Annotated in this window: 59 protein-coding genes and 1 pseudogene (2 of these 60 only partly in view); 37 read left to right on the top strand and 23 right to left on the bottom strand. The window is 60.4% G+C overall.

Annotated elements, in window-relative coordinates:
• Both ACKPCU_RS15645 and ACKPCU_RS15640 read right to left on the bottom strand, forming a co-directional pair.
• Positions 1 to 216: the 5' portion of a sigma-54-dependent transcriptional regulator gene (locus ACKPCU_RS15645; protein ID WP_321348130.1), read on the bottom strand. It extends 1,158 nt beyond the left edge of the window; 216 of the gene's 1,374 nt are visible here — the first part of the coding sequence; it begins with the start codon at positions 214 to 216; its stop codon lies off the left edge, out of view.
• Positions 213 to 1,715 carry a sensor histidine kinase gene (locus tag ACKPCU_RS15640; RefSeq protein WP_321348128.1) on the bottom strand — a complete coding sequence of 501 codons (1,503 nt, stop codon included), beginning with the start codon at positions 1,713 to 1,715 and terminating at the stop codon, positions 213 to 215. The genes ACKPCU_RS15645 and ACKPCU_RS15640 overlap by 4 nt, the downstream gene beginning before the upstream one ends.
• A gap of 166 nt (positions 1,716 to 1,881) precedes the next feature.
• Here ACKPCU_RS15640 and ACKPCU_RS15635 point away from each other — a divergent pair, with 166 nt between their 5' ends.
• A complete protein-coding gene (locus ACKPCU_RS15635) occupies positions 1,882 to 2,271 on the top strand; it encodes a DUF4168 domain-containing protein (RefSeq protein ID WP_321348126.1) in 390 nt (129 codons plus the stop codon).
• A 75-nt stretch (positions 2,272 to 2,346) separates the two neighbouring features.
• On the opposite strand, the gene ACKPCU_RS15630 is transcribed toward ACKPCU_RS15635, so the two are convergent.
• A complete protein-coding gene (locus ACKPCU_RS15630; RefSeq protein WP_321348124.1) occupies positions 2,347 to 3,243 on the bottom strand; it encodes a LysR substrate-binding domain-containing protein in 897 nt (298 codons plus the stop codon).
• A 122-nt stretch (positions 3,244 to 3,365) separates the two neighbouring features.
• On the opposite strand from ACKPCU_RS15630, the gene ACKPCU_RS15625 reads away from it, so the two are divergent.
• The 7 genes from ACKPCU_RS15625 (at position 3,366) to ACKPCU_RS15595 (ending at position 9,588) form a co-directional block, all read left to right on the top strand.
• A complete protein-coding gene (locus ACKPCU_RS15625) occupies positions 3,366 to 4,478 on the top strand; it encodes an S-(hydroxymethyl)glutathione dehydrogenase/class III alcohol dehydrogenase (RefSeq protein WP_321348122.1) in 1,113 nt (370 codons plus the stop codon).
• Between the two features lie 285 nt (positions 4,479 to 4,763).
• Positions 4,764 to 5,612 carry an S-formylglutathione hydrolase gene (fghA, locus tag ACKPCU_RS15620; RefSeq protein ID WP_321348120.1) on the top strand — a complete coding sequence of 283 codons (849 nt, stop codon included), beginning with the start codon at positions 4,764 to 4,766 and terminating at the stop codon, positions 5,610 to 5,612.
• A gap of 81 nt (positions 5,613 to 5,693) precedes the next feature.
• Positions 5,694 to 6,170 carry a 2-C-methyl-D-erythritol 2,4-cyclodiphosphate synthase gene (gene ispF, locus ACKPCU_RS15615; protein WP_321348118.1) on the top strand — a complete coding sequence of 159 codons (477 nt, stop codon included), beginning with the start codon at positions 5,694 to 5,696 and terminating at the stop codon, positions 6,168 to 6,170.
• Entirely contained in the window at positions 6,163 to 7,218 is a 1,056-nt protein-coding gene (gene truD / locus ACKPCU_RS15610) for a tRNA pseudouridine(13) synthase TruD (protein WP_321348116.1), read from the top strand. Before ispF ends, truD begins: the two co-directional genes overlap by 8 nt.
• Entirely contained in the window at positions 7,218 to 7,967 is a 750-nt protein-coding gene (gene surE / locus ACKPCU_RS15605; protein WP_104737895.1) for a 5'/3'-nucleotidase SurE, read from the top strand. Before truD ends, surE begins: the two co-directional genes overlap by 1 nt.
• A gap of 2 nt (positions 7,968 to 7,969) precedes the next feature.
• The gene (locus tag ACKPCU_RS15600; RefSeq protein ID WP_321348113.1) at positions 7,970 to 8,641 is read left to right on the top strand and encodes a protein-L-isoaspartate(D-aspartate) O-methyltransferase; all 672 of its coding nucleotides are present in this window, start codon (positions 7,970 to 7,972) and stop codon (positions 8,639 to 8,641) included.
• Positions 8,642 to 8,664: 23 nt separating this feature from the next.
• Positions 8,665 to 9,588 (top strand): polyprenyl-phosphate transporter, encoded by a 924-nt coding sequence (locus ACKPCU_RS15595; protein ID WP_321348111.1) that lies wholly within the window; start codon positions 8,665 to 8,667, stop codon positions 9,586 to 9,588.
• Between the two features lie 333 nt (positions 9,589 to 9,921).
• On the opposite strand, the gene ACKPCU_RS15590 is transcribed toward ACKPCU_RS15595, so the two are convergent.
• Complete coding sequence (locus tag ACKPCU_RS15590; protein ID WP_407651868.1) at positions 9,922 to 10,083, bottom strand: hypothetical protein; 162 nt, start codon at positions 10,081 to 10,083, stop codon at positions 9,922 to 9,924.
• Positions 10,084 to 10,261: 178 nt separating this feature from the next.
• Between ACKPCU_RS15590 and ACKPCU_RS15585 the strand changes: the two genes are divergently transcribed.
• From ACKPCU_RS15585 to ACKPCU_RS15570, 4 genes are all read left to right on the top strand, one after another.
• Positions 10,262 to 10,528, top strand: a complete 267-nt coding sequence (locus tag ACKPCU_RS15585) for a peptidoglycan DD-metalloendopeptidase family protein (protein WP_407651862.1) — start codon at positions 10,262 to 10,264, stop codon at positions 10,526 to 10,528.
• A 242-nt stretch (positions 10,529 to 10,770) separates the two neighbouring features.
• Complete coding sequence (rpoS, locus tag ACKPCU_RS15580; RefSeq protein ID WP_407651861.1) at positions 10,771 to 11,700, top strand: RNA polymerase sigma factor RpoS; 930 nt, start codon at positions 10,771 to 10,773, stop codon at positions 11,698 to 11,700.
• Between the two features lie 192 nt (positions 11,701 to 11,892).
• The gene (locus ACKPCU_RS15575; RefSeq protein WP_104737890.1) at positions 11,893 to 12,465 is read left to right on the top strand and encodes a LemA family protein; all 573 of its coding nucleotides are present in this window, start codon (positions 11,893 to 11,895) and stop codon (positions 12,463 to 12,465) included.
• Positions 12,462 to 13,379, top strand: a complete 918-nt coding sequence (locus tag ACKPCU_RS15570) for a GIDE domain-containing protein (protein WP_321348105.1) — start codon at positions 12,462 to 12,464, stop codon at positions 13,377 to 13,379. The genes ACKPCU_RS15575 and ACKPCU_RS15570 overlap by 4 nt, the downstream gene beginning before the upstream one ends.
• 3 nt (positions 13,380 to 13,382) lie before the next feature.
• Here ACKPCU_RS15570 and ACKPCU_RS15565 read toward each other — a convergent pair whose 3' ends face one another.
• The 3 genes from ACKPCU_RS15565 to ACKPCU_RS15555 all read right to left on the bottom strand — a co-directional run bounded on the left by ACKPCU_RS15565 (position 13,383) and on the right by ACKPCU_RS15555 (position 17,085).
• Positions 13,383 to 15,449 carry a putative bifunctional diguanylate cyclase/phosphodiesterase gene (locus tag ACKPCU_RS15565; protein WP_321348103.1) on the bottom strand — a complete coding sequence of 689 codons (2,067 nt, stop codon included), beginning with the start codon at positions 15,447 to 15,449 and terminating at the stop codon, positions 13,383 to 13,385.
• 219 nt (positions 15,450 to 15,668) lie between these two features.
• The gene (gene sodB / locus ACKPCU_RS15560; protein WP_104737887.1) at positions 15,669 to 16,250 is read right to left on the bottom strand and encodes a superoxide dismutase [Fe]; all 582 of its coding nucleotides are present in this window, start codon (positions 16,248 to 16,250) and stop codon (positions 15,669 to 15,671) included.
• A gap of 214 nt (positions 16,251 to 16,464) precedes the next feature.
• Positions 16,465 to 17,085 carry a LysE/ArgO family amino acid transporter gene (locus ACKPCU_RS15555; protein ID WP_188656489.1) on the bottom strand — a complete coding sequence of 207 codons (621 nt, stop codon included), beginning with the start codon at positions 17,083 to 17,085 and terminating at the stop codon, positions 16,465 to 16,467.
• A gap of 101 nt (positions 17,086 to 17,186) precedes the next feature.
• Between ACKPCU_RS15555 and ACKPCU_RS15550 the strand changes: the two genes are divergently transcribed.
• The gene (locus ACKPCU_RS15550; RefSeq protein WP_104737996.1) at positions 17,187 to 18,086 is read left to right on the top strand and encodes a LysR family transcriptional regulator ArgP; all 900 of its coding nucleotides are present in this window, start codon (positions 17,187 to 17,189) and stop codon (positions 18,084 to 18,086) included.
• Positions 18,087 to 18,091: 5 nt separating this feature from the next.
• Here the strand turns inward: ACKPCU_RS15550 and ACKPCU_RS15545 are convergent, their stop codons facing one another.
• Together ACKPCU_RS15545 and ACKPCU_RS15540 are read right to left on the bottom strand one after the other, a co-directional pair.
• Positions 18,092 to 19,144 carry a saccharopine dehydrogenase family protein gene (locus tag ACKPCU_RS15545; protein ID WP_321348100.1) on the bottom strand — a complete coding sequence of 351 codons (1,053 nt, stop codon included), beginning with the start codon at positions 19,142 to 19,144 and terminating at the stop codon, positions 18,092 to 18,094.
• Positions 19,145 to 19,226: 82 nt separating this feature from the next.
• Positions 19,227 to 19,586, bottom strand: coding sequence for a hypothetical protein (locus tag ACKPCU_RS15540; protein ID WP_104737885.1), 360 nt, complete (start codon positions 19,584 to 19,586; stop codon positions 19,227 to 19,229).
• Positions 19,587 to 19,808: 222 nt separating this feature from the next.
• On the opposite strand from ACKPCU_RS15540, the gene ACKPCU_RS15535 reads away from it, so the two are divergent.
• Together ACKPCU_RS15535 and ACKPCU_RS15530 are read left to right on the top strand one after the other, a co-directional pair.
• Complete coding sequence (locus ACKPCU_RS15535; protein WP_321348097.1) at positions 19,809 to 20,699, top strand: coiled-coil domain-containing protein; 891 nt, start codon at positions 19,809 to 19,811, stop codon at positions 20,697 to 20,699.
• Positions 20,699 to 21,334 (top strand): acyl carrier protein phosphodiesterase, encoded by a 636-nt coding sequence (locus tag ACKPCU_RS15530; protein WP_321348096.1) that lies wholly within the window; start codon positions 20,699 to 20,701, stop codon positions 21,332 to 21,334. The genes ACKPCU_RS15535 and ACKPCU_RS15530 overlap by 1 nt, the downstream gene beginning before the upstream one ends.
• Here the strand turns inward: ACKPCU_RS15530 and ACKPCU_RS15525 are convergent.
• Positions 21,268 to 22,074, bottom strand: a complete 807-nt coding sequence (locus ACKPCU_RS15525) for a lysophospholipid acyltransferase family protein (RefSeq protein ID WP_321348093.1) — start codon at positions 22,072 to 22,074, stop codon at positions 21,268 to 21,270. The genes ACKPCU_RS15530 and ACKPCU_RS15525 overlap by 67 nt on opposite strands.
• 2 nt (positions 22,075 to 22,076) lie before the next feature.
• Positions 22,077 to 22,829, bottom strand: a complete 753-nt coding sequence (locus tag ACKPCU_RS15520; protein ID WP_104737881.1) for a GNAT family N-acetyltransferase — start codon at positions 22,827 to 22,829, stop codon at positions 22,077 to 22,079.
• A 187-nt stretch (positions 22,830 to 23,016) separates the two neighbouring features.
• Here ACKPCU_RS15520 and ACKPCU_RS15515 point away from each other — a divergent pair, with 187 nt between their 5' ends.
• A complete protein-coding gene (locus ACKPCU_RS15515) occupies positions 23,017 to 23,802 on the top strand; it encodes an oxygen-binding di-iron domain-containing protein (protein ID WP_104737880.1) in 786 nt (261 codons plus the stop codon).
• A 13-nt stretch (positions 23,803 to 23,815) separates the two neighbouring features.
• Positions 23,816 to 24,976 carry a phospholipase D-like domain-containing protein gene (locus tag ACKPCU_RS15510; protein WP_321348090.1) on the top strand — a complete coding sequence of 387 codons (1,161 nt, stop codon included), beginning with the start codon at positions 23,816 to 23,818 and terminating at the stop codon, positions 24,974 to 24,976.
• Positions 24,977 to 25,023: 47 nt separating this feature from the next.
• On the opposite strand, the gene ACKPCU_RS15505 is transcribed toward ACKPCU_RS15510, so the two are convergent.
• The 3 genes from ACKPCU_RS15505 to ACKPCU_RS15495 form a co-directional block, all read right to left on the bottom strand.
• On the bottom strand, positions 25,024 to 25,788 hold the full coding sequence (locus tag ACKPCU_RS15505) for an enoyl-CoA hydratase (RefSeq protein ID WP_104737878.1): 765 nt from the start codon (positions 25,786 to 25,788) through the stop codon (positions 25,024 to 25,026).
• Positions 25,789 to 25,911: 123 nt separating this feature from the next.
• A complete protein-coding gene (locus ACKPCU_RS15500) occupies positions 25,912 to 26,847 on the bottom strand; it encodes a 2Fe-2S iron-sulfur cluster-binding protein (protein ID WP_321348088.1) in 936 nt (311 codons plus the stop codon).
• Positions 26,840 to 27,958: a GGDEF domain-containing protein gene (locus tag ACKPCU_RS15495; RefSeq protein ID WP_321351847.1), complete on the bottom strand. Its 1,119-nt coding sequence runs from the start codon at positions 27,956 to 27,958 to the stop codon at positions 26,840 to 26,842. Before ACKPCU_RS15495 ends, ACKPCU_RS15500 begins: the two co-directional genes overlap by 8 nt.
• Positions 27,959 to 28,280: 322 nt before the next feature.
• On the opposite strand from ACKPCU_RS15495, the gene ACKPCU_RS15490 reads away from it, so the two are divergent.
• Positions 28,281 to 29,804 (top strand): fumarate hydratase, encoded by a 1,524-nt coding sequence (locus ACKPCU_RS15490; protein ID WP_104737875.1) that lies wholly within the window; start codon positions 28,281 to 28,283, stop codon positions 29,802 to 29,804.
• Positions 29,805 to 29,847: 43 nt separating this feature from the next.
• Here ACKPCU_RS15490 and ACKPCU_RS15485 read toward each other — a convergent pair whose 3' ends face one another.
• Complete coding sequence (locus ACKPCU_RS15485; RefSeq protein ID WP_321348085.1) at positions 29,848 to 30,438, bottom strand: HvfX family Cu-binding RiPP maturation protein; 591 nt, start codon at positions 30,436 to 30,438, stop codon at positions 29,848 to 29,850.
• Between the two features lie 71 nt (positions 30,439 to 30,509).
• Positions 30,510 to 31,961: a pyruvate kinase gene (gene pyk, locus ACKPCU_RS15480; protein WP_321348084.1), complete on the bottom strand. Its 1,452-nt coding sequence runs from the start codon at positions 31,959 to 31,961 to the stop codon at positions 30,510 to 30,512.
• Positions 31,962 to 32,061: 100 nt separating this feature from the next.
• Between pyk and edd the strand changes: the two genes are divergently transcribed.
• From edd to ACKPCU_RS15465, 3 genes are read left to right on the top strand one after another with little or no spacing between them, the layout of a single operon-like run.
• On the top strand, positions 32,062 to 33,876 hold the full coding sequence (edd, locus tag ACKPCU_RS15475) for a phosphogluconate dehydratase (RefSeq protein ID WP_321348082.1): 1,815 nt from the start codon (positions 32,062 to 32,064) through the stop codon (positions 33,874 to 33,876).
• Entirely contained in the window at positions 33,876 to 34,613 is a 738-nt protein-coding gene (pgl, locus tag ACKPCU_RS15470) for a 6-phosphogluconolactonase (protein WP_321348080.1), read from the top strand. The genes edd and pgl overlap by 1 nt, the downstream gene beginning before the upstream one ends.
• The gene (locus ACKPCU_RS15465) at positions 34,597 to 35,247 is read left to right on the top strand and encodes a bifunctional 4-hydroxy-2-oxoglutarate aldolase/2-dehydro-3-deoxy-phosphogluconate aldolase (RefSeq protein ID WP_321348077.1); all 651 of its coding nucleotides are present in this window, start codon (positions 34,597 to 34,599) and stop codon (positions 35,245 to 35,247) included. The genes pgl and ACKPCU_RS15465 overlap by 17 nt, the downstream gene beginning before the upstream one ends.
• Positions 35,248 to 35,266: 19 nt before the next feature.
• Here the strand turns inward: ACKPCU_RS15465 and ACKPCU_RS15460 are convergent, their stop codons facing one another.
• Positions 35,267 to 36,199, bottom strand: a complete 933-nt coding sequence (locus tag ACKPCU_RS15460; RefSeq protein WP_104737869.1) for a universal stress protein — start codon at positions 36,197 to 36,199, stop codon at positions 35,267 to 35,269.
• A gap of 144 nt (positions 36,200 to 36,343) precedes the next feature.
• Between ACKPCU_RS15460 and ACKPCU_RS15455 the strand changes: the two genes are divergently transcribed.
• From ACKPCU_RS15455 to sbcB, 4 genes are all read left to right on the top strand, one after another.
• The gene (locus tag ACKPCU_RS15455; protein ID WP_104737868.1) at positions 36,344 to 36,715 is read left to right on the top strand and encodes a tetratricopeptide repeat protein; all 372 of its coding nucleotides are present in this window, start codon (positions 36,344 to 36,346) and stop codon (positions 36,713 to 36,715) included.
• Between the two features lie 78 nt (positions 36,716 to 36,793).
• Entirely contained in the window at positions 36,794 to 37,222 is a 429-nt protein-coding gene (locus ACKPCU_RS15450; RefSeq protein ID WP_321348075.1) for a DUF4124 domain-containing protein, read from the top strand.
• A 1-nt stretch (position 37,223) separates the two neighbouring features.
• Positions 37,224 to 37,619 carry a PilZ domain-containing protein gene (locus ACKPCU_RS15445; RefSeq protein WP_170063024.1) on the top strand — a complete coding sequence of 132 codons (396 nt, stop codon included), beginning with the start codon at positions 37,224 to 37,226 and terminating at the stop codon, positions 37,617 to 37,619.
• Positions 37,620 to 37,666: 47 nt separating this feature from the next.
• Complete coding sequence (gene sbcB / locus ACKPCU_RS15440; protein WP_321348071.1) at positions 37,667 to 39,103, top strand: exodeoxyribonuclease I; 1,437 nt, start codon at positions 37,667 to 37,669, stop codon at positions 39,101 to 39,103.
• 55 nt (positions 39,104 to 39,158) lie between these two features.
• On the opposite strand, the gene mvaT is transcribed toward sbcB, so the two are convergent.
• A complete protein-coding gene (gene mvaT, locus ACKPCU_RS15435; protein ID WP_104737864.1) occupies positions 39,159 to 39,533 on the bottom strand; it encodes a histone-like nucleoid-structuring protein MvaT in 375 nt (124 codons plus the stop codon).
• 338 nt (positions 39,534 to 39,871) lie between these two features.
• Between mvaT and purU the strand changes: the two genes are divergently transcribed.
• The 4 genes from purU (at position 39,872) to ACKPCU_RS15415 (ending at position 42,725) form a co-directional block, all read left to right on the top strand.
• The gene (gene purU, locus ACKPCU_RS15430) at positions 39,872 to 40,723 is read left to right on the top strand and encodes a formyltetrahydrofolate deformylase (RefSeq protein WP_104737863.1); all 852 of its coding nucleotides are present in this window, start codon (positions 39,872 to 39,874) and stop codon (positions 40,721 to 40,723) included.
• A 33-nt stretch (positions 40,724 to 40,756) separates the two neighbouring features.
• Complete coding sequence (locus tag ACKPCU_RS15425; RefSeq protein ID WP_321348064.1) at positions 40,757 to 41,170, top strand: CBS domain-containing protein; 414 nt, start codon at positions 40,757 to 40,759, stop codon at positions 41,168 to 41,170.
• A complete protein-coding gene (locus ACKPCU_RS15420) occupies positions 41,167 to 41,328 on the top strand; it encodes a hypothetical protein (RefSeq protein WP_188656483.1) in 162 nt (53 codons plus the stop codon). The genes ACKPCU_RS15425 and ACKPCU_RS15420 overlap by 4 nt, the downstream gene beginning before the upstream one ends.
• Before the next feature lie 149 nt (positions 41,329 to 41,477).
• Entirely contained in the window at positions 41,478 to 42,725 is a 1,248-nt protein-coding gene (locus tag ACKPCU_RS15415; RefSeq protein ID WP_321348061.1) for an HD-GYP domain-containing protein, read from the top strand.
• A gap of 59 nt (positions 42,726 to 42,784) precedes the next feature.
• On the opposite strand, the gene ahpF is transcribed toward ACKPCU_RS15415, so the two are convergent.
• On the bottom strand, positions 42,785 to 44,368 hold the full coding sequence (gene ahpF / locus ACKPCU_RS15410) for an alkyl hydroperoxide reductase subunit F (RefSeq protein ID WP_321348059.1): 1,584 nt from the start codon (positions 44,366 to 44,368) through the stop codon (positions 42,785 to 42,787).
• Between the two features lie 102 nt (positions 44,369 to 44,470).
• On the bottom strand, positions 44,471 to 45,034 hold the full coding sequence (gene ahpC / locus ACKPCU_RS15405; RefSeq protein WP_104737859.1) for an alkyl hydroperoxide reductase subunit C: 564 nt from the start codon (positions 45,032 to 45,034) through the stop codon (positions 44,471 to 44,473).
• Between the two features lie 272 nt (positions 45,035 to 45,306).
• Here ahpC and moaC point away from each other — a divergent pair, with 272 nt between their 5' ends.
• The 8 genes and pseudogenes from moaC to ACKPCU_RS15365 form a co-directional block, all read left to right on the top strand.
• Positions 45,307 to 45,786 (top strand): cyclic pyranopterin monophosphate synthase MoaC, encoded by a 480-nt coding sequence (moaC, locus tag ACKPCU_RS15400; RefSeq protein ID WP_104737858.1) that lies wholly within the window; start codon positions 45,307 to 45,309, stop codon positions 45,784 to 45,786.
• Positions 45,783 to 46,031, top strand: a complete 249-nt coding sequence (locus ACKPCU_RS15395; RefSeq protein WP_321348055.1) for a MoaD/ThiS family protein — start codon at positions 45,783 to 45,785, stop codon at positions 46,029 to 46,031. Before moaC ends, ACKPCU_RS15395 begins: the two co-directional genes overlap by 4 nt.
• A gap of 1 nt (position 46,032) precedes the next feature.
• A complete protein-coding gene (gene moaE, locus ACKPCU_RS15390) occupies positions 46,033 to 46,488 on the top strand; it encodes a molybdopterin synthase catalytic subunit MoaE (RefSeq protein WP_321351846.1) in 456 nt (151 codons plus the stop codon).
• A 12-nt stretch (positions 46,489 to 46,500) separates the two neighbouring features.
• The gene (gene moaA / locus ACKPCU_RS15385) at positions 46,501 to 47,496 is read left to right on the top strand and encodes a GTP 3',8-cyclase MoaA (protein ID WP_321348053.1); all 996 of its coding nucleotides are present in this window, start codon (positions 46,501 to 46,503) and stop codon (positions 47,494 to 47,496) included.
• A gap of 94 nt (positions 47,497 to 47,590) precedes the next feature.
• Positions 47,591 to 48,973 (top strand): oxygen-independent coproporphyrinogen III oxidase, encoded by a 1,383-nt coding sequence (gene hemN / locus ACKPCU_RS15380; protein ID WP_104737855.1) that lies wholly within the window; start codon positions 47,591 to 47,593, stop codon positions 48,971 to 48,973.
• A gap of 66 nt (positions 48,974 to 49,039) precedes the next feature.
• Positions 49,040 to 50,218, top strand: a complete 1,179-nt coding sequence (locus tag ACKPCU_RS15375) for a hypothetical protein (RefSeq protein ID WP_321348050.1) — start codon at positions 49,040 to 49,042, stop codon at positions 50,216 to 50,218.
• Positions 50,219 to 50,346: 128 nt separating this feature from the next.
• On the top strand, positions 50,347 to 50,613 hold the full coding sequence (locus ACKPCU_RS15370; RefSeq protein WP_321348048.1) for a hypothetical protein: 267 nt from the start codon (positions 50,347 to 50,349) through the stop codon (positions 50,611 to 50,613).
• A pseudogene (locus tag ACKPCU_RS15365) lies at positions 50,597 to 50,815 on the top strand (chemotaxis protein); the annotation flags it as partial. The gene ACKPCU_RS15370 and the pseudogene ACKPCU_RS15365, both read left to right, overlap by 17 nt.
• A 7-nt stretch (positions 50,816 to 50,822) precedes the next feature.
• Here ACKPCU_RS15365 and ACKPCU_RS15360 read toward each other — a convergent pair.
• The 3 genes in view from ACKPCU_RS15360 to ACKPCU_RS15350 are tightly spaced (each overlapping or abutting the next) and all read right to left on the bottom strand, a layout consistent with a single transcriptional unit that may run on beyond the window.
• Positions 50,823 to 51,290, bottom strand: a complete 468-nt coding sequence (locus ACKPCU_RS15360; RefSeq protein ID WP_321348047.1) for a (2Fe-2S)-binding protein — start codon at positions 51,288 to 51,290, stop codon at positions 50,823 to 50,825.
• The gene (locus ACKPCU_RS15355) at positions 51,287 to 53,542 is read right to left on the bottom strand and encodes a xanthine dehydrogenase family protein molybdopterin-binding subunit (RefSeq protein ID WP_321348044.1); all 2,256 of its coding nucleotides are present in this window, start codon (positions 53,540 to 53,542) and stop codon (positions 51,287 to 51,289) included. The genes ACKPCU_RS15360 and ACKPCU_RS15355 overlap by 4 nt, the downstream gene beginning before the upstream one ends.
• Positions 53,539 to 53,962 carry the 3' portion of an FAD binding domain-containing protein gene (locus tag ACKPCU_RS15350; RefSeq protein ID WP_321348042.1) on the bottom strand. It continues 401 nt past the right edge of the window, so only the last 424 of its 825 coding nucleotides appear in the window; the start codon falls outside the window, past its right edge; the stop codon is at positions 53,539 to 53,541. The genes ACKPCU_RS15355 and ACKPCU_RS15350 overlap by 4 nt, the downstream gene beginning before the upstream one ends.

The raw sequence follows: 53,962 nt of genomic DNA, 5'->3' as shown, positions 1-53,962 counted from the left end.
GCGTTGGGCGACTGGGAGCAGGCTGAGGCCATCGGCACCTGGCAGACGCAGATCGCTGATCAGCAGGTCGACGTCACCCTGTTGAAGCAGAGCGTGGGCGGCTTCGGCGCTGGGGCATGGGGTGACGCGGTAGCCTTCGGCCTCCAGCTCCTCCTGCAGTAGTTCACGTAGCCCTGGGTCGTCCTCGACCAGCAGCAGGTGTTCGGTGTGACTCATGCGGTGCTCTCTCTATTGGTCGGCAGCAGCAGGGTGGCTCGGCAGCCGCCAAGGTCGCTGCTGCCCAGTTGCAGCTCGCCGTCGTGCTCTTCGGCGATGGTATCGACGATTGCCAGCCCGAGTCCGGTGCCCTCGCCAGGCGGCTTGGTCGTGAAGAACGGTTCCAGCAGTTGCGTATGCGTCGCCTCGGGCAGGCCTGGGCCGTCGTCTTCGATATCGATGCGCAGGTAATCCTGTTGTTGACTCACCGTTACCCTCAGGCAGGACCGGCTCGCTTGCAGCGCGTTGCGCAGCAGGTTGAGCAGGGCGAGCTCAAGCCGTGCCGGGTCAACAGTAATGTTGGGCAGTTGGGCTGAGGCAAGAGGCACTACCTCCAGCTGGCGCCCAGCATCGTCCAGCTCTGGCGTTATCGCCGCAGTGGCACTGTCCAGGATCTGCCGTAAAGAGGTGGTACGTGGCTGCACGGCGCTCGGTCTGCTGTAGTCGAGCAATTGGCGAACGGTGCGAGTCAGTCGCGCAACCTGGGCGCGAATGGCATTGAGGTCGCGGGTCTGGGCGGCGCTTGTATCGCTGTTTCGCTGCAGTCGGCGGGCGCGGCCATCAATGACGCTCAACGGTGCGCCGAGCTCATGGGCTACACCGCGCGCCATGCCGCCGATGGCGGCCATCTTTTCCTGGTCCTTGAGCTGTGCCAGCAGCCGGGTTTCCGCGAGGCGGTGCTGGTCAAGCTCCTGCTGCGCCTGCTCGATACTGTCTAGCATCTGGTTCAAGCCGCGAGCCAGGGAGGCGACCTCGGTCGGCCCTTCCAGCGCCGCCCGGTGAGCGTGATTGCCCGCGGCCACATGCTGCATATGTTCCAGCAGACGGTCCACGTGTCGCCCGACGCCGCCGTAGTGGCCGAGCATGACTGCGCAGATAATCCCGATAGCCAGTACCGCCCAGGCTAGCCAGGCGATGATCTCCAGTTGATCCAGCGCCCGCCCGAAGTCGCTGGCGCGCCGGCTGATCTGAATCAACCCCTGAATATTGCCGCCGGCATCAAACAACGGCATGAAGTGGGAGAACAGGTTGCGTCCGTCTACTCGGCTGAACCCCTGTTGGGCCTGACCGGTGGAGACGATCAGGTCAGGAATGGCGGTGCGAGACAGGTCGCTTTCGGTGGTCCCTGCTGCGCTCAGGCGCACGCCATTCACATCGAACACCGACGCGCCATATACCTCGCCGATGATGAAGACCGAGCTCAATGCCGCTTCGATCGCTTGCTGATCCCCCTCGCGCAGTGCATTGCCAATAGGGATGCTGATGGCTCGGCCAATCAGTTCAAGGTCATCTTTCAGGCGTTGTTGTTGAAACTGGCTTGCCTGCTCCAGACCGAAGCGGATACCGAGCGCTGTGAGCAGCAGCAGGGGCAGTACCACAAACAGCAGGACGGTGCGTTGCAGGCCGCTGATACCTGTCCAGGCGAGCGGGTCATATTTGAACGGATATTTTTTGCTCATGTTTAAAAAAGATACGTTTTGGTGGGTGATAGTTCCGGCTCCGGCGTGACTTTATTTTTATCGGTTTTTGGTTTTGTTTTTATAAATCATATGGTTATGGTGTTTTCTGGGTTTTTGGCACGGTCTCTGCTCTGTGACTGGTGAACTTCAACGAAGGAGAAGCACCATGATGAATCTGAAAAAACTGACCGCTGCTCTGTGTGTTGTGACCCTGAGTGCGGGTGCTCCGTTCGCTATCGCGCAAACCGCGGGTGGAGCCGCTGGCCAGCAATACGGCGAACCGTCCGCAGCCGCGGCAGCTGCGCCCGTGTCTGAAGCCGATCTGGAAAAGTTCGTCAGCGCAGAAGAGAAGGTCAACGAGATTCGCCAGGAGCTGACCGACGAACTGAGTGCGGCCAGTGATCAGGAACAGGCGCAGCAATTGCAGTTCGATGCCCAGCAGGAAATGGTTGAGGCGGTTGAAAGCTCCGGTATGGAGGTTGCGCGCTACAATGAAATCGCCTCGCGCATGCAGACCGATACCGAGTTGCGCGAGCGTGCGCAGCAGTTCAACTGATTTGATTGACTCACGGGAAAGGGGCTTTGGCCCCTTTTCTTATGGCCGCAGAGAAGGTGGTTTGCCCGGCAGTCGTTAGCTGCTGTGCTGGTATTCCGGCCGTCGGGCAAGTCCTTGTTTGAGGTGGTCGACCAACTGCCGGACCTTAGGCGATAGATGCCTTTGCTGTGGATACAGTGCCCAGACTGCAGTATGCGGTGGCTGGTGCTGGGGCAGCAGGGCACGTAAAGCGCCGCTGCGCAGGTGCTCCTGCACGTAATAGTCGGGCAACTGACACAGGCCGAAGCCGCGCAGGGCGGCGTCCAGTACCGCCTGACCGCTGTTGCAGCGCCAGTTGCCATGTATACGTACGGGCAGTTCGCGACCGCGCTGTTGAAAGGACCAGACGTCGCTGCTGCCGATCAGACAGTTGTGGCGCGGCAGCTCCGAGAGGCTGTGCGGCGCGCCAAAACGCTCCAGGTATGACGGTGCGGCGCACAGGTACATATGCCGCGGCGCAATGCGGGTGGCGATCAGGCTCGAGTCCTGCAGCCGGCCCAGACGAATGGCCAGGTCGTAGCTGCCGTGCAGCAGGTCCAGGGTCTGGTTGGTCAGGGTCATTTCCACTCGCAGCTGCGGGTGCTGCTGCATAAAGTCGTTGACCAGCGGCATGATGAAACTTTCGCCGTAGGCTACCGCGCAGGTCATGCGCAGTAGCCCTTTGGGCTCGCTGCCCAGATCGGTGATGGCTTGCAGTGCTTCGTCGCGGGCGTCGATCAGGCGTTGGCAATGCTGCAAAAAGGTCTGGCCGGCCTCGGTCAGGCTCACGCGGCGGGTGCTCCGGTAGAACAAGCGGCTCTGCAGGCGGTCCTCAAGACGCGCGATCTGCCGGCTGACGTGAGAGGAGGAGACGCCCAGCCGCTGCGCTGCGCCGGTGAAGTGGCCCGACTCGGCGACGGCGACGAATTCGTCGATACCTTCCCAGTTGCTCATGCCCAGTTGCTCATGATTATCCCTGTACAGCAATAATGTTTTGTCTGGTGGGTGATTATCCACGAAACTGCTCTCTACTACACTTGGCAGCCTGTGTTTCCCTCATCCAATGGAGAGTCCCCATGATCAAGTCCCGCGCCGCCGTGGCCTTTGCGCCGAATGAACCCCTGCAGATTGTCGAAGTGGACGTCGCGCCGCCGCAGGCCGGCGAGGTGCTGATTCGCATCGTCGCCTCTGGTGTCTGTCACACCGATGCCTATACCCTGTCCGGCCAGGACAGCGAAGGCGTGTTCCCCTGCATCCTCGGTCACGAGGGCGGTGGTGTGGTCGAAGCGGTCGGTGAGGGCGTGACCTCGGTCAAGGTCGGCGACCACGTGATTCCGCTGTATACCGCCGAGTGCCGCGAGTGCAAATTCTGCAAGTCCGGCAAGACCAACTTGTGCAGCTCGGTGCGCACCACCCAGGGCAAAGGCCTGATGCCCGATGGCACCAGCCGGTTCAGCTACAAGGGTGAGCCGATCTATCACTACATGGGCTGCTCGACGTTCTCTGAATACACCGTACTGCCGGAAGTCTCGGTTGCCGTGATTCCGAAAGAAGCACCGTTGGAGAAAGTCTGCCTGCTGGGTTGTGGTGTCACCACCGGCATCGGGGCGGTACTGAATACCGCCAAGGTAGAAGCGGGCGCAACCGTCGCCATCTTCGGTCTGGGCGGTATCGGCCTGGCCGCCATCATCGGTGCCAAGATGGCCGGTGCCAGCCGCATCATCGGTATCGACATCAACCCGGCTAAGGAAGGTATTGCCCGTGAGTTGGGGTTGACCGAATTCGTCAATCCGAAGGATCACGATAAGCCGATTCAGGAAGTCATTGTCGACATGACTGACGGCGGCGTGGATTACAGCTTCGAGTGTATCGGCAATGTGCAGCTGATGCGCGCGGCGCTGGAGTGCTGCCATAAGGGTTGGGGTGAATCCACCATCATCGGTGTGGCGCCGGCCGGTGCCGAGATCAGCACCCGCCCGTTCCAGTTGGTGACCGGACGCGTCTGGCGTGGCAGTGCATTCGGTGGCGTCAAGGGCCGTACTGAGCTGCCGGGCTACGTCGAAAAATCCCAGACCGGTGAAATCCCGCTGGACAGCTTTATCACCCACACCATGGGTCTGGAGCAAATCAACGACGCCTTTGAACTGATGCACGAAGGCAAGAGCATTCGTACCGTCATTCATTTCTAACCCAACCGCAAGCGGCAAGCGGCAAGCAAAACCACGTGGCGTCGAATTGCGTGGACTTTCTTGGGGCGACGATTGGTAGAAACGCTTCTAGGAAGTACTTGACGTCCTGGTCGCCAAGCCAATCGTGATTACGCTTGCAGCTTGCAGCTTGCAGCTTGCAGCTTGCAGCTTGCAGCTTGCAGCTTGCAGCTTGCAGCTTGCAGCTTGCAGCTTGCAGCTTGCAGCTTGCAGCTTGCAGCTTGCAGCTTGCAGCTTGCAGCTTGCAGCTGAAACCGGAGGTTTCTTATGAACGACATTGAACTGGTCAGCGCCAACAAGAGCTTTGGCGGTTGGCTTAAGCGCTATCGTCACCGTTCCCAGGTGCTGCACTGTGACATGGTGTTCGGCATCTACCTGCCGCCGCAGGCGGATCAGGGCAAGCCGCTGCCGGTGCTGTACTGGCTATCAGGTCTGACCTGTACCGATGAAAACTTCATGCAGAAGGCCGGAGCGCAGCGTCTGGCGGCCGAGCTGGGCATGGTCATTGTTGCCCCGGACACCAGCCCGCGTGGCGAAGGGGTGCCTGATGATGCCGACGGTGCCTATGACTTTGGCTTGGGAGCAGGCTTCTACGTCAATGCTACCGAGCAGCCCTGGGCGCAGCATTACCGCATGTATGACTACGTGGTGCAGGAATTGCCCGGTCTGATCGAAGAGCACTTCCCGGTGTCGGATCAGCGCTCGATCAGTGGCCATTCGATGGGGGGCCACGGCGCGTTGATCTGTGCGCTGAAGAACCCCGGTCGCTATCGCTCGGTCTCGGCCTTTGCGCCGATCAGCAACCCGAGCGAGTGCCCCTGGGGGCACAAGGCGCTGGGCCGGTATTTGGGTAACGACAAAGCTGCATGGAAGGCGTGGGACGCCTGCGAGCTGCTGGCTGGCGCGACCGAGCGCCTGCCGCTACTGGTTGATCAGGGCGAGTCCGACAACTTCCTTGCCGAGCAACTCAAGCCCGAAGCGCTGGAAGCGGCGGCAGCAGCAGCGGGTCACCCGCTGACCCTGCGTCGTCAACCTGGCTACGACCACAGCTACTTCTTCATCGCCAGCTTTATTGATGACCACCTGCGTCATCATGCGGCAGCGCTGGGGCTGTAGCACTCCGACAAGTCTGCCTGACCTGTCCCTTGTCATGTCGAGGCGGTAGAATCGCCGCCATCGACTGACGGGAGGCACCACATGCGCATTGGCCACGGCTACGACGTTCATCGCTTTGGCGACGGCAACTTCATCACCCTTGGCGGCGTGCAGATCGTCCATAGCCGTGGGCTGGTTGCCCACTCTGACGGCGATGTGCTGCTGCACGCGCTGGCCGATGCCTTGCTGGGAGCGGCGGCGTTGGGCGACATTGGTCAGCACTTTCCTGATACCGATCCTGAGTTCAAGGGCGCCGATAGCCGGGTGCTGTTGCGCCATGTCATGGGTCTGTTGCGCGAGCGCGGCTGGAAGGTCGGTAATGTCGATGCCACCATTGTCGCGCAGCGACCGAAGATGGCGCCGCATATTCCGTTGATGCGCGAGCAGATCGCCGCGGATCTGGGCGTGGCGCTGGATCAGGTCAACGTCAAGGCTACCACTACCGAGAAGCTGGGCTTCGCTGGTCGCGAGGAAGGGATTGCCGTACACGCGGTCGCCCTGTTGCTAGCGCATGACTGAACAGCTGCTTGGGCCGCGCGCCTGGGGTGAAAGTTGTGGCCGGGCGACTCTGAAAGCCACGCCGGACGACTTCCGCGTGACCGAGGTGCTGGATATCGCACTCAGCGGTTCAGGAGAGCATCTCTGGCTACTGCTGGAGAAGCGCGGCCTGAATACCGAAGAAGTCGCTAGACAGCTGGCGCGCGCCGCCGGTATTTCCCTGCGCAACGTCAGCTACGCCGGCCTGAAGGATCGTCAGGCGGTGACCCGGCAGTGGTTCAGCCTACAGCTGCCGGGGCGTGCAGACCCGGATTTCAGCGCGCTCTGGAACGACCAGCTGCGCTGTCTGGAGCAGACGCGCCATCAGCGCAAGCTGCAGCGCGGTGCCCACAGTGCCAACGGGTTCTTTATTCGCCTCACTGATCTGCTGGCCGATCAGCAGCAACTGGACGCGCGTTTACAGGTTATCGCCCGTGAGGGTGTGCCCAACTATTTCGGCCCGCAGCGCTTTGGTCGCGACGGCAGCAATCTGCATGATGCCCGCCGCTGGGCTGGGCAGGGCGGATACCCGCCAGCACGTGGTACCCGGTCCCGGCTGCTATCGACAGCGCGTAGTCTGCTGTTCAATCGTATGCTCGCCAGGCGGGTGGAAGAGGGCAGCTGGAACCGGATTCTCGACGGCGACTGCCTGGCTTTCACCGATAGTCGGAGTCACTTTCCTGCCAGTGAGCTGGCGGCGGATGACCCGCGGCCGGCAGCGCTGGACCTGCATCCGACTGCCGCGCTGTGGGGTACCGGTGCCCTGGCCAGTAGCGGCGCCATCGCACGGCTGGAACAGCAGGTGGCGACGGCCGAATCGGAACTGGCCGCCTGGCTTGAGGGCGCCGGGCTGGAACAGGCAAGGCGGATTTTACGCCTCCCCATTCAGGGACTTACGTGGCATTATCCGTCCACCGATTGTCTCGAACTGGAATTTACCCTGCCTACCGGCTGCTTCGCCACGGCGTTGCTGCATGAGCTGCTGGAACTCTCCAGTACCCCCGGTGGCGGGCTGGAAACGGAAAACTGATGCGTATTCTGATTGCCAACGACGATGGTGTGCTGGCGCCGGGTATCAAAGCCCTGCACGGTGCACTGGCCGATTATGCCGACTGTGTGGTGGTGGCTCCCGCAGAGGACCGCAGTGGTGCGAGCAGCGCGCTGAGTCTGGACCGGCCGCTGCGGCCCTTCACTCTGGAAAACGGCTTTATTGGTATCAACGGAACCCCGACCGACTGCGTGCACCTGGGCCTCAATGCGCTGTATGAAGACAGCATCGACATGGTGGTCGCAGGTATTAACCTGGGTGCCAACCTGGGTGACGACGTGCTCTATTCCGGTACGGTTGCTGCCGCGCTGGAGGGGCGCTTTCTGGCCCGTCCGGCCATGGCGTTTTCGTTGACCGGCCGGCAAACCGACAACCTGCCGGCTGCCGCCTACTTCGCCCGGAAGATGGTCGAGGCGCATGATCAGCTCGATCTGCCGCCGCGTACGGTGCTCAACGTCAATATTCCCAATCTGCCGCTGGAGCAGATCAAGGGCATTCGTCTGACCCGTCTGGGCCACCGCGCGCGCGCCGCCAAGCCGGTCAAGTGGGTGGATCCGCGGGGCAAGGAGGGGTACTGGATCTCGGTCGCCGGTGACGCCGAGGACGGCGGCGAAGGAACGGATTTTCACGCCGTCATGCAGGGCTATGTGTCGGTGACACCGCTGCGTGTCGACAAGACACTGTACGAGGTCTTTGATCACCTGGAGAGCTGGCTGGGCGGGTTGGACTGAGCATGGCACATGACGACCTTTACCGTGCCGGTATCGGCATGACCTCGCAGCGTACCCGTGAGCGGCTGCTTGAGCGGTTATTTGAAGAGGGTATTCGTAACCTGCACGTGCTCGAAGCGATGCGTCGCACGCCGCGTCATCTGTTTGTGGATGAAGCGCTGTCGCATCGAGCCTACGAAGACACAGCGTTGCCGATTGGCCACAACCAGACCTTGTCGCAACCCTATATCGTTGCCCGCATGACCGAGTTACTGCTCGGTGGCGGGCCGCTCGACAAAGTCATGGAGGTCGGCACCGGCTCCGGTTACCAGACCGCCATTCTGGCCAAGGTGGTTGAGCGGGTATTCAGCGTTGAGCGGATTTTGCCGCTGCAGGAGCGTGCCAAGCGTGTGCTCCGGGATATCGACGTGCGCAATGTCGTTTTCCGTCATGCAGATGGTAATTGGGGCTGGCCACAGTACGGCCCCTACGATGCCATTCTGGTCACTGCAGCGCCGGCTGAAATTCCGCGTGAGCTGCTCGGTCAGTTGGCTGACGGCGGTCGCCTGGTGATTCCGGTCGGTGAACGCGAGCAGCACCTGATGCTGGTTATTCGCCACGGTGACGAGTTTACCTATCAGCAGGTCGAGCCGGTGCGCTTCGTGCCCCTGCTGGCTGGCGCCATTCACTCCTGAATTCTCATCCCAAGGACGCCTCCGTGAAGGAATACCTCTTTATCTTTCTCCGTGGCGTCGCCATGGGCGCCGCCGACGTTGTGCCTGGGGTGTCGGGCGGCACCATTGCCTTCATTTCCGGCATCTACGATCGCCTGCTAGCGGCCATTGCGGCCTGCACACCGGACAAGTTGGTATGGCTGTTACGCGGCCGGTTTGCCGATACCTGGCGGGCGGTTGATGGCGCATTTCTGGTTACCCTACTGGCGGGCATACTCTGCAGCATTGCCACTCTGGCACGCCTGATTACCTACCTGTTGGCGCATCACGGCCTGCTGGTGTGGTCGTTTTTCTTTGGTTTGATTCTGGTCTCGGTCTATCTGGTTGGGCGCGAGATTCCCCGCTGGAATCCGGCTGCAGTTGTTGCGGCAGTGCTTGGCGGGGTATTTGCTTACCTGATCACCGTTGCTTCGCCGTTAGCGCTGAGTGTTACTCCCCTGAACGTTTTTCTCGGCGGTTGCATTGCGATCTGCGCAATGATCCTGCCCGGTATTTCCGGCAGCTTTATTCTTTTGTTGCTGGGCCTGTACTCCGGTGTTTTGCACGCAGTCAAAAGCGCCGATCTCGGCCTACTCGGACTGTTCGCACTGGGCTGCGTGACCGGACTGCTGAGCTTTTCGCGTTTATTGTCCTGGCTGCTACGCCATGCGCGCAGTGTTACGCTGGCATTTTTGACCGGATTGCTGGTTGGTTCACTGAACAAGGTCTGGCCGTGGAAACAAACACTCACTTGGCGGGTCAACAGCCATGGCGAGCAGGTTCCGCTGCAGGAGATGAACCTGCTGCCGCATCAGTACGCCGAGCTGACCGGTGAGCCATCGCTCTGGCAGGCCGGATTGGCGTTGATGGTGCTCGGCGTGGTATTAGTGTTGTTATTAGAATGGTGGGGACGGCGCGCTGCAGCCTGAGAGGCGCTGCGCGCAAGCCCCACACGCGATACTGAACGGGAGCCAACCAGGAATGGGGCTGTGTGTGCGTTGCGGGCATGGGGCCGTTGAGCCGGTAAAACGTGCCGGTATAGTGTTATTGGCGGCGCTGCTTGCCGCATGTGCAGGGCCTTCCGGCACCGTTCCCATCGACGAGCGCGGCCGTGGCGGCATGCGCGCGCAGGCGGTGACGACCGGCTATCACACCGTTCAGCGGGGCGAGACGCTGTATCAGATTGCGTTCCGCTATGGCTGGGACTGGAAGGCTCTGGCCAGTAATAACAACTTGCGCGCGCCCTATACCATCTACCCGGGTCAGCGTATCAGTCTGGGACGTCGCGCCGCCTCCCGTGCGCCTGTCGTTGCGTCTTCGCCGACCGTTTCCACGCCAGCGGCTTCCAGCACCTCATCAACCCCCAGATCCACTGCTGTACCCAGCACCCCCGCGACCACCAGCACGCCGCGTTCAGGCAGCACTGCCAGTACTGCAAGCGCGACGGCAGCCCCGTCTGCGACACGGTCTGCAGGCAGCTCTTCTACGCCAGTCAGTGCTTCCGGCTGGAGTTGGCCTGCACGTGGACAATTGCTGGCGCGCTTCCAGTCAAACGGGAGTTTGAATAAAGGGATTGATATTGCCGGACAATTGGGTGAGCCTGTGAAAGCAGCTGCTGATGGAGCAGTAGTCTATGCTGGACGAGGTCTCATCGGTTATGGCGATATGATCATCATCAAGCATAACGAGACCTACCTGAGCGCCTATGCGCACAACAGCCGTTTGCTGGTTGAAGAAGGTGATCAGGTCAAGGTTGGACAGGTCATTGCCGAAATGGGTAGTAGCGGTACTGATCGGGTGAAGCTGCATTTCGAGATCCGGCGCAAGGGTCAACCTGTAGACCCGTTGGCGTATTTGCCCCGGTCTTGATGGTAAGGTGTTGGTTGCGGTGCCATGGGTTTGTCACGTTCTGCGGGCAGTCTGTGAGAACGTGACTGATCTGTTGCATCGCAACAGTCAGTAGGGACGCACTGCCCATAATGGGGTGTGATTTGATGGGCTGTGTCGTTGCCGCGTTTTACTGGAATTGGGGCACGCATATGGCAGTAAAAAATAAGAAACAGCCAGAGCAGGTCATATCGCTGGACAGCACGTCGCAAGACAGCACCATCATGGATGATGAGGAGGTGAACGAGATGCCTGTGTCCGTAGATAACAAGCGGATTACTCCGCGCAACCATCGACGCGAGAATGCGTTCGACTTCACCAAACAGCTTGACGCCACGCAGCTGTATCTCAACGAAATCGGTTTTTCTCCCCTGTTGACCCCTGAAGAGGAAGTCCATTTTGCCCGCTTGGCGCAAAAGGGGGATCCGGCAGGGCGCAAACGCATGATCGAAAGCAATCTGCGATTGGTCGTCAAGATCGCCCGGCGTTACGTCAACCGGGGGCTCACACTACTCGACCTGATCGAGGAAGGTAACCTCGGCTTGATTCGGGCGGTGGAAAAGTTTGACCCGGAACGTGGCTTTCGTTTCTCGACCTATGCGACCTGGTGGATTCGCCAGACTATTGAGCGGGCAATCATGAATCAGACGCGGACGATTCGTCTGCCGATTCATGTGGTCAAGGAACTGAATATCTATCTGCGGGCCGCCCGTGAGCTGACTCAGAAGCTCGACCATGAGCCCTCGCCGGAAGAAATTGCCCAGTTGCTGGACAAGCCGGTCGAAGACGTTAAACGCATGCTGGGTCTGAACGAGCGGGTCGCTTCGGTCGACATGTCACTTGGCCCTGACTCGGACAAGACGCTGCTTGACACCCTCACGGATGAACAGGGCTCGGACCCGTGTGATCTGCTGCAGGATGATGACCTCAACGCCAGCATTGACCAGTGGCTTGGAGAGTTGACGGAAAAGCAGTGCGAAGTGGTCACGCGGCGGTTTGGTTTGCGTGGCCACGAGAGCAGCACGCTGGAGGAAGTCGGGCGCGAGATCGGTCTCACCCGCGAGCGTGTACGACAGATCCAGGTCGAGGCGCTCAAGCGTTTGCGCGATATTCTCGAGCAGCATGGCCTGACCGGAGAGTCGCTCTTTCAGTAACCACCACAACGTGTCGCCATTCGGTGACCTGAAAGCCGTCAGCCTTTTGCGCGTGGCGGCTTTTTTTTAATCTCTTTATAGTGACCCCTTGAGTCTGCCAGGGACTTGGGCGAGCGGGTGTGTCTGAACGTGGCGGGTTCGCACGGTAACGTGCAGTGGTCAGGCGGGATCAATGGAACAGGAGAGCAGGTAATGGAACTTACAACGGTTATTGTGTTGGTCGTGCTGGGTGTTGTGCTGTTGTACGCGATCATGCTGTACAACCAGTTGGTGAGTGTGAAACACGCGGTCAGTCAGGCCTGGTCCAATATTGATGTCCTGCTGCGGCAGCGTCATGACGAGCTGCCCAAGCTGGTCGAAGCCTGTCGTCGTTACATGCAGCACGAAACCCAGACCCTGGAGCGAGTAATTGCAGCCAGGGGGGCGGTTGCCGCAGCGCGCGCAGAATCTGACGTGAAAGGTGTCGGTCGTGCGGAAAGCGCCCTTCGGGCGGGGCTGGGGCAGTTGTTTGCACTGGCCGAAAATTATCCTGACCTGAAGGCGAGCGAGTCATTTCAGCATTTGCAGGAACGAATCACCGGGTTGGAAAGCGGAATCGCCGACCGGCGCGAGCTGTATAACGCTGCGGTGAACATCAATAATGTCCGTATCGAACAGTTCCCCGAGGTGCTGCTGGCTCGGCTATTCGGTTTCAAGTCGGCCGAACTGCTGCAATTTACCGCTGAAGAAAAGGCCGATGTCGACATTAGGGCCCTGTTTTCATGATTGATGTGCACGGCGTCCTGTTGCTGTCGCCGGCCAACTACTACCTGCTCAGCTCAATCATTACCGCCGTCGCGCTGGCCTGTCTGTATTTCATGCTGACGCGCCTGCGGCGCGCGCGGTGGCTAGAGGACACCCCAACCTCAAAGGTACGCTCGGCGGCCCAGGGGCTGGTCGAACTGCAGGGTACGCTTGATGCTGGAGGGCATACACAGCTCATCTCGCCGCTCGGCGAGATCGACTGTCTGTGGTATCGGTTTCGCGTCGAGGAGTATCGACGCAGCGGTAAGAACAACAACTGGCACACTGTCGAGCAAGGCAGCTCAGATCGCCCGTTTCTGCTGCGTGACGACACCGGGAGTTGCTGGGTCATGCCCAGTGGAGCCGAGGTGCACCCGCGTCACTGTCGGCGCTGGGAGGGTAGCCAGCGCTGGCCGGCTGGCAGTTCAGTGAAGAAGGGATTGCTGGCGACGTTAATTCGCAAGCGCTACCGCTATACCGAGGAGTGGTTTGCGGAGGGCGAGCTGCTTTATGCGCTCGGCTGGTTCGAAAGTCGTGGTGGTGGTCGCGATGAGTTTGACCGCCAAGCGGCAGCGCGGCAGGTGATCAGCGGCTGGAAAGCTGATTACGATGATCTGCTTACCCGCTTTGATCGTAATGGTGACGGTGAACTCGATATGCAGGAGTGGGAGCGGGTTCGCCAGGCTGCTGATGGTGAGGCGGGGCGGTTAGCGAGGGTCGACGGTCAGCGCCCACTCGTACACGCTCTCGGCAAGCCGCCACGGCGTGGTTTGCCCTTTATCCTGTCTGATCATCATGAGGAAGACCTGGCCAAGCGTCTGCGCCGAGGCGCGTTTTTGGGGCTGGTGGGTCTGGTGATCAGCGCACCGCTGGCCTGCTGGTTCTGGGTCGGCTGAGGTTCAGCCCAATTCCGAGCGCCGGCCCTTTTCAGTTGCATGGTTGTAGCTGTGCAGCCAGTCGGTGAACGCTGTGGCAGAGAGCGGGCGGCTGTAGTAGTAGCCCTGCCCCTCATTGCATCCCTGAGCAATGATGTAGGCTTCCTGCTCAGCCGATTCCACTCCTTCGGCAATGACTTCCATGTTGAGACTGCGGCCAAGTTGGATGATCGCGCGGACGATGGTCGCGTCGTCTTCGTCGACCAGCACATCCTGAACGAAGCTGCGATCAATCTTGATCTTGTCCAGCGGTAGCCCGCGCAGGTAGCTCAGCGATGAGTAGCCAGTACCGAAATCGTCAATGGCAATCTGTACGCCCGCTTTCTTCAGGCTGTTTAGGTGGCCTGCGGCAGCGGCTATGTCTTCCATCAGGCCGGTTTCGGTGACCTCCATCTCGAGACAGCGTGCTGGCAGCTTGTAGCGCTGGATTAGGTTGGTGACCACCCGGGAAAGCTCACTGTGGTGCAACTGCACGGTCGACAGGTTGACGGCCATGCGTAGCTCGGTCATCCCGCTGTCGTGCCAGAGACGCAGTTGGCGGCAGGACTGATCCAGCACCCACTCGCCAATTTCGATGATGCTGCCGTTCTGCTCCGCCAGCGGAATGAACAGGTCTGGTGGCACCAGTCCGCGTTCCGGGTGGTGCCAGCGCAGCAGCGCCTCCACGCCGACCACGCGGTGATCGTCAAACGCAATTTGCGGTTGGTAGACGAGGTGAAATTCGTTGCGTTCCAGTGCGCCGCGTAGCTCCTTGTCGAGCTCGCGGCGCACGCGCATCTCGCTGTCCAGACTGGCAATGTAAAACTGGTAGCGATTCCGTGAGCGTGCCTTGGCCAGCATCATCGTCTGTTCGGCCTTCTGCAGCAGCTTCTCCGCGTTATCGCCGTCGTCCGGAAACAGGGTGATGCCAATGGTCGCGCGCAGGCTGACGGTGTGTTCACCAATGTCGAACGGTCGGCCCAGATCATCAAGGATGGTCTGAGCCAGTTCGGCAGCCTCGTATGGCTCACTGACGCCGGTCTGAACCAGGGCGAACTGGTCGCCACCCAGCCGTGCGAGGCTGCCGAGCCGGCCGCTGTTGGCGCGCAGGCGGTCCGCGACGGTGACCAGCAGGCTATCGCCGGACTGGTAGCTGAATTGCTCGTTGATTTCTTTGAAATCGTCCAGACCGCAGCAGAGCACGGCAACACCGCGTTGGCGCCGGCCTGCGTCGCTGAGAATTCGGCCGAGTTGTTCCTGCAGCATGCTTCGATTTGGCAGGCCGGTCAGATGATCGTGCTGGGCCATATGCAGCAGGTTGGCTTCAGCTTCGCGCCGGCGATTGCTGTTGCGCTCGATGGATTCAAGCAACTCGTTGGCCTTGTTGATCCACAGGCCAAGCTCGTTCTTTTCCTGGCCTGGCAACATGGGGATATGCATCTTCCCGGGGTGGTCGGGATTGATGTCACTGATGCGGTCAATAATGCCGGCCAGTGGTTTGGTCAGCAGCAGGTGATAGAGCAGGTACAGTGCCAGTGCCATAGCAACGGCGCGCAGGGTGCCGGAGACAAGGATGATCAATGAGCTCTGCAGGAAGTCTTCGCCGTAGGGGGCGGTATCGAGGACGATGCGCAGGTCGCCGTAGTACTCGTTGTAGGGTTCGCGGCCAAACAGGCCGATGCTGTAGTGTTGTTCTACGCCAAATAGCCAGTCTGTGACCTTGCGCAGTGGGCTGTCGACCAGCGGCCGTTCACGGCTGGCCAGTTGGGTTTCGTCAGGGTGACCGATGGAAGCAAAGCGCACTGCGGGATGTTCGAACAGGCCACCGATGACCTGCAACGCCATTTCGCGATCCAGGCTGTAGACTGCCTGGGTGGCTGGATCCTGCGACATCGCAAGGATCTGCTCTGCGGTGCGATCAATCTCCCGGCGCTCCTTGCGCAAGTCGAAAGCGATCTGCCCAAGGCTCAGTACCAAGCCCACCAGCAGCGCCCAGAGCAGCACCAGGCGGAGCAGTTTTATGGATAGACTGTGCCGGCGCTCGAGCTTCAACGTCTTCTTATTCCTTATCCCGATGGATTGCGCTATTAGGCCATCATGCAGTCAATTCCCGCGCCTGCGCAAGACTCCGACGCGCACAATATTCGGCGTGCCAGCTTCTGAGTATCGATAATCCAGTGGACGAGGTCAAAGTGCAATCATTTTGCAATCACCAAAAGCACAACACCCTGCCGAGGCAGGGTGTTGTGGATAACGCAGAGTCAGGCAGGATCAGGCAGCGAAGTTTTTCGCTACGAAGTCCCAGTTGACCAGGTTCCAGAACGCTTCTACGTACTTCGGACGCGCATTGCGGTAGTCGATGTAGTAGGCGTGTTCCCAAACGTCGCAGGTCAGCAGCGGGGTGTCGCCGCTGGTCAGCGGGCAGCCGGCGCCGATGGTGCTGGCCAGTGCCAGGGAGCCGTCAGCTTTCTTGACCAGCCAGCCCCAGCCAGAACCGAAGGTGCCGATGGAGACTTTGCTGAACTCTTCTTTGAATGCTGCGAAAGAGCCAAATGCCTTGTTGATGGCTTCGGCCAGCTCGCCGGTCGGCTCACCGCCGCCGTTCGGGCTCAGGCAGTTCCAGTAGAAGGTGTGGTTCCAGATTTGTGCTGCGTTGTTGAAGACGCCGCCGCTGGAAGTCTTGATGATCTCTTCCAGGCTCTTGCCTTCGTACTCGGTGCCCGGAACCATGTTGTTCAGGTTCACAACGTAGGTGTTGTGATGCTTGCCGTGGTGGTATTCCAGGGTCTCTGCAGAGATGTGCGGTTCCAGTGCGTTCTTTTCGTAAGGGAGTGCGGGTAATTCAAAAGCCATGGTTTATCTCCATCGTCAGGTATCACGTTCCGGAAACGATCGTGTCGTTTGTCTCGACAGCCGGCCGCGGCTTGAACTGAGCCTGGCGGCGAACCGTCTACGCCTTCTTGTCGGCAGCTGATACTCGCTCCGCCGGGCGCTGCCCGTCTTGCGATCGGGAAGCCCCGATCATAGCACCTGTGTGTGCGGCTATCCACGCACCTTCCATGTGGTTTTAGGCTTGCCAGAGGGTCTGCAGTGCGGGTTTGGCCAGCGACCAGGCGACTGTCAGCATCATTGCCGCAACTGCGAGGTCGATGCAGCGCCAGGTCAGAGGGCGTTTTAGCACGGGCGCCATACGGGCAGACCCTAGCGCCAGCAGGGTGAACCAGAGGATTGATGCCGTTGTCGCGCCGAGTGCAAACACCAGAGGGAGTCGGTGTTGCGCGGCCAGGCTGCCGATCAACACCATAGTGTCGAGATAGACATGAGGGTTGAGCAGCGTGACCGCCAGCGTGGTCAGCAGTACAGCATGGCGCGAGCGCGCTGGCGCACGCATTGCTTCAAGCCCGCGCGGCGAGACGGAGCGCCAGAGCGCCTGCAAGGCGTAAACGGTGAGAAACAGGACACCGCCCCAGCGGGTGATTTCCATTGCCAGCGGGTGAGTCTGCAGCAAGGCGGCGAGGCCGAAGGTGCCGGCGAGGATCAGGACTGCGTCGCAGCTCATGCAGATCAGGGCAACGCTGATGTGATGCTCTCGGCGCAGGCCCTGGGCAAGGACGAACGCATTTTGTGCGCCGATGGCCATGATCAAGCCTGCGGCGGCGACCAGACCGTGAATGTAACTGGAGAAAATGCTGGGCATGGACGGGCTCCGAGTGAAAACGGCGCCAGTGTGCGTTAGATTTTGAAATTAGAAAAAGCAATAATGCTGATATCATATTAGAGAAAGTAATGATGCTGGATTACAAGCTATTGGCTGCTTTGGCAGCTGTTGTCGAGCAGGGTGGCTTCGAGCGGGCGGCCAATCTGCTTGGGTTGTCGCAATCAGCGATCTCGCAGCGCATCAAACTGCTGGAGGCGCGGCTCGGCGCGCCGGTGCTGGTGCGGGCATCGCCCCCGCAGGCGACCGCCGCGGGACAGCGCTTGCTGAATCATGTACAGCAGGTGCGGTTGCTGGAGCGCGACCTGCGTCACGACCTGCCGCAGATTGACAGTGATGCAGGTCGCACGCGGCTGCGGGTGGCGCTTAACGCCGATAGTTTGGCTACCTGGTGGGCAGCGGCGGTTGCGCCCTGGTGCGAGCGTGAACGTGTGCTGCTGGACCAGCAGTTGGAAGATCAGGATGTTGGGCTGAGGCGCATGCGCAGCGGCGAGGTGGCTGCTTGTCTGTGCGCTGTCGAGCAGCCGGTGGCCGGCGCTCGCAGTATGCTGCTGGGTGAAATGCGCTATTTGGCCGTCGCCAGTCCGGCATTTGTCGCGCGCCATTTCCCGAGCGGACTGGGGAGTGCCGATGTGCGGAAGGTTCCGGCGGTGGTGTTCGGGCCGGATGATCAGTTGCAGCACCGGTTTATTCGCCAGCTTGGGGTGGAGGGGGACTTTGATTACCACCTGTGCCCGTCATCGGAAGGGTTTGTGCGCATGCTGCAAGCCGGCGTGGGCTGGGGGATGGTCCCGGCACTGCAGGTTACTGCGGAGTTGCGCAGCGGGCAGCTGTGTGAGCTCTTGCCCGGCTGGTCACAGCCGGTGCCGCTGTACTGGCATTACTGGCGTACCGGCGGTCAGTTGCTGGAAGGCCTGACCGCGGAGCTAGCACGTCGGGCGCCGGCGTTGTTGGCGGCTGACGTGCAAGGCTGACGGTATCACTCGATGTGCATTGCGCCTGACCCCGGCAACTGCTCAATACAGTCCGGGCCCAGCAGTCGGGAAGGGGTGTAGTAGCCGGGTGCTGGCTCGTTTTCTAGCAGGAAACTGACGGCGTACAGCGCACCTTCTACCGTTACATCGTAGGCATTGGCGGTTTCGATCCGCGCCACGATCTTCTTGCCCGCGCGATTCTGCGCCTCGCCCCAAACATAGCAGCGTGCGGCTTCGCGCTGATGCAGATCCGGACCATGGATGCGGCGGGCGACCAGGTATTTCAACAGTGCCTGTACCGGCGCCAGCCCGAGGAGTGGCCGAAACCGGTCCAGCCGTCTCAGGCGTGCCGCCGCGCTGGGTGCCATTGGCAGGAAAACTTCGATGTCGTCAATGCCGGTGGTGAACCAGGCTGTGGCAATGTCCCCCCAGGGAATGGTAACCGCGTGCTTGGTGCCGTTGCCGAAATCGATCTCGCGACTTTGGTAGGCCAGCGGCACGGTCTGGATGCGGTCATCCTTGCGAATGCGACCACCGTATTTGAGGCCTTCAACTGAGGTTCTGGCGGTGCCGGGAGACAGCGAACTGACGGTGTCGAACCCCAGCGCCAGGCGGTCAGCATCATGCAGTGCCAGTTTCAGCCGGGCGGCGATGCAGTCTGTCGGTATCACGTCGAAGCCGACGCCCGGACAGATGACGATGCCGGCCTGTTCGGCCTCGGCTTGCCGGCTCTGTGCAGCGACAAAGACGTCGATCTCGCCGGTGATGTCCAGATAATGGCAGCCTGTTGTCAGGCAGGCGTCTATCAGCGGCTGGCTGGTGGCGGAAAAGGGGCCTGCGCAGTGCAGCACCACCTGCATGCCCTGCAGGTTTTCACGTACCTGCTCTGGCTGGCTCAGGTCGAAGCAGCGGTGCGGCAAGCTGAGTTCTGCGGCCAGCGCGGCGACGGCCGAGCGATTGCGACCGGCGAGAACGGGTTGCAAACCCCGCTCCGCGGCGGCCCTGGCCAGTAGCTTGCCGGTATAACCATTGGCACCATAGATCATCCATTGCCGCATGCACTTGCTCCTGAGTTACGGGGAGCAATCAGAGTAATGGCTTGAGCGGGCTTGTACCAGTGCGCGGCAGCCTGGCTGCGGGTCAGCCGCGGATGACCTGGCCTCGATAGATGCGCACGCTGCCGGCAGGGGCTTCGCCTGCTTCCGACTCGGCTTCCAGCCTGGCGATGTTCTCTTGGCGGTGCTGGAACTGCCGTGAGGCGATGGCTCCCTGTGCCAGCGGCGAAGGCCCGTCATCATGGTCTGGTTTAACCATGTCTGCCAAGCGAGAACCAAGTTCGCGAATTTCAGCCGAGCTGCTGTCGCGGCTCAGCCCGATCATGCTTTCCACGGCGTCCGGATCGCCAAGACGGATGGTCACGCCCAACGTGCGTTTAATCTGCCGGCGCAGTGCGGTCATGCAATCCAGGGTGGCGCGGTTGAACTGTGCATCTGCAATCATGCTCATACCCCCTTAGGTGATTGGCTGAGTAAGGTGTTATAGCCAAGTCGGTATTCCGCAAGCAGAATATGTACCAATATGCGCTTGTTGGCGGATACATCGCGTTTTGCGCCGGTCAAAGCGCCGAGTCAGGTGTTTTCTTCGCGCTTTGTGCAGTCTGCTGGTGCAGGGTTGCACTGCTCTGGCGCAAGGGTTTCAGGGTTTTTGTCGTGAGAGGGTGAGATGAAGGAACCGGAGTTGGGTGAGCTGCCAAGCATCAGTGCCAGTCGTGATAACGATCTGGGTGATCGGTCGACGGCAAATGTTCCGCCGCGCGCCAGCGGTCTGCGTGCAGATGTTCCGGAACGTGCTGCGGCCTCTGGCAACGGCCTGCTGTGGGCCCTGTGCGCTGCATTGACGGTCGCTTTGCTGGGCCTGGGCTATTGGACCCATCAGCAGCAGAGCCTGCTGCGTCAGCAACTGGTTGCAACCCAGAACAGCTTTGCCCGGATCAGTGAAGAAGCCTCTGGGCGCATTCAGGATATAACCGGCAAAGTGTCCGCCACCGAAGACTCCCTCGGTGCTGCAGAGCAGGACCGCAAGGCGCAACTGGAGCGCATCGAGGACATGTTGCAGGCTGTGCGCAAGGAGCAGGGGGAGTACAGGCAGCAGCTGGCAGCACTACAGCAGGCAGATCAGCGCAGTAGCGAGCAGGCAACGACACAACAGACGGCCATTGCGGCGTTGCAGGAAAGCACTATGGCGCTGCAGGAGGACGGCAAGAAGCGCTCCGATAGTTTGGCAGCATTGCAACAGCAATTTGCCGACGCCGATAAGGCGCTGCAGCAGATGCAGACGCAGCTTGGGACTCTCTCGGTGGTTCAGTTGCAATTGGGCCAGCAGGCCGAGCAGCTTGACGAGCTCAAGCAGGGGCTCACCGCGCTGCAGAACAAAGGCAATAATGAGGCCGTGCAGCAGGCCGTTCAGGCCATGCGCGCGGAGCTGGATCGTCGTCAGGCAGCCAACGACCAGGCGCTGCAGGCAATCGACAGTTTCCGTCTGCAGACCAACCGTAGCCTGAATACGCTGCAGAGTCAGGTTGCCGCGCTGCACGCGCAGGTTGAAGGCAACTGATGAACTTTCTCGCGCACCTGCTGCTGGGGTCGCAATCGCCTGAACAGGCGCTGGGCAGCATGCTGGGCGACTTCGTCAAGGGGCCGGTGCAGCGGCTTGACCTGCCGGAGCCGGTACGTGAGGGGATCGTTCTGCACCGGCGAATCGACAGCTTCACCGATGCTCATCCGCTGGTGCTGCAAAGCAAGGCTAGGGTGAGTAGCGAACGCCGGCGTTTTGCCGGGATTCTGGTCGACATGTTCTACGATCACCTGCTGGCACGGCACTGGTCACGCTTTGCTGATCGGCAGCTGGAGGACTTCACCCAGGATGTCTACCGGCAGCTCCGGGCGCAGCGCGAATGGATGCCCGAACGCGCCTGGACGGTGGTGCGCTACATGAGTGAGCAGGACTGGTTAAGCAGTTATGCCGAGCTGACCCACCTGCACCGGGCGGTCGACAACATGGCGCGGCGGTTGCGGCGCGAGAACCCGTTGCCGGGCGGGGTGGCTGAACTGGAAGCGGCCTACGAGGCGTTCGAAGCCGACTTTCTCGCATTCATGCCCGAGCTGCAGCGCTACGCCGAGGGTCAGGCTGCTGCCTTGACCTCGGCTGCCTCGCTCTCGATCTTGCCGCCTTCAAGCTCCAGCGCCTGACAGACCGACGCGTGCGCACTGCGCGCGAGCTGGTTGCGGTTCAGGCTGGTGCTGTCGAGTACTGGCAGGAAGTGAATATCCACATTGATGTCCCGGGAGCCCAGCAGACGCCAGAGGTGCTGTGAAAACTCGTCGTCGTCGATGAAGGGGGCAACGGTGTCGCGCGCGCCAGCTTGGCGATACGCGACGGCGACCGGCTGGGTTGGCACCTGGGACTCAATGGCGGCGGCCAGCAGGCGGCCGTGGAAGGTGCGTACCCGGTCGCCGGCGGTGGTGGTGCCCTCGGCGAAGATTACCAGGCTGCGATCGGCCGCCAGAATACCGCTCAACTGATCCTGAATCGTGCTTGAAGTGCCCTGGCCGCGCTGAATGAAGCAGGTACCTGCAGCGCTTGCCAACCAGCCAATAACCGGCCAGTTGCGTACCTCTGCCTTGGATAGGAAGTGCACCGGGGCCTGCGCGCCGAGTACCACAATATCCAGCCACGAAACGTGGTTGCTGACCCACAGGGCGGTGCCTGAAACTGGAGCCCCGGTAACGCAAATTTGCAACGGCAAAATGCGAATCAGGTTGCGCATCCACCAGCGAGTCAACTTCTGTCGCTGACGGTCGACTCGCGCGGGTTGCAGCCATTGCATCAGCTGAACCCAGCAGACCAGTAGCAGCCCGCAACCAATCCAGCCAATCACTGCAATCAGGCGCACGACCCGGCGGGGCGTGCTTACCGAGCGGCCAGTCATGCTCAGCTCGCCTTGAAGTGACGGGCGTAGCGCGGGCACAGCTGTTCGCGGCGCAACAGAATGAACACGTCCGCGCAGTTGAACTCAGGATCCCAGCAAGGCTCGCCGCAGATCTTGGCACCCAGACGCATATAGGCCTTGAGCAGCGGTGGCAGCTGGGCTGTCACGTTGTCCGGCAGAGACCGTTCCGGCAGAGGCAGGCGAGGAATCGCGTTGAGGAACTCGCGGCACAGGTAGCGGCTGCGCAGCCGCTGCATGATGGCGTGAGCCTGAATGCCGCCGTCCTGCATTTCGATGCTGGCACAGCCCATCAGGTAGCTGTAGTGACGTTCGTTCATTAGCTGCGCGAGGCCGGACCAGAGTACCGAGATGGTAGCGCCATTGCGATAGTCGGCGTGCACGCAGGTGCGGCCGATTTCCATGACGTCGCCGCGCAGGTCGGTCAGGCCGACCAGCTGGAACTCGCTCTCGCTATAGAAGCCGCCGGCGCTGCGGGCGCGCTCGCTGTCGAGGATACGGGTAGTGGCGACCACCTCTCCGGTCCGCTGATCGCGGACGATCAGGTGTTCGCAGTGCAGATCGTAGTGGTCCTGGTCCAGGCCTTGTTCGGCACCGTGCAGGTTGGCTCCGCACTCTTCGCCAAACACGCGGTAGCGCAATGCCTGGGCAGCACGCAGGCTGGTTGGGTCTGTGGCCAGTTCAACCGTCAGACAACGGTTGCCGGATTCTTCAATAGCAAGGGCTGCATCTGTCATGGACACCTCCGTCTGGGCATCTTCAGTGATGTTCAGGCTGAGGCTATGGCGTTGCAGTGTCAGAGTTGTGAAGAACGGATGACGATCATGTGACGGTCGCTTCTCTTGATGCAGGTCACTGGCGGACAGGCGGTCGGCGTATACACTCTGAACATTCTCTCTCCAATGCAGGTTAAGGTGATTGTCTATGGCGAGTCCGCCCAGAGTATTGTTCGATAACGGTTCGCATCAGGTGCTCTGCTTCGACCAACTGGTTACTGGGGATGGCGTGCAGTCCAACCAGTTCCTGATCATTGATCATGATCAGCACGCGTTGCTTGATCCGGGTGGGGACCTTACGTACACCCCGCTGTCGATGGCTGTCAGCCGTTACATACCGCTGCGTGAGTTGACCTATGTGTTTGCCTCGCACCAGGATCCGGACATCATCGCTTCGCTGGACAAGTGGTTCCTGCACACCAATTGCCGCGTGGTCTGCTCCAAACTGTGGGCGCGCTTTTTACCGCACTTGAGTGCGGGCTTTCTGACCAAGCACACCGGCATGACGACCACCGAGCGGATGATCGCCGTGCCCGATCGCGGCATGGACGTGGCACTGGGGCAGAGCGTCATCAAGGTACTGCCTGCTCACTTCCTGCATTCGGTGGGCAACCTGCACTTCTATGATCCGGTCAGTGGCATCTTGTTCTCCGGTGATATGGGAGCCTCGATGGTGGATGACGCGGAACCTGTGACCGACTTCGCCACTCACAAGAACACGATGGAAGGGTTTCATCGGCGTTACATGGCGGGCAACAAGGCTTGCCGCCTGTGGGCCAATATGGTTCGGCAGTTGAAGCCGAAGATGATTGTGCCGCAGCATGGGCGTCCGTTCGGCGATCCGGTTACCATCTCTGCGTTCCTCGACTGGATCAGTAATCTGGAGTGCGGTCTCGATCTGCTGACGCAGGAGGATTACCGCATTCCCTCGTAAGACAGGGAGAGACATGACTGCGCGGGTGTACCAATGGCGGACCGGCAACCGGTTCGAGTTGCTGATTGACGGCGACAATTTCTTCCCGCGCATTCTTGCTGCGCTTGATCAGGCGATTGAGCGCATTGATATTGAGTTGTATCTGGTGGATTCCGGCCGCAGCACCCGACAGTGGCTGGATGTGTTGCAGCGCGTGCGCCAGCGGGGTGTGCGGGTGCGCTGTCTGCTGGATGCCATCGGCACCGATGGCTTGAGCCGCAGTGAGCGGCGCGAACTGGAGCAGATGGGTGTTGAGCTGCAGTTCTACAATCCTTCCAGCCTGTTCAGCGGGCACCGCCTTTTTCATCGTGATCACCGCAAGCTGTTCATTATCGATGACCGCCTGGCTTACGTCGGCGGCTCCGGCATCACCGATCCGTTCTGCCAGCTTGACCCTGAAACCGGAAGAACGCCCTGGCACGAGCAGATGCTCGAAGTTGAGGGGCCGGTAGTCGAAGACTGGGCGGACCTGTTTGAGCGTATGTGGCAGCAGGGTGGGCAACGTGAGAATCGCGGTCTGTCAGCCGTCCGGCGGGTGCATGTTCCACCGGTGCCCGATGGCGGGTCTGGGCATGGCCGTGTTTCCTACATTGGTGCGCGCGAGCAGAAGGAGGTCGTTGTATCACTGCTGGCCGCGCTGCGCCGAGCGGAACAGCGGGTCTGGCTGGCAACACCGTATTTTTTGCCTTCCTGGCGGATTCGCCGGGCATTGGCGCGGGCTGCCAAGCGCGGCGTTGATGTACGTTTACTGCTGTGCGGCATGACCATTGATCATCCGCCTGTGCGCTACGCCGGTCAGCGCTTTTACACCAGACTGCTCAAGGCAGGGGTGCGCATCTATGAGTACCAGCCACGCTTTACCCACCTGAAAACGGCGCTGGTCGATGACTGGGTGTCGCTCGGTTCCTGCAACTTTGATCATTGGACGTTGCACTGGAACCTGGAAGCCAACCAGCAGGCGGTTGACCCTGATCTGGTGCAGGCGGTGGCCGAAAGCTTCGAGCAGGACTTTGCCGAAAGCGATCTCTGGACGCTGGCTGGCTGGCGCCAACTGGCGCTGTGGCATCGCTTCAAAATTCGCTTCTGGGGGCAGATCAATCGATCAGTGATGTGGCTGTTCGGCATTCCGCGTTAGGTAAACAGCCTGCACCGGCCCCCAGGGGAGGCCGGTGGCGGGGTAAATCAGGCAAACACCGGCTTACGCTTCTCCATAAACGCCGTGAGGGCTTCCTTGGCCTCGGCACCGCCCAGTAGCTGGGCAAAGTGTTGACCTTCGGTTTCCATGACCTCATCGGCGGTGCGGCTGATACCGGCGCGGATCAGTTGCTTGGTCAAACGGACCGATCCGGGCGGTTGCTCGGCGATACGCAGTGCAGCCTTGCGAGCGGCCTGCAGCACCGTCTCACCAGCCGGCAGCGCTTGGTTGACCAGGCCAATCTCGGCCGCGCGGGTGCCACTGATTTCTTCACCGAGCAGCAGCAACTCGGCCGCGCGAGGATGGCCAAGCAGGCGCGGTAGCAGGAAGCTGGAGCCGGCTTCCGGGCATAGCCCCAGATTGACGAATGGCATTTTCAGGCGAGCGTTCTCGGCGGCGTAAATCAGGTCGCAGTGCAGCAGCATGGTGGTGCCGATACCGACCGCCGGGCCATTGACCGCAGCAATCAGCGGTTTGCTGGCGTGGCAGATGGCCTTGAGAAAGATGTACACCGGGCTGTCGGTGCCGCTACGTTCGTTGTTGATGAAGTCTGCAACGTCGTTACCGCTGGTGAAGCACTCGGTGCTGCCCTGGATGACGACGGCGCGAATACTGGCGTCGTCTTGCGCGGCGTTGATGGCCTCGCCCATGACGCCATACATGTCACGGGTCAGGGCATTTTTCTTGTCGGCGCGATTCAGCGTCAGGGTCAGCACGCCCTCGCTGCGGTCGATCAGCAGGTGTTCGCTCACGGTGTACTCCACTTATTGCTCGGGTAATTGGGGTGGAGGGCATATTCGCATGCTTTGGGTAGCCAACCCACAACCCTGTGTCTTACGAATGCAGGCCCATAAACGCAATATTGCGCGTTGCGTTTAGTTGCTGCGGCTGAGGAAGGCCTCGTCGAGAATCTGGCGACCGGCCAACCCGGCCATGAACAGAGGTTTGCGCAGCAGCTCGATAAAGGTTGGCGAGCCGCAGATCAGCGCCAGTGCACCGCGCCCCGGGGATTTGAGTCGGCCCAGATCTGTGTCTAGTTCACTGCGTGGTCGTAACTGCAATTGGAGTTGAGGGTGCTGCTCTGCCAATGCCTCCAGCGCAGACTGCAGGTAGCAGGGCTCGCCATGGGCCTGCCAGTGCCAAAGCTCGATTGGCGCACTGTGCCCTGCGGCAAGGGCGCTGCGGGCGATTGCCTGCAGCGGCGCGAGTCCGGTGCCAGCCGACAGCAGCAATAGTGGTTGGTCGTGCCAGGCTGGGTCGTAGTTGAGATGGCCGGCGGGTGCGCCGATGTGGCAGGTGGTGCCAAGCGGCAGCTTGCGCAGGGCGCGGCAAAAGGTGCTGTCTTCGCGATCCTGCAGATGAAATTCCAGCAGCGGCTCGCCGGGCAGGCTGGCCAGTGAGAAGGTGCGCGCCAGTTGTGGCGTGAGCCAGATAACCAGATGCTGGCCCGCCTTATAGCGCATGACCCGGGCCGGCCGCAGTCGCAGACGGATGACCATGCCGGGTAGCGCTTCCAGCCGTTCGATGGTCGCCGGCAGGCTATCGCGGGTGGGGTCGTGCAGGTGCAGTTGCAAGTCCTGTTCGACGCGGCACTGGCAGGCCAGCAGCCAGCCGTCTGCCTGTTGCTCGGGTGACAGGCCCCGCTGGGCGGCGCTCAAGTCGGCGAAGCCTCGGTTCTGGACCAGGCAGCTGTGGCATTGGCCGGCACGGCATGACCAGTTGATCGGCAGATCGGCCTGACGCAGGGCATCGAGCAGGTTGCTGCCGCTAGCAACCTGCAGGTGGCGGTCCTTGATCTGAATATCAGGCATAGCTCGGCTGGTGCATCTCGCTGCGGTTGCGCCCGCTGTTTTTGGCCAGGTAGAGCGCCTGGTCGGCGTCGTTCAGGCAGACCTCGAAATCGTCCTCCGGCTGCAGCAGGGCCAGACCAGCGGAGAAGGTACAGTGTACGCCTTCGGGCAGGCCATCAAATACCTGTTCAGCAAAACGCAGCCGCAGTCGCTCTACGCATTGAAACAGCGCGTTCTCGTTGGCATTGCCGAGCAGCAATACAAACTCTTCTCCGCCAAAGCGGGCAATCAGGTCGCCGTCGCGCAGGGTAGAGTTGGCCAGCGTGGCAAACCCCTGCAGCACCTGATCTCCTGCGGCATGGCCATACAAGTCATTGATGCGCTTGAAGTGATCGAGATCGATCAGGGCGATCCCGATTTGCTGGGTCGGGCGCATCAGCGTCATCCGGCGCTGGGCCTCCTGAATAAAGTGCCGGCGATTGGCCAGCCCGGTCAACGGGTCGGTGGTAGCGAGGTTTTGCAATTGGCCCATCATGCCGCGGAGGGTTTCCTGGTGCGCCTGCAGGGTATTGTGGCGCTGCTGCAGGCGCTCGCGCAGTTCCCTGATGTAGCTGCCGGTCATGCTCAGTCCAGCCAGAAAACAGGCGAGAATGAACCATTCGACCAGATTGAGGGTGAATCTCTGGGTATCGGCCTGGTAATGCTGTTCGATGGTGATCAGCGCGCCAAAACAGACCAGCGCCAACCCCGAGTGAATCAGAAAGTCGCGGCGCGACAGCTGGAATATGCCGAAGACCATGATATTGGCGTAGATCATGATCAGGCTGCCGCGCAGTGGACCGGCGAAGGCGAGCAGGTAGGTAATCAGCAGAATCGCCACGGCAATCTGCGCGTTAGTCATGCTCGGGTCGTTGAGCCGCAGATTCCAGTTGCTACGCATTAGCGCAAAGAATACCGACTGGGTGCCCAGACCCAGGCCAATGTGGCTGAGCATCAGCCAGATTGAGCCCTGATACTGCCCGGCGAACCAAGCAACGCTGATCACGATGTAGGTGATCAGGTAGTTGAGCTGAGCCAGATAGAAGCGCTGTAGACGCAGCTTCTGGAACTTGGCGTTCTGTGCGTCCTGCATTTCGGCCACGTTCGTTGCCTCTTTTTTTTGTGATGGCAATATGACGTCAATTTATCGGTTGGTGGCTGTTTTGCAAGTTCTTTTCACTTTTCCTGCCGCAACTGTGACGGCTTTCCGACTGGCAGGTCCGGACACGCGGTACTTGCCGGCCCGGCTGTCAGGGTGGAACGTAAGAGGTTGTTTCGCGCTTCCCAAGCTCAGGTATACTTGCCAGCGCATTTTTTCAGGACTGCCGGCCGTGACGTCGGTGCCTGCCTGATTCCGTGAGCCGGACCCGGGGTATGTCCAGGTCCGGCGGTCAAATAGAGGAGCCTGTCCGAGCATGGCCGTAATCAAGCAAGACGATCTGATCCAGAGCGTAGCCGACGCGCTGCAATACATTTCCTATTACCACCCGGTCGACTTCATCCAGGCAGTACACGAAGCCTATGAGCGTGAAGAGTCCAAGGCGGCGAAGGATGCCATCGCGCAGATTCTGATCAACTCCCGCATGTGCGCCACCGGTCACCGTCCGATTTGTCAGGACACCGGTATCGTCACCGTGTTCGTCAAGGTCGGCATGAACGTCAGCTGGGACGGCGCCACCATGAGCCTGGACGACATGATCAACGAAGGCGTGCGCCGCGCCTACAACAACCCGGACAACGTCCTGCGTGCCTCCATCCTGGCCGATCCGGCCGGCAAGCGCACCAACACCAAGGACAACACCCCGGCGGTCATCCACTACCAGATCGTCCCGGGCGACAAGGTAGAAGTCGATGTCGCGGCCAAGGGCGGCGGGTCCGAGAACAAGTCCAAGATGGTTATGCTCAACCCGTCCGACTCGATCGTTGACTGGGTCGTCAAGACGGTTCCGACCATGGGCGCTGGCTGGTGTCCGCCGGGCATGCTCGGTATCGGTATCGGCGGTACCGCCGAGAAGGCCGCCGTGATGGCCAAAGAAGCGCTGATGGACCCGATCGATATCCATGAACTGCGTGCCCGTGGCCCGCAGAACCGCGCCGAAGAGCTGCGTCTGGAGATCATGGACAAGGTCAACGCGCTGGGTATCGGTGCGCAAGGTCTGGGTGGTCTGACCACCGTGCTGGACATCAAAATCAAGGATTACCCGACCCATGCAGCCAGCCTGCCGGTCTGCATGATCCCCAACTGTGCTGCAACCCGTCACGCGCACTTCGTGCTCGACGGCAGTGGCCCAGCCGAGCTGAAAGCGCCGCCGATGGATGCCTACCCGGAAATCACCTGGGAAGTGGGTGACGGCGTGCGCCGCGTCAACCTCGACACGGTCACCCCGGAAGACGTGCTGAGCTGGAAGAGCGGTGAAACCGTGCTGCTGTCCGGCAAGATGCTGACCGGCCGCGACGCTGCGCACAAGCGCATGGTCGACATGCTGAACAAGGGCGAAGAGCTGCCGGTTGATCTGAAAGGCCGCTTTATCTACTACGTTGGCCCGGTTGACCCGGTACGCGACGAGGTGGTTGGACCGGCTGGCCCGACCACCGCCACGCGCATGGACAAGTTCACCCGTCAGATCCTTGAAGCGACTGGCCTGCTGGGCATGATCGGCAAGTCCGAACGCGGCCCGATTGCCATCGAAGCGATCAAGGATCACAAGGCGGTTTATCTGATGGCCGTCGGCGGTGCAGCCTACCTGGTTGCCCAGGCGATCAAGAAAGCCGATGTGATCGCCTTCCCCGAGCTGGGTATGGAAGCGATCTACGAGTTCGAAGTGCAGGACATGCCGGTTACTGTCGCGGTCGACAGCACGGGCGAATCCGCGCACATTACCGGCCCGCAGATCTGGCAGAAGAAGATTGCCGAAAGTCTGGCAGTTGAGGTCAAGTAAGACTCGCTGTGGTAACCGAAGCCCCGCCTGGTGCGGGGCTTTTTTATGCCTGCGTTCCAAGGCGGCGCGTAAGCCAGTAATCGATGCTCACCCAGCGTCCGGCGCCGGTGAAGAACAGGCTCAACAGCATCACGAAGTAGGTGGCCGCGAATTCAATACCGTTGTTGAGGATGACCAGACGTCCGCTGCTGGTCAGCCAGTCGTAGTTGCCATGCTCTTGGAGCAGCGCACGAGCACGTGCCAGTTTTGCGGCAGATTCCTGAACCCGCTCGTTGGCAAATAGTGAACTCGGGTCGGCGATGGCTTGCCAGCCGTACGGCCAGTGCACGGTAAACAGGGCTACCAGCATGGTGATCATGAGCGGGATGCTGATCCAGCGAACAGCCAGCCCGGTCAGAAGCAGGATTGTTCCCACCAGCTCGGTCAGTGTCGCCAGCCATGCCATCAGGGCGGGTAGGGGTAAGCCGAGGCCGACATCGAACCAGTCGATGGTCGCATCCATGTGCGCGAGCTTGCGGCTGCCGGCCATCCACATGACGGGCGCGAGGTACAGGCGAATGAGGAGCGGTGCGAAAAAATCGAGGGTACGGCAGGTATCAAGCGCGTGTTGTGCGCGATAAAACAGTGTTGGCATGCATCGAGTCCTTTAGCGAGACGGCGCCGAAGGCGCCGAACTGGCTAAAGGACGCGCGATGGCCAGTGGTGTTACACCAATCGCTCACCGACATGCAGCAGCTTCATCGAGTTGGTGCCACCGCGGGAGTTGTAGACATCTCCCTTGGTCAGGATGACCCAGTCGCCAGGCTGCACGTGACCGGCCTGCAGCAGACAGTTCACGGCGGCCTGGTTGATGTCGCTGGCTGCCATTTCCGCCGGGTTGAAGCGGATCGCCTGCACGCCACGCATCAACGAAACCCGACCCAGCGTCTGGCTGTTCGGTGACAGGGCGAAGATCGGCAGATGTGAGCGGATACGCGACATGATCAGCGGGGTGTAGCCGCTTTCGGTCAGGGTGATGATGGCCGTGACGCCAGGGAAGTGGTTGCCAGCGTACATGGCGGCCAGGGCGATGGTTTCATCGCAGCGTTCGAACTCCTGATACAGCCGATGGCCGGAACGCTTGCTGACCGGCTGACGCTCTGCGCCGCGGCAAACCCTGTCCATTGCTTCTACGGCTTCAACCGGGTAGCTGCCGGCGGCGGTTTCGGCCGACAGCATGACTGCATCGGTGTAATCCAGTGCGGCGTTGGCGACGTCGGAGACTTCTGCGCGGGTCGGCAGAGGACTGGTGATCATCGACTCCATCATCTGGGTGGCGGTGATTACCGTCTTGTTCTGCTTACGCGCACGGCTGATGATGTGTTTTTGAATGCCGACCAGCTCGGCATCGCCGATTTCTACACCTAGGTCGCCACGCGCCACCATGACTGCATCACTGGCCTGGATCAGGCCATCGAGTGCCACATCGTCGGCAACGGCTTCGGCGCGTTCGATCTTGGCGACCAGCCAGGCGTCGGATTCAGCGTCACGCAGCAGTTTGCGGGCCAGTTCCATATCGGCCGCGTCGCGCGGGAACGATACGGCGACATATTCCATCTGCAGCTCTGCTGCAAGGTTAATGTCGGCGCGGTCCTTGTCGGTCAGAGCAGGAGCCGACAGCCCACCACCCCGGCGGTTGATACCCTTGTTGTTCGATAACGGGCCGCCGGTGGTGACCTTGCAACGCACTTCGTCACGGCCAACGCTCTCGACCAGCAGGACGACGCGGCCGTCATCCAGCAACAACTCGTCGCCAGCGCGGCAATCTTCTACCAGCGCGGGGTAGTCGAGCCCGACGATGTCCTGGGTGCCGTCGTTCAGGCCATGGCTGGTGGAGAGCCGGAAGTGGTCACCGACATCCAGCTTGATTGGGCCCTCGGCAAAACGGCCGATACGGATCTTCGGACCTTGCAGGTCACCCAGCAGGGCAACATGCTGGCCTTGTTCCGCGGCGATGTCGCGAACCAGTCGTGCGCGCTGACGATGTTCATCGGCACTGCCGTGGGAGAAGTTGAGGCGGGCGACGTTCATCCCGGCCTTGATCAGTTCGGCGATTTTTTCCGGGCTGCTGCTGGCCGGTCCAAGGGTGGCGACAATCTTTGTACGACGCAACGACATGCAGGGGTCCTTGTGCGGCTGGGTTGGGGGAGGGCCATACAATAGACCATAATGCCGTCTGACGGATAGGCATTGTGACCAGTAGGTCAGGAGAGACGGGATGCACACAGTGGTTAGTCAGGTGACCGAACGTCTGAGAGCGCGCAGCGCGCGTTCCAGGGCGGCTTATCTGGCGCAGATGGATAATGCCCCGGCCGGCCGACAGGGTCTTTCCTGCGGTAATCTGGCTCATGGAATGGCTGCCTGCTCGGCCCAGGACAAGCAGCGTCTGAAGCTGCCGGACGAGGTCAACATCGGCATCGTCACGGCCTATAACGACATGCTCTCGGCGCACCAGCCGTACGAGCGTTACCCCGATTTTTTGCGTCAGCATCTGCGTCGCCTGGGTGCGACCGGCCAGGTGGCTGGCGGTGTACCGGCGATGTGTGATGGGGTGACCCAGGGTGAACCCGGCATGGAGTTGTCGTTGGTCAGTCGTGATGTGATTGCCATGTCGACTGCTATCGCGCTGTCTCACAATATGTTCAATGCCACCTTGTGCCTGGGCATCTGCGACAAGATTGTTCCGGGTCTGCTGATGGGCGCACTGCGTTTCGGTCATCTGCCGACGGTATTTGTCCCCTCGGGGCCGATGCCCAGTGGTTTGCCCAATAGTGAAAAGGCGCGCATACGGCAGCTCTATGCCGAGGGCAAGGTGGACCGCCAAGCGCTGTTGGCAGCGGAGAGCGCGTCCTACCATGGTCCGGGGACCTGTACCTTCTACGGCACTGCCAATACCAATCAGATGTTGCTTGAGGCGATGGGGCTGCAGTTGCCGGGCGCCTCCTTTGTCGCGCCTGATACCGAGCTGCGTGATGCGCTGACCAGAGAGGCCGCAGCGGCAGCCGTGCGGCTCGCCGGGGAAGGCAAGGTGCGGCTGGCCGAGGTGCTGGATGAGCGCGCGCTGATCAATGCGGTGGTGATGCTGCTGGCCACCGGCGGATCAACCAATCTGACGTTGCACCTGGTTGCCATTGGTCAGGCAGCCGGCCTGCAGCTCGATTGGGATGACATGGCGTCGTTGTCGCATGTTGTGCCGACGCTGGCGCACATTTACCCCAGTGGCAAGGCTGACATCAATCAGTTTCAAGCTGCCGGTGGCACTGCGTTTCTGTTTCGGGAGTTGTTGACGGCGGGCTTGCTGCACGCCGATGTGCAGACCGTTGCGGGCCCGGGCCTTGCGCGTTACACCCAGGAGCCGGTGCTGCAAGATGGCAAGCTGATCTGGCGTGAGGGTGTCGCCGCCAGTCTCGATGAGCAGGTGCTGCGCGGGGTCGATCAGCCCTTTGCCGCCGATAGCGGCTTGCGGCTGATCAGCGGCTCGCTGGGGCGGGGGGTGGTCAAGGTGTCGGCGGTGGCCGAGCCGCACCGCCAGGTCACTGCTGTATGCCGGGTATTCGATAGCCAGGCAGATTTTGTCAGTGCCTTCGAGGCCGGTCAGCTGACCGGAGATCTCATCGCGGTGGTGCGCTTTCAGGGCCCGGCGGCCAACGGGATGCCGGAGTTGCACCGTTTGATGCCTTATCTGGGAGTAATGCAGGATCGTGGACAGCGGGTCGCGCTGGTGACCGACGGACGCTTGTCCGGCGCCTCCGGGAAAGTGCCCGCAGCCATTCACCTTTGTCCGGAAGCTCTGCACGGTGGTTCGATAGCAAGGCTGCGGGACGGGGATATGCTCAGTCTGGATGCGGATGCCGGCACGCTGGTGCTAGTTGACCCTGCCGCCGACTGGCAAGGACGCCCGTTGGCAGCGCCGCCTGAGCAAGTGCGCCGGGGCTGGGGACGCGAATTGTTTGCCTTTATGCGCGCCGAAGCGAGCCCGGCGGATCAGGGTGGCAGCGTTTTCACTGCCAGTCTGCGCGCGGCGGATCAATAGTGCCCGTTATTGAGGCGCTGCTCGCCGAGCGGGGCGTCACGCTGAGGCGTGCGTACGACTCGACGCAGCAGGCTGAGCAATTGGCTGCGGTCGTCGCTGAGCGGCTGGGTATGGCCATCGCTGCGCGAGGGCAGGCGACGCTGGCGTTGTCGGGCGGGCGCAGTCCGATCCCGTTTCTGCGAGCGCTGGCACGTCATGTGCTTGACTGGTCTCGGGTTCGCCTGACGCTGGTTGATGAGCGCTGGGTACCGGAGTACGACCAGCAGAGCAATGCCGGCCTGTTGCGTCGTTGCCTGGCGCCGGTGTTTGATCAGACCCAGTGGTTGTCGCTGTACCGAGGTGTGTCGCCGCAGCACGATGCCGTGCAGGCTGGTGCGGAACTGGCAGACTGGTTGCCGCTGGATGTGGTGGTGCTGGGTATGGGGGTTGACGGCCACACGGCCTCGTTGTTTCCGCATGCGGCGCAGTTGACGCAGTGGTTGGCAGCGGATTGCCCCGATCTTTGCGTCGCCAGTCAGGCCAGCGATGGCTCGCCGAGGTTGACCATGACCGGGCGTGCGCTAAACTCCGCGCGGTTTCGGTTGCTGTCGATCAGCGGCGCTGCCAAGTTGCGGACGCTATGCACGGCACTCGAAGAGAATCAGGTTATGCGCTGGCCGATCAGCGCTGTAGTGCGCGCCCCGATGGAAATTTACTACTGCCCGGATGATACTCAGCCCAATGACGTCACTGACTGATAAAACGCGAACGCTGGATGCCCTGTTCAGTCGCACCCGCCTGCTGCCGTTGCTGAATATCGAGCGGCTTGACGACGTCTTGCCGTTGGCTGATGCCTTGGCAGAGGGTGGGGTGAATACTCTGGAGATTACCCTGCGCACGGCGCTGGGGATTGAGGCGATCGCGCTGCTGCGCGCAGAGCGCCCGGCATTGACCATAGGGGCAGGCACTGTGCTCGGGGCAGAGCAGTATCAGGCGGTGCTGGCGGCCGGAGCTCAATTTGTGGTGACGCCGGGCTGCACCGACGAGTTGCTGCAGTGCGGGCTGGACGGACCGGTACCGTTGCTGCCGGGGATCGCCACAGCATCCGAATTGATGGTCGGTTATCGCCTTGGCTATCGCCGCTTCAAGCTGTTTCCCGCACACATTATCGGTGGTGTGGGCTTGCTCAAGGCATTTTCAGGGCCGTTCAAGGATGCCCGTTTCTGCCCGACAGGCGGCGTCTCGCAGGACAACCTGGCTGCGTACCTGGCGCTGTCCAACGTGATGGCGGTCGGAGGCAGCTGGATTGCCCCGGCCGAACTGATCGCGCAGCAACACTGGGGCGAGATTACCGCTCTCGCCCACGCTGCGGGACAGGTCGGCAGCGCCTGAGGCAACTGCCGCTGTCAGGTCAGGGCTTGCTTGGGTCGACGAAACCGTCGGGTTTGATCACCAGCACGTCACACGGTACCAGATCAAGCAGGCGTTCTGCGGTATGGCCGATCAGCGCGCTGTCCAGTCGCGAGCGCGATACTGCGCCCATGATCAGCAGGTCAATGTTCTCTTTTTCCAGAAAACCGGGCAGGGCTTCCTCCGGATCGCCTTCAAGCAGGTGGGTCTCGGCACCCTCGGCGGGCGAGCGTGCCAGCAGCTGGCTGAACGCCGTTGCGTGGTGCTGCTTCACGTCCTGCGCGTACCCTTCATAATCGGCAATCACACTGGCATCGAATACCATGGTCCGGGGCAGCGGGGTGTAGCAATGGACCAGATCGATCCCGGCGCCCAGTTGTTTGCCCAGGCTGGCGCCACAGGCGATCAGCTTCTGATCCAGCGCGGCGGGTTTGTCTGCACTGTGCAGGGGGTCAACACTGGCGCACAGGCGTTTGATGGTCTTGTCTCCGCGCTTGACCAGCCACAGTGGTGCCTCACAGTAACGAATTAACTGCCAGTCGGAGCTGGTTAGCAGCAGGCGCTTGAAAACGTTGTGATGGCGGGTGGCCTTGAGTACCAGATCGGGTTTGAGCGTGCTCACTTCACGCAGCACATGACGGTCGAGCCGTTTGCCCCAGATTGCCTTGGTTTCGACCGCGGTGCCCTTTGCCCGCAGCGGGGCTGCCAGTTCTTCAAGGTACTCACGGTGATGGGCGAGCAGCGATTCGCGGGCCTTTTCCAGGGCCGCAGACTCGAACAGCAGGCCGCCATCGAGCGCCGGGATGTAGTCACAGATCATCAGGGTAAGCTGTGCACCCGGGAATTGTCCGAGCAGTGACGTTGCCCTGTCCAGCGCGGGTTGCTGTTGTTCACGGGTGGGGTCGATCACCACCAGCAGGTTCTTGATATTCATGCAACTGACTCCTGTTGTCGAAGTGACTCCGTAGCTACTCAGCCTAAAACAAACCGCGCCGTTTTACACTGACGTGTATCAAACGCCGAAAGGCTGAAGAATTGGCGTGGCGTGCCGATACAGAGCCATTCTCCGGAGGAAGACATGAACAAGTTCTGGTTGTTGCCGATTGCCGCCATGCTGCTGAGTGGCTGCGGTGCGAGTGGCTACAAGAGGCATTTGGACAACGCCTACGAGGCTTACGCTGATGGTGACTGCGCGCAGGTCATTACTGAGCTGTCGCGGACCGAGCGCCTGATTCGCTCGCGTCCCTATCTGCAGCCCGAGATTTCGTTGCTGAGAGGGCAGTGTCTGGAGCGACAGGGATTCTATCTGGATGCAATCCAGATATACCGGTTTATGCTCGATACCCACCCCAAGAGCGAATACAGCTATCGGGCTGCTGCGCGGCTTGAAACCTTGCGTCAGCTTGGGCATTACGATCCTGAACGGCCCATACCACCGGTCGCAGACTGACCTGGGCGGTGTTGCCTGAGCTTGGCGAGGTAGTGGCAGTCCGCTATTCTCAAGAACCCGTCTGCGCAGGGAACGTCAATGATTTACCTCAAGCTGCTCATAGCTGCACTTGTCTTCTGCAGCTTTCAGGCACATGCCCAGATCTACCGTTGGGTGGATGCTGACGGACAGGTGCATTTTGAGCAACGGCCACGACCTGGTGCCGATGAGGTTGAGGTTCGTCCGCAGGTAATCGAGCGTGACGAGCGGGTACGCCAGGGCGAAGCGTCAATGGAGCGGCTGGCGGAAATCCGGGCGCAGGAGCGTCAGCAACAGCAGGATCTGCAGGCGCAGCGCCAGCAGCAGCGTCTGAGGCGGTGTCAGGATCTTCGCGAGCGGCTCGCCAAGTTTGAGCTGCGCGCTTACTGGTACGAGGAGGATGCTGACGGTAATCGGGTCGAAGTGTCCAGGGCGCGATTGGAGGAGGCTGAAGCCTCTTTGCGGCAACAAATCGCGGAGCAGTGCTGATATGCATGTCATTCCGGATTCCAACCAGGGGCCTTCGATTGAGCAGCGGCGTATCCCGCGGCACCATTTGAGCGCCTACCTCTGTGTTTACAACAGTCGGAACGGACGGCCGATTGGTTACATCGGCAATATCTCCCGTGATGGCATCATGCTGATCTGCTCGCTGCCGGTCATGCTCAATCAGGAATACGACCTCGAACTGCAGCTACCTGATCTGGACGATCCGCTTGGATCGCAGCGACTGGTATTTCGAGCGCGCAGTCACTGGTGTCGGGCGGACGTTACGCCGGGTCATTATGATTGCGGATTCAGTGTGATAGCCAATCGCGAGGCCTTTGCCGGATTGGCGCACGCGTTGCAACGCTACTTCCGCTTTGGCCAATTGGCGGATGCCTGACGCCAGTCATTGCGGTAACCTGCCCCTTTGATCGTGGTGAGGGGCGCATGAGCAAGAGCTTTTTCTGGTACGACTTTGAGTCAACCGGCATTGATCCCAGGCGGGATCGCCCGGTTCAGGTGGCGGGTGTGCGCACCAACGAAGCCTTGGAGGAAATCGGCGAGCCGCTGTGCATTGATGCCCGTCTGTCTCCTGATGTGCTGCCACACCCCCAGGCCTGCCTGGTCACTGGCATCAGTCCGCAGCGTCTGGAGCAGGGGCTGGGGGAAGCCGAGTTCATGCATCAACTGCACGAGCAGATGATTCAACCCGGCACTTGCTCAGTCGGCTATAACAGCCTGCGCTTTGATGACGAGATGACTCGGTTCTCGTTATATCGCAACTTTTACGACCCCTACGCGCGCGAATGGCAGGGCGGCAACAGTCGCTGGGATCTGTTGGATGGTCTGCGTGCGGCGCATGCGCTGCGTCCGGATGGGATCGAGTGGCCGCAGGTTGACGGCTTCACCAGTCTGCGACTTGAGCTGCTGACCGCAGCCAATGGCATTGATCATGGTCAGGCGCACGACGCGCTGGCGGATGTGCGGGCAACCATCGCTATGGCGCGGCTGTTCAGGCAGGCCCAGCCAAAACTCTATGACTATTTGCTGGGCTTGCGGGACAAGCGGCGCGCGGCGGAGTTTATCGATTTGCAACGGGTACGCCCGCTGGTACACGTGTCCGGGCGGTTTGGCCGTGAGCGCCGCGGGTTGGCGCTGGTTTTACCGCTGGGTTGGCATCCGGTCAATCGCAATGCGGTCATCGTCTACGACCTGGCTGCTGATCCGGCGGTGCTGACGGATCAATCCCCCGAACAGGTTCGCCAGTTTCTGTACACCCGGACTGAAGATCTCCCCGAGGGGCAGGCTCGTCCGGGGCTGAAGCTGGTTCACCTGAACAAATGCCCGGTATTGGCCGATACCAAGGTGCTGCAGGCTGCCGACATTGAACGTCTGCAGCTGGATATGCCGGCGCTGCTGGCGAACGCGCAGCGGCTGGCGGACTGGCGCACCGGTGGGCAGGCTGCGCTAGCCGAGATTTATGCGGAGCAACATCCCCAGAATGGGGTGGAGCAGGAGGCCGAGGTTCAGCTGTACGACGGGTTTCTCTCTGATGCCGACCGGCGTTTGCTGCCGGCGATCCGCGAGGCCGATGGTGCCGCGCTTGGCAGTATGCGCTGGCCGCTGCGTGACCAGCGGCTGGTCGACATGCTATTTCGTTATCGGGCGCGCAATTTCCCCGATAGCCTGTCTGCGCCTGAACAGCAGCAGTGGCTGGCCTATTGTCGAGCGCGCCTGAGTGGCGAGCAGATCGGTGTGCTGAGCCTGGGTGAATTTCTGGCCAGTATTGATGTGCTGCTGCCGGACATCTCGGTGGATCAGCAGCAGTTACTGCTGAGCTGGCGCGACTACGGCGCCAAGTTGGCTGTGCAGCTTGGTCTGTAATTGCCGGACATAAAAAAACCGATGCCAAGCATCGGTTTTTTTATGTCGCTGAAGCTTAGCCCAGGATAGTAACCCAAGACTCGACGGTGTCACCGCCGTATTGTTCCTTCCACGCTTTCAGGGTCTTGTGGTTGCCGCCCTTGGTTTCGATTACTTCACCGGTGTGCGGGTTCTTGTATTGCTTAACCTTGCGCGCGCGCTTGGTACCGGTGGCCGCGCTTTTGCTCTTGCCTGCGCCCAGCTTGTTGTCCGGGTCGAGGATGGCAGTGATGTCTTTCAGGGACTTGTTGTACTGGCCCATCAGGCTACGCAGTTTTTCTTCGAACTCAATTTCCTTTTTCAGCTTTTCATCATTGGAAAGCGAGTTCAGGCGATCTTTGAGTTCGCGAATCTGTTCTTCGATATGGCGATATTCTTGCAACATTGACATGAAGTTAATCCTAGCTGGGAGTTGAGATAATCAAGACTGTTGAATAATAGTTTAAGACTAAAAAACGTACAACAAGTTATCTTGGATAACTAACGAATTAATCGTGTAGTTACGGGGTGTGTGTACTGTTTCGTCAGACTGATGGTCAAGTTTCCGTTGACAGTAATGAGATAATGGCGGCGCAATCGGGCGATTGACGCCTTGTTGACATAATCCTTCGCTCTGCTGGTCTGTTTGTGGCTGCGCAGTCATGACGCAGCGGGTAAAATGCCGCAGCCCTGCGGCCATTCCTGGTCTGTCATCGATGCGGGGCAAGTTGCTTATACACAGGAGAGAAAATGCGTACTTTCAGGCTGGTAATCGCGTGCCCCGACCGTGTCGGGATTGTTGCCAAGGTCAGTAATGTTCTGGCGACCTATAACGGCTGGATTACCGAAGCCAATCATCACTCGGACAATCTCTCCGGCTGGTTCTTCATGCGTCACGAGATTCGTGCTGATTCTCTGCCGTTTGACCTTGAAGGGCTGCGCACCGCCTTTGCTCCGATCGGTGAAGAATTTCAGATGGATTGGCGAGTGAGCGACTCTGCAATACGCAAGAAAGTGGTCTTGATGGCAAGTCGGGAGTCGCATTGCCTGGCAGACTTGTTGCACCGTTGGCACAGCGGAGAACTGGATTGCGACATTACCAGTGTTATCTCCAATCATGATGACCTGCGCAGTATGGTTGAGTGGCATGGGATTCCCTTCCACCATGTTCCGGTTGACCCCAAGGATAAGGAACCAGCCTTTGCCGAAGTTACCCGGCTGATTGAGGAACAACAGGCCGAGTGTATAGTACTGGCGCGTTACATGCAGATTCTGCCGCCGCAATTGTGCGAGCGTTATGCCCACAAGATCATCAATATTCACCACAGTTTTCTGCCGTCCTTCGTCGGGGCCCGGCCCTATCACCAGGCGGCCCAGCGCGGGGTGAAGCTGATTGGTGCCACCTGCCATTATGTGACTGAAGAGCTGGATGCTGGCCCGATTATCGAGCAGGACGTAGTCCGGATCACCCACCGCAACAATGCCGACGATATGGTGCGTTTGGGCAAGGACGTCGAGAAAATGGTGCTTTCGCGGGGGCTGCGCTACCACCTTGAAGATCGGGTACTGGTACATGACAACAAGACGGTCGTGTTCAGCTAAGCTGTAAGGGGAGAAACCCGAGCAGGAGGCTGTATGCTGAAATCCGTTAAAGTGCGTGACTATATGACCACGGACCTGGTCACCTTTACTCCGGACATGGATTTGTTCCGGGCGATCGACAAGCTGCTGATGCATCGCATTTCCGGTGCACCGGTTCTGGATGAAAACGGTTATCTGATCGGGTTGCTGTCGGAAGGTGATTGCCTCAAAGGCATTCTTGCCGGCAGCTATTTTGAAGAGGCAGGCGGTAGCGTTGCGTCGGTCATGACCACGGTAGTGGAGACGATCGATGCCGATGCGGACATCGTCAAGGCGGCAGAGCACTTCATAACCCAGCGGCGCCGGCGCTTGCCGGTAGTTGATGAGGGGCAGCTCGTTGGGCAAATCAGTCGCCGGGATATTCTGCGGGCGATGCAAACCTACAATCAGCATGCCGCACCCAAATGATGGACGATGACGATGACCTGATACTCAGTCCGCTTGATGCCGGGGCTGCGGGGTTGCCGCCCTCACGGGGAGAGGGATGTCTGGCGCGCTTTGATCCGGATGAACTCACCGACGAGATGGGCGCTGACTTCGGCTCGCTGTTTCAACTTGAGGAGTAATGTCAGACCTTGGGCTTGCTGGCGGCAGGCTCAATCGAATGGCATAGTGTCATCATTCGGTATCGCACGGCCCGGTGTTTCGGGCCTGTTTGATACTGCTGTTCAGCAGGGAGCGCGACTGTCTTGATCCTTGGGGGCCGCAACTAGCAATGCTGAAAAAGATTCCTACCCAATCTCTGCGTGTCGGCATGTTTGTCGAAAAATTCTGTGGCTCCTGGTTGCAGCATCCGTTCTGGAGCAAGACGGTGCTGATTGAGGATGTGCGCACGCTTAATACCATTCTGCAAAGCTCGGTTACCGAAGTTGTCATTGATGTCAGCAAGGGGCTGGATGTTGAGGCTGCGCCGTTGCTCAATAACTCCGGGGCAGCGGAGGCACCGTCTGAGGTGGAGGTTGCCGTGGCTGAAGTCGAGGCTGCCAGTGCCGCCGCAAGTCTGCCGGGCGATAAGGTGCACAAGGCCTCGATGGCCGATGAGATAAAGCGAGCCCAGCAGATATTTCGTAAGGGTAAGCAGGCGGTCAAGGAAATGTTCAAGGATGTGCGCCTGGGCAAGGCCGTTGAGACCGAGGGTTTGCAGCAACTGGTAAATGAGATAAACCTGTCACTCAGCCGCAACCCGCAGGCCCTGATCAGCGTGGCACGTATCAAGTCTAAGGATGAATACACTTACCTGCATTCGGTCGCGGTGGCCGCCCTGATGGTTGGCATGGCGCGGCTTTGCGATATGACTGAAGAGCAGGTACTTGAGGCCGGAATGGCCGGTCTGCTGCACGACATGGGCAAGGCCGTCATGCCTGAAGCGGTGTTGAACAAGCCGGGTAAGTTGACGGATGAAGAGTTTGCCATCATGCGCTCTCATCCGGCCGAAGGGCATAAGTTGCTGCTGGAATGGGCCGGTGTGCCTGAGGCGGTGCTGGATGTGTGCCTGCATCACCATGAAAAAATAGACGGCACCGGCTATCCCGAGCGGCTGGCTGGGGAGAACATTTCCCTGTTGGCGCGCATGGGCGCGATCTGTGACGTCTACGACGCGATTACTTCAAACCGCCCTTACAAGGCGGGCTGGGACCCTGCTGAGTCGCTTAGTCGTATGGCCAGTTGGCAGGGGCATTTTGACCCGGTTTTGTTCAAGCTGTTTGTCCGCATGCTGGGGATCTACCCGGTTGGCTCCCTTGTGCGGCTTGAGTCCGAGCGTTTGGGGGTGGTTGTGGAGCAGAGCTGCAACTCGCTACTCACTCCCAAAATCAGTGTGTTTTACTCTGTTCGTTTGAAGCAGGCATTGCCGGTTACCCTGATCGATCTGGCGGATGAGCATGAGTCGGATCGAATCATCGGTCGTGAAAGCCCGGAGGACTGGCCGTTCAAGCAGCTGGACCAGCTTTGGCTGCCCACCTGAATGCAAGGCTGAAAAAAAACCGCCCATTGGGCGGTTTTTTTGTTTGCGGCTTCGCCGCGTCAAGCCAGTGCAGCTTCGCCTTTTTGCGCGGTCGCCGGATCCGGAGTGCGGATCAAGTGGTCGAAGGCAGCCAGCGCAGCGGTAGAACCGGCACCCATGGCGATGATGATCTGCTTGAACGGCACGGTTGTGACGTCGCCAGCAGCAAACACGCCTTCCAGGTTGGTCGCACCGCGGCTGTCGATCTCGATCTCGCCGAAGCGGGTCAGGTTCAGATCGCCGCCCTTGAGCCATTCGGTGTTCGGTACCAGACCGATCTGGACGAAGATACCGGCAACGTCGACCTGCTTGAGCTCCTCTGTGGTGCGGTCCTTGTAGGTCAGACCGACAACCTTGCTGCCATCGCCACGTACTTCGGTGGTCTGGGCGCTTTTGATGATCTCGATGTTGGCCATCGAACGCGCTTTACGCTGCAATACGTCGTCGGCGCGGAGGGTATCGGCGAACTCCAGCACGGTCACGTGTTCCACAATGCCGGCCAGGTCAATGGCGGCTTCAATGCCGGAGTTGCCGCCACCGATGACCGCAACGCGCTTGCCCTTGAACAGCGGACCGTCACAGTGCGGGCAGTAGGCCACGCCCTTACCGCGGTATTCCTGTTCGCCCGGTACGTTCATCTCCCTCCAGCGCGCGCCGGTGGCGAGAATGACGGTGCGGCTGCGCAGAGTGGCTCCGCTTTCCAGACCGATCTCTACGTAGTCACCGGTTTCCAGGCTGGCAGCTTTCTGTTCGGTGATGACATCCACCTCGTACTCCTTGACGTGTTGCTCCAGGCTGGCAACCAGCTTGGGGCCTTCGGTGTAGGGCACGGAGATAAAGTTCTCGATACCGACGGTATCCATGACCTGACCGCCAAAGCGCTCGGCAACGATCCCGGTGCGGATGCCTTTGCGAGCCGCGTAAATGGCAGCAGATGCGCCAGCCGGGCCGCCGCCGACAATCAGCACGTCGTATGGGGCTTTCTCGTTCAGCTCGGCGGCCTTGCGCTTGCTGGCGCCGCTGTCGACCTTGTTGACGATCTCGGCCAGTGTCATGCGGCCCTGACCGAACGGCTCGCCATTCAGGTAAACGGACGGCACTGCCATGATCTGGCGCTGCTCGACTTCGTCCTGGAACAGGGCGCCGTCAATCATCACGTGGGTGATGTTGGGGTTCAGCACGGCCATCAGGTTCAGCGCCTGGACTACGTCCGGGCAGTTCTGGCAGGACAGCGAGATGTAGGTCTCGAAGTGAAACTCGCCTTCCAGGTTGCGGATCTGCTCCAGCAGGGCCGGGTCAGCCTTGGACGGGTGACCGCCGGACTGCAGCAGTGCCAGTACCAGAGAGGTGAACTCGTGACCCATCGGGATGCCGGCGAAGCGGATGCGTGGGGTCTCGCCGGCGGCGCCGACACCCATGCTCGGGGTGCGTTGGTCTTCGGCAGAGACCAGACCGATCTTGCCGGACATGTCGGCGATTTCGGTCGCGAGTTCATTTAGTTCTTTGCCCTTGGGGCTTTCGTCTACGGACACGCTGATTTCAATCGGGTTAACGATATTCTGCAGGTACGTGTCCAGTTGTTTCTTCAGGTTGGCGTCCAACATGTGCGTGTCCTTTGAAAATGGGGTCAAATTTCGGGCATAAAAAACCCGGCCCGCCGACTGCGCGCCAGTGGCTGCGCAGCGGGCCGGGTCATCAGGCCGATCTTAGATCTTGCCTACCAGGTCGAGAGAAGGAGCCAGAGTGGCTTCGCCTTCTTTCCACTTGGCCGGGCAAACTTCACCCGGGTGAGCTGCAACGTACTGAGCAGCCTTGATCTTGCGAACCATGTCTTCGGCGTTGCGGCCAATGCCTTCGGCGGTGATCTCAACAGCCTGGATCACGCCCTGCGGGTCGATGATGAAGGTACCGCGGTTGGCCAGGCCTTGATCTTCGCGCAGGACTTCGAAGTTACGGCTGATCTGCATGGTCGGGTCGCCGATCATGGCGTACTGGATCTTGCCGATGGTTTCGGAGCTGTCGTGCCATGCTTTGTGGGTGAAGTGGGTGTCGGTCGACACGGCGTACACTTCAACGCCCATTTTCTGCAGCTCGTCGTAGTAATCGGCAACGTCGCCCAGCTCGGTCGGGCAGACGAAGGTGAAGTCAGCCGGGTAGAAGAAGAATACGGACCACTTGCCTTTTACGTCGGCTTCAGTCAGGTCGAAGAACTCGCCGTTCTTGAATGCAGAGGCTTTGAACGGCTTGATTTCGGTATTGATAACGGACATGTAGAACTCCTTCTTGAGTCGTTTCGTCGTTGGTTGAGAAGACAGGAGCTATGGTATGCGCCTGGGTTAAATACTTAAAATAAATTTCAACTAAACTGTGGATAGCTTTTCGCTATTTGGCTGCGCCGCAGGCAATTTCAAGCTAATCGCGGTCCTCTGCCTGAATTGTGCGTTGGGATGTGTGACCGTTGCAGGTGCGGTTGGTTCTTCGGGCTGTCAGCGGCAGAGGATTGCAGTAAAGTACCCAGCGAAGACGCAACGGGACTTACTTTATGCTTACTCATCTGGACGCACAAGGCCGCGCCAGCATGGTCGATGTCACTGACAAGGCCGTCACCGATCGCGAGGCGGTCGCCGAGTCTCTGGTGCGCATGCTTCCGCAGACGCTGGAGATGATCCAGCGTGGCGGGCACCCTAAGGGAGACGTCATGGCGGTGGCGCGTATTGCTGGCATCCAGGCGGCCAAGCGCACCTCTGACCTGATCCCGCTGTGCCATCCGCTGATGCTCACCAGTGTCAAGGTTGAGCTGAGCGTTGAAGCGCCGGATGCGGTGCGTATCCAGGCGCGTTGCAAGCTCGCCGGTCAGACTGGCGTCGAGATGGAGGCGCTTACGGCAGCCAGCATTGCGGCGCTGACTCTGTATGACATGTGCAAGGCGGTGGATAAGGGTATGGTGATTGAACATACCCGTCTGCTCAGCAAGAGCGGCGGCAAGAGTGGCGATTTTCAGGCAGAGGTAACATCGGCGTGATTCAGTTGCAGTTTTTTGCCCGCTACCGCGATGCGCTGGGCAGCGCCGGCGAGGCACTCGCGTGGAGCCCCGAGTTGGCCACGCTTGAGGATCTGCGTCAATTGCTGCTGGCCCGTGGTGATGCCTGGCAGGTACTCGCCGAGCCGCGGCTTATGTGTGCTCGGAACCAGGAGCTCTGCGCACTGGATACGGCGCTCAATGATGGCGACGAGATTGCCTTCTTTCCACCAGTGACCGGTGGATGATGTGTTGATCGAGGTGCAGCAGGCCCATTTTGACCCGGGTGAGCGTCTGAACCGCCTGCATGCTGACCATTTGGGTGTGGGTGCTGTGGTCGGCTTTGTTGGCTATGTGCGTGATTACAACGAGGGTGACGCGGTGGCGGGTATGTGGCTGGAGCATTATCCGGGCATGACCGAAAAGGCGCTTGCCGGTATTGTTGAGCAGGCACAGACACGCTGGCCTCTGCTGGATGTTCAGGTGCTGCACCGGGTCGGCCAACTGGAGCCGGGCGAGCCGATTGTGTTTGTTGGCGTGGCCAGCGCCCATCGGCAAGCAGCATTTGAAGCCAACGCGTTCATCATGGACTATCTGAAGACCCGGGCGCCGTTCTGGAAGCGCGAAGCGACGCCTGATGGCGAGCGCTGGGTTGAAGCGCGAGACAGCGACGAGCAGGCGCTCACACGCTGGCAGCAAGATTAGACGGGGCACCTGATGACACAGCAGAAACTGCAGGACGGACTGGGGCGAAGGATCGAATATCTCCGCATTTCAGTGACAGATCGCTGCGATTTTCGTTGTGTCTATTGCATGGCGGAAGATATGACGTTTCTGCCGCGGCAGCAGATTCTGAGCCTTGAAGAGATCGAGCGGCTGGCTCGGTTGTTTGTTGCCCAGGGTGTGCGCAAGATCCGTCTCACCGGCGGCGAGCCACTCGTGCGCCGTGGTGTGGTTGACCTCTGTGCCCGCATCAGCGCGCTGCCGGGGTTGCACGAACTGGTGATGACCACCAATGGTTCGCAGCTGACCAAGCTGGCTCGGCCACTGGCCGAGGCCGGTGTAAAGCGGCTCAATATCAGCCTCGACAGCCTCAACCCGGAACGGTTCAGGAGCATCACCCGCACCGGTGAGTTGCAGCAGGTTCTCGATGGTGTCGAGGCGGCGCGTGAGGCGGGTTTTGAGCGGGTCAAACTCAACACGGTGGTGCTCAAGGGGCGCAATCACGATGAGGTGCAGGCGCTTGCGGCCTATGTGCTGGAGCGCGGTCTGGATATTACCTTTATCGAAGAAATGCCGCTTGGCGAGGTGGGGCGCGATCGTGGCGAGGCCTATTGCTCCAGCGACGAGGTTCGTGCAGTGCTGGCCGAGCAGTATCGACTGATCGAGAGCGCAGAAAACTCCGGTGGCCCAGCGCGCTATCTGCGGGTTGACGGCTATCCGGATAGCCGGATTGGCTTCATCTCACCACATTCCCATAACTTCTGTGATACCTGCAATCGGGTGCGCCTGACCACGGAAGGGCGCCTGTTGCTCTGCCTTGGACACGAGAATGCGCTGGATATGCGTGCCCTGGTGCGGCGCTACCCGGACCGTGACGAGCCGGTGCGTGACGCGCTTGAAAGGGCGTTGCAGTATAAGCCCGCGCGGCATGAGTTCAGTGTCGGAGGTGACGTTCAGGTACTGCGGTTCATGAACGCGACTGGCGGTTAGGTTGCGGCCACGGGTCTATTGACGCTGGTCAAAACCTGGTTTGCCAGGCGGGCGTAGGCTTTCTCCCATGCCAGAGCAAAGCCGGAGTTTCCCCATGCTGCCCACTATTCGTTGGGATGCCGATCTGATTCGACGCTACGACCACGCAGGTCCGCGTTATACCTCCTATCCCACCGCCGTGCAGTTTCACGACGGTGTGAAGCCGGCAGACTTTCTGCACGCTATCGACGCTTCCCGTGAGGCTGGTCGGCAGCTGTCGCTGTACGTACATGTGCCGTTTTGCGCCAACATCTGCTACTACTGCGCCTGTAACAAGGTGATTACCAAGGATCGCAGTCGGGCGCGTGAGTATCTCGCCAGCCTGCAGCGTGAGATGGAACTGGTCAGCGCGCACCTTGGTCCAGATCAGGTTGTTGAACAGCTGCATTTCGGTGGCGGGACGCCTACCTTCCTCAGTCATCAGGAGCTGCGCGAGCTGATGGCGGGGCTGCGCAGTCAGTTTAATCTGCGTGATGACGACATCGGTGACTACAGCATCGAGATCGATCCGCGGGAGGCCGACTGGTCTACCATGGGGCTGTTGCGTGAGCTGGGTTTCAATCGCGTCAGCTTTGGTGTCCAGGATCTGGACCCTGAGGTGCAGCGAGCGGTCAATCGGCTGCAGACGCTGGAGCAGACACAGGCCGTGATGGACGCCGCGCGCACGCTTGCCTATCGCTCGATCAACATTGATCTCATCTACGGTTTGCCCAAGCAGACGCCGGAAAGCTTCGCCCGCACAGTTGAGGCGATCATCGCACTCAAGCCTGACCGGCTGTCGGTGTTCAACTACGCGCATCTGCCGGAACGCTTCATGCCCCAGCGCCGGATCAACAGTGCCGATCTGCCTAGCCCCGCGCAAAAGCTGGAAATGTTCGAGAACAGCGTGCGTCAGCTGCTGGCAGCGGGGTATCGCTACATTGGTATGGATCACTTCGCGCTGCCGGATGACAGTCTCAGCATTGCCCAGGAGAACGGCGAGCTGCAGCGTAACTTCCAAGGCTATACCACTCACGGCCATTGCGACCTGATTGGTCTTGGGGTTTCGTCGATCAGTCAGGTCGGTGATCTGTACTGTCAAAACAGCAGCGACCTCAAGGTCTACCAGGAGCGCCTGCAGGCTGATGAATTGGCCACCCAGCGCGGGCTGGTCTGTCATTCTGACGATATTATTCGGCGAGCGGTGATCAGCCAGTTGATCTGTCACTTCCAGTTGCAGTTCAGCGACATCGAGTCGCGTTTTGGCATCGATTTCCCCGAGTATTTTGCTTCTTGTCTGCCGATGCTCGAGCAAATGGCGCGAGATGGCCTGATCATTCTGACCCCGGGCGGGATTCGCGTTATGGCTGCCGGCCGGCTGCTGGTGCGCTCTATCTGCATGTTGTTTGACGTTTACCAGAGTGATGCCAGCCAGCAGCGGTTTTCGCGCATCATCTAGTGCTGCCAGCTCGACGCACTTGCCTGCTATTGTGTGGGCAAGCATGGGTCGGTCTGGGGGAAGGTCATGGGGTTGCTCAGTGAGCGCAGCAGACGTCGTCTGCTGCTGATAGCGGTTGCCGCAGCGCTGGTTGCGCTTTCCTGGCTGGGGCAGGGCGACCGCAGCTCGGCGGCTCACCTCGATGCTTCGTTGCTGCAGGCTTCGGTTGCCTTTGCTTCTGCCCGTGCGCTCAATGCACTTATTTCCGTTCTGCAATCCACCACCATCAGCTTTAGCCTGTTTGGCGGCGTAGCCGTCACGCTGGGTGAAATGCTGGACCCGTTCAACGACCTGGTCGAGCAATATGCTTACCTGATGCAATGGGCCATTGGCTCTTTGCTGGCGCAGAAGATACTGCTGGGTTTGGTCGGGCAGACGTTTTTCAAATGGCTGTTGACGCTGTCCGCAGTGCTGCTGGGTGTGGCTCTGTGGTGGCGCGGCGGACGGTATGCCGGACTGTTCGTACGGTTGTTTCTGGCCATTGCCTTTCTGCGCTTTGTGCTGGTTGCGGTGGTATTGGTCAATGGTGAGGTTGATCGCTGGTATCTGGCGCCGCAGAGCAGTGAGCAGATCGGGGTGCTTGATCGTCTTCCTGCCGAGGTTGAGGTGTTGGGGGGTGACTCTGGAACTGATGCCGCCCTGCTGGGGCAGTCGGCAGCGCAGGGGGAGCTCGATACTCGGCTGTCCAGCCTGGGTGAGCGGCGTCGACGCCTTGTTGCCGCGCAGCGTGATGCCGCCAGAGCGGTTGCCCGGCAACGGCAAGAGCTGACCTTGGTAGAACAGCAGATGAGCTGGTGGGAACGTTTGAATCCGCTGGCCGAGGTGGCACCGTATGAGCAGGCGCAGGTGCGTCTGTCGGCGCTGCGGAAAAGCTACGCGAGCCTCAGTGAGGAACTCAGAGTAGTCGAGCAGCAGCGTGCTCAGGCCTTGAAGGAGCAGCAGGCGTTGCAACGGGAACAGGGGCCCAGTTGGAGCGAGCTTGGCGAGCAGGTCGCGCGAGTGGCGGATCCACAGACCTACCTAGCCATCAAGCAGGCGCTTGACCAGGCGGTAGACAGTGTACTGCGGGTGATGACGCTGTTTGTACTGCGCACACTCGTGCTGCCATTGCTGTTCTTTTATTTGCTGCTGCGGGGCTTGCGCTGGTTGTGGCGGCTGGATGTTGATCGTCTGTTGCGCCCACCACGCCAACGGCAGGTGGCTTGATGGCGTTCTGATTGCGGCGAGATGGTATTTCGTCATCTGCGCTTGGGAATGTAGTTGGCGGCAGCGGCAATACTGTCTTGTGTTGCGCAATGACATAAAGATCGGCTCTTTCCTCGAGGCAACCCGCCATGCCGATCAAACTCAGCTTTAACCAGAAAACTCTGCTGGCTGCGTGTCTGGTGGTGATCGCTGCTTTTACTGCATTTTCAGTCTACAACGACTACCTGCAGCGTCGTACGTTGCAGGCCAGTCTGCAGACCTATCTCGATGACGCCGGAGCGCTGACTGCAGATAACATCAGCAACTGGCTTTCTGGCCGTATTTTGTTGCTGGAAAACCTGGCGCAGAACGTGCGCAGCGAGCCGCCTGAGCGAGATTACTCACGGCATCGGTGAGATCGATAACATGAACCAGTCGGTTGCGGCGGCGACCCAGGAGAAAACCTCGGTAATCGAGAGCCTGAATGTTGATATAACCGAGATCAACACGCTCAACCAAGAAGGCGTCGATCATCTGCAGGCCACTTTACGGGCCTCTGCCTCACTGGAGGATCAGGTGAGGCGTTTACGGCAACGGGTCGGCAGCTGCCGCATCTAGCTGTGCGCTAACCGGCTAGCTCGGCAATGGCCTGACGCAGACCGGAGTATCCGGTGCAGCGGCAAAGGTTGCCGTGCAAAGCCTGCTCCAGCTCCGATGCGGTTGCCTCGGGGTTGTTGCGCAGCGCTGCGGTCAGGGTGCTGGCGATCCCGGGGGTACAGTAGCCGCATTGCAGTGCCCCTGCGCTGACCAGTGATGCAGCCACGCGCTCGAATACCGGCTCATCACGCAGTCCTTCGATGGTTTCCACAGCACGGCCTTGCAGCTGGCAGGCGAGCAGCAGGCAGGCGGGTACTGATTCGCCGTCGATCAACACGCTGCAGGCGCCGCAGCGGCCGATACTGCAGCCTTCCTTCGGGCCGGTCAGGTTCAGATCCAGCCGCAGAATGTCCAGCAGGCGTCGGGTGGGCGAGACCTCCAGTACCTGCTCGCAGCCGTTCACGGTGAATTGCAGTGTCATACGGTGTTCGGTCATGCGCTTTGCTCCTGCATGGCTGCCAGCAGCGCCGCCGGGTCTACCGGCAGGCTATCCGGGCGTACGCCCGTTGCGTTCTCGATAGCGGCTGTCAGCGCCGGGCTGACGGCTTCGATTCCCAGTTCGCCGATGCCTCGCACTGGATAACGTTCGTCGTCGAGTATGTCTTCTATGACGTCGACGCGCTGCTCCGGGGCGTCGGCCAGGGTCGGAATAAGGTAAGCATCCAGATTGTCGAGCAGGAACTGTCCGTCTTGCATGGGCACATCTTCCAGCAGCGCCATTCCCATCCCCATTACTGCGGCGCCCTCGATCTGGCCGAGGTAGCTGGGGGGATGGATGACCTTGCCGCCGGCCGTAATATGGTGGAGCTGCTCGACCCGCACCCGGCCGGTCAGCCGGTCAACGGCAACGCGGGCGACAGTGGCAATCAGCAGTTGCAGGTAGCGTCCGCGCGGGACTTGGTCTGGCCCGGTAGGAAAGTTGAACTGCACCTCTAGCGTCGGAAGTTGCGCGGCGGTGCTAGCTAGCTGCGGGTAGCTGATGCACAGTTCGTCGGAAACCGAGCAGAGTCCGGCCGGCCCGGGAGTAAGGTTTTCGCTGCCAGCCAGGATGCGTAGCGCATGGATCCACCGGGGCTGCAACTGCCGCAGCGCTTCAACCGCGATCACGCTGCTGCGCGAGGCGCTGGTAGGGCCCGAATCGGGGCCGCTGGAGTCGCCGAGACGAATATCAAGGTCCGTAGCTGCACAGCCCAGGTACTCACAGGCCAGGCTCTGCACTGCGGCAATCACCCCTTGGCCGTATTCGATAAACCCGAATGCCAGTTCAATGCGGCCCTCTGCGGTGAGCCTCAGGCGCGCACCACCGGCGTCAGGCAGGCCGTTGCCGAGGCCGTTACCCTGAGCACCCAGCGCCATGCCGACGCCGGACATCCAACGGTCATCGGCAGCATGGACGGCGCGCTGCCATAACGGCGAGGACTGCGCGGCATCCAGCAACAGTTGTGGGTGGCAGGGTTGCTGCTGGGTCTGGCCCTCGACCCCGGCGTCCTCTGGTGTACGCAGGTTGCGCCGGCGCAGTTCTGCCGGGTGCAGCCCGGCGGCGGCGGCCAGCTTGTCCAGCTGGCTTTCTACCGCAAAGGTCGCCTGGTTGCCGCCAAAGCCGCGGAAGGCGCCGGCCACGCTGTTGTTGGTGTAGACCAGTTGTCCGCTCACCTTGATATTAGGGATTCGGTACAGCGGCGCAGCGGCATGATCGGTCAGGTTGGTCAGCACCGCAGGGCCAAGTGTTGCGTAGGCACCGGTGTCGAGTATTGCGTGTATCTGGTGGGCGAGTAGATTGCCTTCGGCATCGCAGCCGGTGCGGGCGATGAACTCGACCGGGTGGCGTTTGATGCCGGCGATGGTTGATTCGCGACGATCAAAGTGAATACGCACCGGGCGGCCGGTGCGCAGGGCAAGTAAGCCTGCTGCTGGCTGCATGGTCAGTTCGTCCTTGCCGCCAAAGCCACCGCCGGTTGCCAGACCCATTACGCGTACTTTCTCCAGCGGCAGGTCAAGGATGCTTGCCAGTTGCTCGCGGTCGCGATGGCTACTCTGGCAGCCAACCCGGAAGGTCAGTCCGCCTTCGCGGTCTGGCACCACGACGCCGCCCTCGGTTTCCATAAAAACATGCATCTGACGTGGCGTGCGGTAGCGGCCTTCGACCACGAACGCGCAGGTGTTGAAGGCTGTATCGACGTCGCCGTGGGCCAGTTGTGAGCTATCCAGCAAATTGCCGTCCGGGTGCAGGTGCGGGGCTCCATCTGCCAGTGCAGCGGTCGGGTCAGCCACCACTGGCAGCTCGGCATACTGCACCTCAATCAAACTCAAGGCGTGCGCGGCAATTTCAGGTGTGTCGGCGGCGACGGCAGCCAACGCATCACCCAGATAACGAACGTGATCGGTGCAGAACACCGGTTGATCACGGAAGACGATGCCGTAGGTGTTGGCCCCGGGAATGTCGGCTGCGGTAACAACGGCGTGGACGCCAGGCAGCGCTCGTGCGGGCTCAACGTTTATACCGAGAATACGGGCATGCGGATAGGCGCTGCGCAGGATTCGGCCATGCAACAGGCCGGCCCAGGTTAGCTCGTCGGTAGGGTAGTACTGCTCACCGCGCGCCTTGCTGCTAGCGTCGGGGCGCGGTTGCCAGCGTTCTGTAAAATTGTCTGCAGTCAGCGGCCGCGGTGTGAAGGCGTTGGTATTCATGTGCGGCTTTTGCTCCATTGTGCGTGCAACAGATTGGCGGCGACCTTTAGCAATGGCTGATTGATCAGTTCGGGCAGGTCGCGGGCGAGTAGCGGTTGCAGATCGGATGTGGTCAGCAGCCGTTCGCTGTCAGTTAGCGCCTGCTCGCAGTGCCTGAGCCTGCGTGGTGCCAGGCCCGCACCGCTTGCGGCCAGGCGATGCTCCGTTAGAGCCTGCCATTGCCAACAACTGGCAATGTTTAGCCGCGGCGGGTTAAAGGCTTCGCGGCTGGCGAGCTTCTCCATAAAAACGCACTGACCTGACGCCTGCGGTGGAATGCGAATATGGGTGATCAGCGCGTGTGCCGGCGGCTGGAGCAACCAGTCTGACAAGGTGCTCCGTTGCTGCTCGCCGTTGCCCTGAAGCCAATCAACCTGCGCG

This window comes from Halopseudomonas oceani, assembly GCF_963677335.1.
GTDB lineage: Bacteria > Pseudomonadota > Gammaproteobacteria > Pseudomonadales > Pseudomonadaceae > Halopseudomonas > Halopseudomonas oceani.
This window is presented reverse-complemented; position numbering and strand designations above follow the sequence as displayed.

Bases quoted from the DNA above. Each gene is read 5' to 3' on its own strand.
- ACKPCU_RS15510 (WP_321348090.1), top strand. From the start codon at position 23,816: ATGACTGCGCGGGTGTACCAATGGCGGACCGGCAACCGGTTCGAGTTG.
- ACKPCU_RS15375 (WP_321348050.1), top strand. From the start codon at position 49,040: ATGGGGTTGCTCAGTGAGCGCAGCAGACGTCGTCTGCTGCTGATAGCG.
- ACKPCU_RS15370 (WP_321348048.1), top strand. From the start codon at position 50,347: ATGCCGATCAAACTCAGCTTTAACCAGAAAACTCTGCTGGCTGCGTGT.
- ACKPCU_RS15575 (WP_104737890.1), top strand. From the start codon at position 11,893: ATGGAACTTACAACGGTTATTGTGTTGGTCGTGCTGGGTGTTGTGCTG.
- truD (WP_321348116.1), top strand. From the start codon at position 6,163: ATGACTGAACAGCTGCTTGGGCCGCGCGCCTGGGGTGAAAGTTGTGGC.
- ahpF (WP_321348059.1), bottom strand. From the start codon at position 44,368: ATGTTGGACGCCAACCTGAAGAAACAACTGGACACGTACCTGCAGAAT.
- ACKPCU_RS15465 (WP_321348077.1), top strand. From the start codon at position 34,597: ATGACGTCACTGACTGATAAAACGCGAACGCTGGATGCCCTGTTCAGT.
- ACKPCU_RS15520 (WP_104737881.1), bottom strand. From the start codon at position 22,829: ATGACAGATGCAGCCCTTGCTATTGAAGAATCCGGCAACCGTTGTCTG.
- sbcB (WP_321348071.1), top strand. From the start codon at position 37,667: ATGAGCAAGAGCTTTTTCTGGTACGACTTTGAGTCAACCGGCATTGAT.
- ACKPCU_RS15455 (WP_104737868.1), top strand. From the start codon at position 36,344: ATGAACAAGTTCTGGTTGTTGCCGATTGCCGCCATGCTGCTGAGTGGC.
- ACKPCU_RS15490 (WP_104737875.1), top strand. From the start codon at position 28,281: ATGGCCGTAATCAAGCAAGACGATCTGATCCAGAGCGTAGCCGACGCG.
- mvaT (WP_104737864.1), bottom strand. From the start codon at position 39,533: ATGTCAATGTTGCAAGAATATCGCCATATCGAAGAACAGATTCGCGAA.
- ACKPCU_RS15485 (WP_321348085.1), bottom strand. From the start codon at position 30,438: ATGCCAACACTGTTTTATCGCGCACAACACGCGCTTGATACCTGCCGT.
- ACKPCU_RS15500 (WP_321348088.1), bottom strand. From the start codon at position 26,847: ATGCCTGATATTCAGATCAAGGACCGCCACCTGCAGGTTGCTAGCGGC.
- ACKPCU_RS15625 (WP_321348122.1), top strand. From the start codon at position 3,366: ATGATCAAGTCCCGCGCCGCCGTGGCCTTTGCGCCGAATGAACCCCTG.
- ACKPCU_RS15535 (WP_321348097.1), top strand. From the start codon at position 19,809: ATGAAGGAACCGGAGTTGGGTGAGCTGCCAAGCATCAGTGCCAGTCGT.
- surE (WP_104737895.1), top strand. From the start codon at position 7,218: ATGCGTATTCTGATTGCCAACGACGATGGTGTGCTGGCGCCGGGTATC.
- ACKPCU_RS15540 (WP_104737885.1), bottom strand. From the start codon at position 19,586: ATGATTGCAGATGCACAGTTCAACCGCGCCACCCTGGATTGCATGACC.
- purU (WP_104737863.1), top strand. From the start codon at position 39,872: ATGCGTACTTTCAGGCTGGTAATCGCGTGCCCCGACCGTGTCGGGATT.
- ACKPCU_RS15460 (WP_104737869.1), bottom strand. From the start codon at position 36,199: ATGAATATCAAGAACCTGCTGGTGGTGATCGACCCCACCCGTGAACAA.
- ACKPCU_RS15425 (WP_321348064.1), top strand. From the start codon at position 40,757: ATGCTGAAATCCGTTAAAGTGCGTGACTATATGACCACGGACCTGGTC.
- rpoS (WP_407651861.1), top strand. From the start codon at position 10,771: ATGGATGATGAGGAGGTGAACGAGATGCCTGTGTCCGTAGATAACAAG.
- ACKPCU_RS15360 (WP_321348047.1), bottom strand. From the start codon at position 51,290: ATGACCGAACACCGTATGACACTGCAATTCACCGTGAACGGCTGCGAG.
- ACKPCU_RS15545 (WP_321348100.1), bottom strand. From the start codon at position 19,144: ATGCGGCAATGGATGATCTATGGTGCCAATGGTTATACCGGCAAGCTA.
- ACKPCU_RS15450 (WP_321348075.1), top strand. From the start codon at position 36,794: ATGATTTACCTCAAGCTGCTCATAGCTGCACTTGTCTTCTGCAGCTTT.
- edd (WP_321348082.1), top strand. From the start codon at position 32,062: ATGCACACAGTGGTTAGTCAGGTGACCGAACGTCTGAGAGCGCGCAGC.
- ACKPCU_RS15550 (WP_104737996.1), top strand. From the start codon at position 17,187: ATGCTGGATTACAAGCTATTGGCTGCTTTGGCAGCTGTTGTCGAGCAG.
- ACKPCU_RS15415 (WP_321348061.1), top strand. From the start codon at position 41,478: ATGCTGAAAAAGATTCCTACCCAATCTCTGCGTGTCGGCATGTTTGTC.
- ACKPCU_RS15630 (WP_321348124.1), bottom strand. From the start codon at position 3,243: ATGAGCAACTGGGAAGGTATCGACGAATTCGTCGCCGTCGCCGAGTCG.
- ispF (WP_321348118.1), top strand. From the start codon at position 5,694: ATGCGCATTGGCCACGGCTACGACGTTCATCGCTTTGGCGACGGCAAC.
- ACKPCU_RS15355 (WP_321348044.1), bottom strand. From the start codon at position 53,542: ATGAATACCAACGCCTTCACACCGCGGCCGCTGACTGCAGACAATTTT.
- ACKPCU_RS15635 (WP_321348126.1), top strand. From the start codon at position 1,882: ATGATGAATCTGAAAAAACTGACCGCTGCTCTGTGTGTTGTGACCCTG.
- ACKPCU_RS15570 (WP_321348105.1), top strand. From the start codon at position 12,462: ATGATTGATGTGCACGGCGTCCTGTTGCTGTCGCCGGCCAACTACTAC.
- fghA (WP_321348120.1), top strand. From the start codon at position 4,764: ATGAACGACATTGAACTGGTCAGCGCCAACAAGAGCTTTGGCGGTTGG.
- ACKPCU_RS15600 (WP_321348113.1), top strand. From the start codon at position 7,970: ATGGCACATGACGACCTTTACCGTGCCGGTATCGGCATGACCTCGCAG.
- ACKPCU_RS15525 (WP_321348093.1), bottom strand. From the start codon at position 22,074: ATGACTGGCCGCTCGGTAAGCACGCCCCGCCGGGTCGTGCGCCTGATT.
- pyk (WP_321348084.1), bottom strand. From the start codon at position 31,961: ATGTCGTTGCGTCGTACAAAGATTGTCGCCACCCTTGGACCGGCCAGC.
- moaC (WP_104737858.1), top strand. From the start codon at position 45,307: ATGCTTACTCATCTGGACGCACAAGGCCGCGCCAGCATGGTCGATGTC.
- ACKPCU_RS15445 (WP_170063024.1), top strand. From the start codon at position 37,224: ATGCATGTCATTCCGGATTCCAACCAGGGGCCTTCGATTGAGCAGCGG.
- sodB (WP_104737887.1), bottom strand. From the start codon at position 16,250: ATGGCTTTTGAATTACCCGCACTCCCTTACGAAAAGAACGCACTGGAA.
- ACKPCU_RS15530 (WP_321348096.1), top strand. From the start codon at position 20,699: ATGAACTTTCTCGCGCACCTGCTGCTGGGGTCGCAATCGCCTGAACAG.
- hemN (WP_104737855.1), top strand. From the start codon at position 47,591: ATGCTGCCCACTATTCGTTGGGATGCCGATCTGATTCGACGCTACGAC.
- ahpC (WP_104737859.1), bottom strand. From the start codon at position 45,034: ATGTCCGTTATCAATACCGAAATCAAGCCGTTCAAAGCCTCTGCATTC.
- ACKPCU_RS15420 (WP_188656483.1), top strand. From the start codon at position 41,167: ATGATGGACGATGACGATGACCTGATACTCAGTCCGCTTGATGCCGGG.
- moaA (WP_321348053.1), top strand. From the start codon at position 46,501: ATGACACAGCAGAAACTGCAGGACGGACTGGGGCGAAGGATCGAATAT.
- ACKPCU_RS15495 (WP_321351847.1), bottom strand. From the start codon at position 27,958: ATGCAGGACGCACAGAACGCCAAGTTCCAGAAGCTGCGTCTACAGCGC.
- ACKPCU_RS15515 (WP_104737880.1), top strand. From the start codon at position 23,017: ATGGCGAGTCCGCCCAGAGTATTGTTCGATAACGGTTCGCATCAGGTG.
- ACKPCU_RS15640 (WP_321348128.1), bottom strand. From the start codon at position 1,715: ATGAGCAAAAAATATCCGTTCAAATATGACCCGCTCGCCTGGACAGGT.